Below are 57671 nucleotides of genomic sequence, written 5' to 3'. Positions count from 1 at the left end.
CCCAGCCCTGCGCTACTTCACCCCTGACGGCACGGACCACGCCGACGACCGACGCCTACGCGCCCTCGTCGAGCGAGCGAACGTTGCCTGAACCTCAGCTGAGTCGCTTGCGCATTTTGACTGAGGTCGTCTCGTAGCCAAGCGACTCGTAAAGGCCGCGCGCACCCGTGTTGAACCCAAAGACGCTGAGACCAAGGGTATGAGCGCCCTGCGCCCGGGCATATTCCTCACCGAGGGTCATAGCCATGCGCCCGAAGCCCCGACCCCGCTTGTCGGCGTCGATCACGATGTCCCAGATCCACCAGGCACCGGCGTCGTCGCTCGTGTCTGGCCCGATCCAGAGGTAGCCGACGGCTACCCCGGCGTCATCGACCACGTCGAAGACCACGTGCCCCGAGCCCGGTGCACCGGAGGGAAAAGAGCGGGCCATGCTTTCGTTCGCATGCCGGTGAGCATCCTCGGGCGTCTGCCCGGCAGCAACAAGATCTTTGGCGTACTCGGCTCGACTGCGCTCAAGCCAGGCAGGGAAGAGCCGGGCGTCCAAGTGGCGGAGGGTTACAGACATCGGATCAGCCTTCCACACCGCCGACGTCGCAGCGGTATCGCCCCCGCCCAACGGCTATGACAAACCGTCAACAGGGCAAACGTTGCCTGATCCGGCATTAGAGGGTGTCTCACGTGGCGAGTTTCGCGAGCTTCTTGTAGCAGGTCAGGGCGGCGGCCAGGCCGTACGGTAGGCGTTCGCGGCGACCGGTCCCGGCCGGCCCGCGACGCCCCACGACAGCCACCTCGGCATGCCCGACGACGCCTGGAGCCCGCGCGGCGACGCGGTACGCATCCGGCGCACCCTGGGCTCCGGGCCCTCCTGGGCCTACGCCGTCCGCTCGGGGCTGTGCATCGGCATCGCTGCCTCCCTCGTGGCTGGGCCGACACGGCCGTCCTGGCCGTCCTCGGCGCCTGCCTGTCCCTGGGCGTGATCCGCAACTACGCCTGGCAGACCTGTTTCCCGACCACCGCCATCCTGCTGCTCACCGAACGGCTCACCCACGCGGGTGTGCCAGGGCTGGTACCTGCGCGCCTGTAGGAGACCGTCATCGGCTGCGCCGTCGTGCTCGTCTTCGGACATCTGCTCCGGCCCCGGCACCGGGACCTCGAACTGCGCACAGCCACAGCGGACGCGTACGACGCCATCGCCGGCTACCTCCTGCTGCTACCCCGGATCCAGGAGGCCGGCACCACCGAACGCGCCCGACGACGCCGCACCGTGCACACGGCACGGCGATCAGCCACGCCCACGCCGTACTGGACCAGATGCTCGCCGAGCCCCCCGTCCGCCCCCGCACCAGGGCCCTCGCCGCTGTTGTCGCGCACACCGCCCGCACAGCCGATGCCGTCACCGGTCTGGCCGTCCACCTGGACAGCGGCGTCCCGCCACCGGACCCCACGGCAGTCCGGAAGCCCTCGTGGAAGGGCGATCGCCGGTCACCGCTTGGACGAGCGTCAACCGGGCGGGGCGATCGAGATCCATGAAATCGGATCTGTCCAGGCCGACATGCCCCTATAGCGGGGGCATGGCTGTGCGGGCCGGATCCGGTGGAAGACCTCCCGGGCAGCGTAGCGGTTGAGGCACCGGACGATTTCGCGTCGGGTCCTGCCCCCGGTGAGCTGCACGATTCTCCCGGCCAGCAGACACAGGGCCATGCAGGGGGCCTGCAGCACCACCTCTTCACCGTCCTCGTCGTTCTCATTGCCGTCGGCGAGCCGCGCGCAGGTACCGAAAAGTTCTCAATGATGCAGCTTGGCCAGTCTCCTACGCTGCGGTCATATAGCGTTTCCACAGCTCGATCGGCAGCGAACTGCCCACCGTGCCCTTGGGTGTTCCTCCGACGCCGTCCAGCGGGAGTAGCTCCTGCGTCCTTGGGTCGATACGGGCGAGCGAGACCGCGGTCGACAGAGAGTCGCGGTAACCGACGTACCACGCAGACTTGTTGTCCTGCGCGGTGCCGGTCTTGCCGGCCGTGCCGGGCCCGGCGGCCTGTGCCGGCTGCGCCGTGCCCTTACGGACCGCCTCGCGCAGCGCGTCGTCCACGGCCCCCGCCACGTGCGGCGGCAGGGCCTGTTCGGGCTCCGGCCGCTCCACGGGCACGTCGGCGCCGTTGCGCCGGAGTCCGGCGACCGAGTACGGATCGGTGTGCCGGCCCTTGGCGGCGAAAGTGGCATAGGCGTCGGCCATGCGGATGGCGCTGGGCGTGGAGGTGCCGAGCGAGAACGACGGCAGTTTTTCTCCGAGGCTGCTCTCCAGCAGGCCCGCCTGCACGCCCACCTTGCCGACCTGGTCCAGCCCCACGTCCATGCCTAGCTGCATCATGGGGGTGTTGACCGACTGGGCGACGGCGTCCTGGAGTGAGATCCTCCCCCAGGACCTGTCGTCGTCGTTGACCGCTCTGACGATCTTCCCCGAGCGGTCCCAGTAGGGGCCCTCCGGGGTGTGCAGCGAGACCTTGTTGTCGCCGTTGTAGAGCGTCGCCGGGGTCACGGGTGTGCGGGACGTGCCGCGCTCGCATTGCACCCCGTCGCGCAAGGCAGCCGCGTAGACGAAGGGGGTGAAGGCGCTGCCCGCCGGCACGACGGACGAATTGGCGTCGTTGAAGCCTTGTTTGAGGTAGTCCGGCCCGCCGTACAGGGCGACGACGCGTCCGTCGGTGGTCACCGACGCGGCCCCGATGCGCACATCGCGATCGGCCGCGCGCCGGTCCGGGGCCAGACCGTCCCGCGCCTGCTCGACCGCCCGGGTGAGCGCTGCCATCCGCTTCTTCTCGAAGGTGGTGCGGATCTGGTAGCCACCGAGCGCGAATTCCCGCTCGGAGACGTGGGAGTGAGCCAGCAGATAGGCGCGGGCCGTCTCGACGAGGTAGCCGGTCTGGCCGGTCAGCCCGGTGACTTTGGGCGGGGCGATCGGCTCAGGGAAGTGCGTGTACTGCGCGCGCTCCTGCTGGGAGAGCTTGCCGATGGCCACCATCCGGTCCAGGACCCAGCTCCAGCGCTCCACCGCGCGCTTGTGGTTCTCGGCGCCGGCCGCCGGGTCGTAGAGCGCGGCCCCCTTGAGCAGGGACGCCAGGAAAGCGCCCTCGCTCACGTTCAGCTGCGAGACGTCCTTGCCGTAGTAGGCGTGGGCGGCCCGCTGGATGCCGTAGGTACCGCGCCCGTACCAGCTGGTGTTGAGGTACTGCTCAAGGATCTTGTCCTTGCTCATCTTGTTGTCGAGCTTGATCGCGATGATCATCTCAGTGAGCTTGCGTGTGAAGGTCTGTTCCTGGTTGAGGTAGGCGTTCTTCACGTACTGCTGGGTGATGGTCGAACCGCCCTGGGTGTCGCCCCCGGTGACCATCCTGGAGACCGCGCGGACCATGCCGCTGGGAGAGATCCCGCTGTCGGAGTAGAACGTCTCGTTCTCCGCGGCCAGCGTCGCCCAGCGGACCGTTTCGGGCACCTGATCCAGCGGTGTGTCCTGCCGGTCGACCTCGCCGGTGCGGGCCATCTCACTGCCGTCGGCCCAGTAGTAGACGTTGGCCTGCTGAGTGGCGAAGGCGTTGAGGTCGGCGGGTATCCCGGTGCGCAGGTACATGACGGTCAGCAGTCCGGCCATGATGGTGACGGCGGAGCCGAGCAGCCCCAGCGTCTGGCGCCACGACGGTACCCAGCGTCTGAATCCCGTCCGGCTCGGGCGGGGATAGGCGGGGCGGAATCGTGACCCGACGGGCGGGACTTCCCGCGTCCGGGGCTGGAGTTCGTACAGGCGGGGGCGAATGATCACTGGACCGTCCGGCAACAGGGCAGGGGCCCGGCCGCCGTGGGGGGAGCGGCCGGGCCGGTACGGGAGGTGCGTCAGCTGACGGCCGACCTGCAGGTGGTGGGGGTGGCGTGCGCCGGGTCAAGCGCGTTGGCCACCTCGTGGAAGGCGACGCGGTCGATCGTGCCGATCGCGGCGTGCTCGGAGATGTCGAGCTTGCACAGGTCCTGGAGGACGACGTTACGGACGTCCGGGCCCGAGAGCTGCTGCGACTTGTAGGGCGTGGCGATCTCGTCGTACTTGGTCGAGATCACCGTGTACTCCACCCCCGGCACGGTGTCGGGCTTGGAGTTCAGCTTCTTGAGGAACTCCGAACCCACCAGCTGGTCCTCCACCCCGGGCAGGGTGAGGGAGAAGACCTTGCGTGCGCCGGGGACGGTGTCCACGAGGCGGGACATCCCCGAGACGGTGGTGCCGTGGTTGTCGGGGGCGATGCCCACGAGTTTGCCGACCTTGGCGGCGCCGTCCAGGAAGTTGAGGTAGTAGCGCGGCAGCGGGCCGCCGCCCTGGGAGTGGCCGACCAGGTCCACCTTCTCGGCACCGGTCGACTTCCGGACCTTGTCCACGAACGCGGACAGTTGCTGGGCCGACTTCTCGATCGGCCCGAGGCCGTTGAAGAGCGGCACCCCGGCCTTCTGCCCATAGTCCAGCGAGTAGACGCAGTAGCCTCGCTTGACCAGGTACGGAGCCAGCACGAGCCAGTTGTCCCAGGAGTTGCCGAAGGTGCCGTGCATCAGGACGACGGGCTGGGAGTGGGCGGCGGACGGCCTGCAGGACCAGTTGTTCCAGCCGCTGGTGACGGTCTTCTCGGACTTGCCGGTTTTCTCGGACTTGCCGGTCTTCGCGTCGGCCGGGGCAGCGGATGCGGAGGCTGAGCCGAAGGACAGGGCCAGCGCCAGCGCCGAGACGGCACCGGCGAGGACGCGGAGCGTTCTTGTGCGTACGGACATGGAGCTTCCTTACAAGGGGGAGGGAACCGACTTGTGCCGGCCGACGAGGTCAGCTGACGGCGGAGGCGCAGGTGGTGGGGGTCGCGTGCGTCGGGTCGAGCGCGTTCTTCACCTCGTGGAAGGCGATGCGGTCGACCAGGCCCAGCGCAATGTGCTCGGAGACGTCGAGCTTGCACAGGTCCTGGACCACGACGTTGCGCACGTTCGGGCCCGAGAGCTGCTGCGACTTGTAGGGCGTGGCGATCTCGTCGTACTTGGTCGAGATCACCGTGTACGTCACTCCGGGCACGGTGTCCGGCTTGGAGTTCAGCTTCTTCAGGAACTCGGAGCCGACGATCTGGTCCTCCACGCCGGGGACGGCAAGGGACAGCACCTTGCTCACGCCGGGAACCTTGCGCGCGAGGGTGCCCAGCCCGGAGGCGGTCGCGCCGTGGTTGTCCGGAGCCAGGCCGATGAGCTTGTCGACCTTGGCGGCGCCGTTCATGAACTCCAAGTAGTAGCGGGGCAGGGGGCCGCCGCCTTGGGAGTGACCGACGATGTCCACCTTCTTCGTACCCGTGGACTTGAGGACCTTGTCCACGAAATCGGACACCTCTCCTGCCGACTTGACTATCGGCCCCTGGCCGTTGAACCCCGGCATGTAGGGCAACTTGCCGTAGTCGAGGGAGTAGACGCAGTAGCCCTGGGCAGCCAGTTCCGGAGCCAGGAGGAACCAGGTGTCCAGCTGGTTGGCCCAGGTGCCGTGGAGGAGGACGACGGGGTTGGGATGGGCGGCGGACGGCTTGCAGGACCAGTTGTTCCAGCCGCTGGTGACGATCTTCCCGACCTTCGCATCAGCCGGGGCCGGGGCCGCGGACGCGGAGGCGGTGCCTGCCGTCACGGCCAGGGCCAGCGCCGAGGCGGTGCAGGCGAGGGCGCGGAACGATCTCTTGTGCGGGGGCATGGGGGTACCTCACAGGGTGGTGGGGGGTTGGGCAGGGGGAGGGGAGTTACTTGACCAGGGACTTCCAGTCCGGGGACTGTGCCGGGTCCAACTCGCGCATCTTCGACAGGACCTGGGGGTCCTGGACGTCCAGCCAGTCGGTGAGCTGCTTGAAGGTCACGCAGCGCACGCCGTCGCGTTTGCACACCGACTTCACGACGTCCTCGACGGCCTTCAGATAGATGCCGCCGTTCCAGTCCTCGAAGTGGTTGCCGATGAACAGCGGCGCGCGGCTGCCGTGGTAGACGCGTTCGAAACCGTTGAGATAGCTGTCCCTGGTCAGCTTGCGCCACTGCTCGTACTTGGCCGGATCGCCCTGGGTGCTGTCGCCGGACTGGTTGTAGAGGAAGTTGAAGTCCATGGAGAGGACCTGCCGCTCGGTCCCGGGGTAAGGGACGAGTTGCAGCGGGAAGTTCCAGATGCCGTCGTTCTTGGACGGCCAGATCTGGAAGTCGCCCGGCGAACTGGCGTCATAGCGCCAGCCGAAGGACTTGGCGGCCTTCAGCAGGTTCTTCTGGCCCTCCAGGCAGGGAGCCCGGCCGCCGGCCAGCTCCTTCCGGTAGTCGAAGGGCAGTGGGGGAAGGTCCTTGTATCCGGTATTGGTCTTCCAGTTCTCGACGAAGGAGTAGGACTGCTCGATCTCGCTCTTCCACTCGGCGACGCTCCAGTCGCCGCCTCCCTTGGCGCCGCAGAAGTGCCCGTTGAAGTGCGTGCCGATCTCATTGCCCTCCAGCCAGGCGCCGCGCAGCTGTTCCAGGGTGTCCCTGATGTGCTGGTCGGTGGCGTACGAGATCGCCATTTCGCCGCGTTTGTGCTGCGGTGGTCGGTATTTCGACGCCATTGACTTGGGCAGCAGATAGGTCCCGGTGAGGAAGAACGTCATCTGCGCGTTGTTCTCCTTGGCGACCTCACGGAAGTGCGAGAACTGCTCTTCGTCGCCCTGGAGGGCGCCGTCCCAGGAGAACACCACGAACTGTGGTGGCTTCTCGCCCGGTTTGAGCTTCACCGGCTTGGGCTGGTGCGGCTGCGGGCCGGTGGAGGACGTCGAACCGTCGCCCAGGATCCGTACCTTTCCGCCCCGCTTCTCCTGCGGGTTCACCGTCTTCGCCCCGGACGGGGCGGGGGTCGGTGAAACGGACGGAGGGGCGGACGAGGGACGGGCGGAGGGAGGGAACGCGGTCCTCTTCCCGGCCCCGTCCTCACCGGATCCGCAGCCCGACAGCAGCCCGAGCATGAGGGTGGTCCCGGTCACCAGGACCACCACGCCGCCCGCCGTACGCATCAGGTGCGGTACGCGTACCACTTGGTGAACGGCAGCATCACCGAGAGGCTCAGCATCGACCGCCGGTAGGTGTCGAAGGAGTGGTACGTCAGATAGGGGGTGCCGAGAGCGTCGCGGTAGGTCACCAGCATCGTGTGGTCCTTGGACCCGTCACGGTCGAAGTCCGCCTGGAGGACGTCCCCGACCTCCATCTGGTAGGCGTACTTCAGCGGCTTCACCCGATGCGAGTTCTGCGCGAACCAGGACCACTCGTTGACGCCGGTCCAGGAATCCGACTGGGTGTCGGACCCGTACCACCACTTCGTGTAGTCACCGGCCTTGCCGGGGGCGTGCTTCCAACCGCCCGCCTTCAACGCCTGGCTGACGAAGTTCGTGCAGTCCCCGCCGGTCCCCAGGGGGTACGACCGGTAGGCCGGGTTGTAGTTCTTCCAGTACTTCTCGGCGTAGTCGGCCATCGCCTTGTAGTCGAGGCCGGTCTTCGTGTCCTTCGGCAGCCGCTTGGGGAACGGCCAGACACTCGCCTCGGGTGCGTTCGGCATGTCGCCCGCGCCCGCTGCGGCCTTCACCTCGGGCGCCGTGGGTGCGGGTGCGTTGATCTGCGGCATCTCGTCCAGAGCCTTGATGCCGGTCAGCTCCCACGCCCCGTTGCCGGCGGCGGCGAAGCTCAGCTCGTGGTGGGCCTGGAAGCCGGTGGTGCCCGGCTCGTCACCCCGGATCTTCTGGTAGGTCAGCTGCGTGGTCTCGGTCACCCGCACCGTGGCTTTCTTGCCGTCGACGCCGGTCCGGTCCACCGCGACCCGGGTGTCGCCGGCGGAGTACGCCTCACCCAGGGCCTTGAGCTTCTTCTTACGCTGGTGCAGCGAGGCCACCACGGACTTCTCCGAACGCGCCATCGCGGAGGAAAGGCGCACCTTCTTCGTGGGCGGCGGGGTGGTGTGCCCCTGCGCCTTCCCGTCGACGATCGCCGCCGTACGGCCGGTGAGCACGACACCCGCGATACGGCCGAAGGATTGGGCCGTCGCCCTGTCCATGCCCCCGGGCCGGGCCGCAGCCCCCGCGGTGGACGTCGGCACCAGCGCGGCCGACACCGCCAGGGAGGCGACCATCCCGGCAGCAGATCTGAGCGTCAGTGATTTCACAGGACTCCTTTCTCCATCCGGCCCTTTTCGAGCCGGACAGCAGGAATCCTCGCACAAAGATCCGGAATAACAACCCCGGATTCGGAGGAATTTCCGAACGGAATTCAACTCTGATCTGACAGGAAGTCAACTACCAATGTTTCCAGCAGAGTTGAGCCACTCGTCGCGGCTGGTACGGACTAATTCTGCGGTAATTCCGCACCTGTTGCGGGCCTACCGCAATCTCCTTGCGGGTTTCCCGCAACCAATACTGACCCGATCGCGGATGTGATGTACGCCATTCACGGGACAGCGCTGAACGGACTATTCCATTCGCATTCCGTCGTGCAATGATCCAGCCAGGCCCACCGGGGAAGTTGGGCCGCTTTCTCTTCGTGGCGACTGCTGACCGTCGCACACCTCTCGACTCATCTCACCGGCACCGATCGCGGCGTCCCTCCGGCCCTGGGACGCCCGGCGCTCCCGCGCGTTCCCGGTGCTCCCGAACGACCCTCTTGCCTCCCGGAGTGCCCGTGTCCACAGAAATAATCCTGGGCGTCAGCCCGTTCGGCGAACCCGATCCACGTCTGGTAGCGGCGGTCTGCCGGGCCGGCGGTCTGGGCGTGCTCGATCTCGGAAGGGGCCGCCGCCGCGCGGCCCGCGCGGCCCTCCGACTGGTGCGGCAATGGGTGCCGGGCCCCTTCGGAGTGCGCGTCGGGGCGGGATGCGCACTCGGGCCGGAGGACCTGGCGGCCGACGGGGGCGTGCACACCGTGTTGCTCGACGCGGACGCCGGGTTGACCCCGGGCGACCTCGCTGCCGGCCGGCATCGCGTCCTGGCCGAGGTCACCGGCTACGAGGAGGCCCTCGCGGCCGCGCGCGCTGGGGCGCACGGTCTCGTCGCCCGGGGGAACGAGGCCGCCGGACGGGTCGGCGAGCTGAGCACCTTCGTCCTCCTCCAGCAGCTGGTGGCGGACCCGGAGCTCGGCCTGCCCGTCTGGGCCTGCGGGGGCATCGGGCCGCACACCGCCGCGGCCGCCGTCGTCGGCGGTGCGGCAGGGGTCGTCCTGGACACCCAGCTGGCGCTGCTCGACGAATCCGGCGTCCCGGAGGAGGCGGCGACTGCCGTCCGGGCCATGGACGGCTCGGAGACCGTGGTGGCCGCCGGCCACCGGGTGCTGCGCCGCCGGGGACCGGACGCACCGCCCCTGCCGGACGAGCCCGGCGAAGTCGCCCGGCTGCTGGGCGCGGACGATCCCCGGACCCGGCTGCTCCCTGTGGGCCAGGACGGATTCCTGGCTTCCTCGTTCGCGCGGCGCTGGGGCGATGTGGGCACGGCCGTCCGCGGTGTCACCGCCGCCATCCGGGAGGCCGTGCGCGACGACGCCGCCGCGGACGCGCTGCTCCGCAGATCCCCGATGAGCCGCGCGCTGGGCACTGCGCTGCCCATCGCCCAGGGGCCCATGACCAGGGTCAGCGACCGAGCCGGGTTCGCCGCCACCGTCGCCGGCCACGGCGGGCTGCCGTTCCTCGCGCTGGCCCTCGCCGGGCCGGTGGAGACCCGGACCCTGCTGGAGCAGACCCGCGACGAACTGGGCGGACGCCCCTGGGGCGTGGGCATCCTCGGCTTCGCACCAGCGCAGGTCAAGACGGCGCAGCTGGAGCTCGTCCGGAAGATCAGGCCCTCCTGCGCCGTCATCGCGGGCGGTCGGCCCGCGCAGGCGGCCGAGCTGGAGGCAGCAGGCGTCGACGCCTTCCTGCATGTGCCCTCGCCCGGGCTGCTCCGGCAGTTCCTGGACGCGGGCGCGCGCAAGTTCGTCTTCGAGGGCTCGGAGTGCGGCGGCCACGTCGGACCGCGGAGCAGCTTCGCACTGTGGGAGGCACAGGCCGAGGTACTGGAGGAGTTCCTGGACACGGTCGAGGGCGCGGACCCCGCGGAGCTGCGGGTGTTCTTCGCCGGCGGCGTGCACGACAAACGGTCGGCCGCGATGGTGGCCGCGCTCGCCGCGCCGCTGACCGCCCGCGGAGTGGCCGTCGGACTGCTCATGGGCACCGCGTACCTGTTCACCGAGGAGGCGGTGGACCGGGGTGCCGTGCGGCCGTCCTTCCAGCGGCAGGTCCTGGCGGCACGGCGGACCGAACTGCTGGAGACCGCACCCGGGCATGTCACGCGCTGCGTGAGCAGCCCGTTCACCGACGAATTCCGCGGCGCCAAGGAGGAGTTGCGGGAGCGGGGCGTCCCGGAGCGGCAGGCATGGGAGCGGCTGGAACAGCTCAACGTCGGGCGGCTGAGGATCGCCAGCAAGGGCGTGGAGCGGACCGGTGAGTCGCTCACGGAGGTGGACGAGTCCCGGCAGCTGACCGAGGGCATGTTCATGGCCGGCCAGGTGGCCGTGCTGCGGTCCGCGGCCACCACCGTCCCCGAACTGCACGCCGCCGTCAGCGCGGAGGCCGCCGGCTTCTTCGCCGCGCGTGCCCGGCGGCTGCGCGAGGGGTTCCCTCAGGACGCCCCGGAGCGCGTCCCGGACCCGCTCGACATCGCCGTGGTCGGCATGGCCTGCATGTTCCCCGGCGCGCCGGACCTGGCCGCCTACTGGGCGAACGTGGTCGCGGGCATCGACGCGGTCGGCGAGGTGCCACCGGAGCGCTGGGACCCGGAGCTGCACTACGCGCCCGATGCAGACGGCGCCCGCACGGCGTCGAAGTGGGGCGGCTTCCTGCCGGACATCCCCTTCGACCCGCTGCGCTACGGCATCCCGCCGTCCTCGCTCGGCAGCATCGAGCCGGTGCAGCTGCTCGCGCTGGAGGCCGCGCGGCAGGCGCTGCACGACGCCGGCTACGAGGAGCGCCCCTTCGACCGCTCCAGGGCCTCGGTCGTGTTCGGGGCCGAGGCGGGCAGCGACCTGTCGAACGCCACCACCGTGCGCACGGTGCTCCCCGCCTACGCGGGGGAACTGCCCCCCGGGCTGGACGAGCAACTCCCGCGGCTGACCGAGGACTCGTTCCCGGGCATGCTGGCCAACGTCATCGCCGGGCGGATCGCCAACCGGCTCGACCTCGGCGGCGCGAACTTCACCGTGGACGCGGCCTGCGCCTCCTCGCTGGCCGCGGTGGACGTGGCGTGCAAGGAACTGTCCGCCGGCACCAGCGACCTCGTCCTGTGCGGAGGCGCGGACCTGCACAACGGGATCAACGACTATGTGCTGTTCTCCTCGGTGCACGCGCTGTCGCCGACCGGCCGCTCCCGCACCTTCGACAGCGCGGCGGACGGTATCGCGCTCGGCGAGGGCGTCGCCTGCATCGTCCTCAAGCGGCTGACGGACGCGGAGCGGGACGGCGACCGCGTCTACGCGGTCGTCAAGGGCGTCGGAAGTTCGAGCGACGGCAGGTCCCTGGGACTGACGGCACCCCGCCCGGAGGGCCAGCGGGCGGCGCTGGAACGGGCCTACCGCCACGCCGGAATCTCCCCGGCCGAGGTCGGCCTGCTGGAGGCGCACGGCACCGGGACGGTGGTCGGCGACCGTACCGAACTCACCACGCTCACCGAGGTGTTCACCGAGGCCGGGGCGGCGCCGGGCGGATGCGCGCTCGGCTCGGTGAAGTCCCAGATCGGGCACACCAAGTGCGCGGCCGGACTGGCCGGCCTGATCAAGACGGCCCTGGCCCTGCACACCGGGGTCAGGCCGCCCACGGCGCAGCTGACCCGGCCCAACCCGGCCTGGGAGGCGGAGAGCAGCCCGTTCGCCTTCCACACCGTCGCCCGCCCGTGGGCGGCCGCGCCCGGTGAGCGGGTCGCCGGGGTCAGCGCGTTCGGCTTCGGCGGCACCAATTTCCACGTGGTGCTGCGCGGGCACGAGGCTGGACCGCCGCCCCGGCACGGGCTCGACGCCTGGCCGGCGGAGCTGTTCGTCTTCCACGGCGCCGACCGGGCGGAGGCCACCCGGGAGATCGGCCGACTGCTGGAGCTGATCGCGGAGAACGACCGGCAGGGCCGTTCCTGGCGGCTGCGCGACCTGGCGCTGAGCGCCGCCCGGCGCGCCGACGCGTCCAGGAAGCCGGCCTGGGCGGCGGTCGTGGCCCGTGACCTGGACGAGTTGCCCGGGCTGCTGGGGCGGGCCTGGGAGGGCGAGCACGATCCCCGGACGGGGGTCTACGGTGCAGGGCCGGACGGACCGGATAGGTCGGACGGCTCGGACGGCGAGTTGGCGTTCCTCTTCCCCGGCCAGGGGAGCCAACGGCCGGACATGCTGGCCGAGTTGTTCATCGCCTTCCCGGAGGTCCAGCGGTATCTGCGGGCCGGCGGCGCGTGGGCGGACGTCATCTTCCCGCCGACCGCCTTCGACCCCGCTACCGAGGAGGCACGGCGGGCCCGGGTCACCGACACCAGGACCGCCCAGCCCGCGCTGGGCGTCATGGGGCTGACCGTGTCCGAGCTGCTGGGCCGGGCCGGCGTCAGGCCCGCGACGGTGGCCGGGCACAGCTACGGCGAACTGGTCGCGCTGTGCGCGGCCGGGGCGTTCGACGCGGAGACGCTGCTGGAGCTAAGCGCGGCGCGCGCGGAGGCGATCCTGGCCGCCGCCGGCGCGGAGCCGGGGACCATGGCCGCCGTGGCGGCCGGACACCAGGACGTCGCCGAGGAGCTGCGGGCGGCCGGGCTGGCCGGACGGGTGGTGGTCGCGAACCACAACGCACCGCGGCAGACCGTGATTTCCGGTCCCGTCGAGGAGGTCGGGGCGGCGGTGCGCCGCCTGCGCGAGCGGGGCGTGGGCGCCAAGACCGTGCCGGTGGCATGCGCCTTCCACAGTCCCCTGGTGGCTCCGGCCGGTGAGCGGTTCGCCGAGGTTCTCGCCACCCGGCACGTGACCGTACCGGAGATACCGGTGTGGGCGAACCGGACGGCCGCCGTCCATCCCGGTCATCCGGACGGGATACGGGCCGAGTTGGCGGCCCAGATCGGTTCCCCCGTGCGCTTCGCGCAGCAGATCGAGCAGATGTACGAGGCCGGCGTCCGGATCTTCGTGGAGGCCGGGCCGGGTTCGGTGCTGACGGGCCTGGTGGGCCGGATCCTCGGCGACCGTCCGCACACCGCGGCGGGGTGCGAGGGGCCCGAAGGCCCCGGACTGCGCGGCTTCCTGGGCCTGCTCGCCCGGCTCGCCGTCGCCGGCGTCCCCGTCCGTACCGGCTGGACACACCGCGGGCGCGACAGCGTCGAAGCCGTCCCGGGAACCTGCCCCGCGGCACCCGGCTGGACCGTCAACGGGCAGCTGACACGCACCCGGGACGGCGGCCTGCTGCCCGGCTCGCTCGCACCCGCCCGACGCATACCGATGGAGGAGATGACAGTGATCCGGGCCCAGGACGGTGACACGGCGGACGACCGTGACCGGATGGTCCATGAATTCCTGCGCACCAGCCGGGAGTTGGTTGCGGCGCAGCGCGACGTGCTGCTGACGTATCTCGGCGGGGCGGCGGATGTGCCGCCGGTCGCACCGACGCCGGTGCCGACTGTGCTCCCACCAGGCGCGCTCCGGCCGGGTGTGCTCCCGCCGGCCGCGGCGGAGCCCGCTCCCGTTGCCGGTCCCGTGATGTCCCCGGCGGCGGCACCCACGGCACCGGCGAACGTGCTGGCGACCGTCCTGGACATCATCAGCGAACGCACCGGCTATCCCCTTGACATGATCGAGCCCGGTCTCGACCTGGAGGCCGACCTGAGCATCGACTCGATCAAACGGGTCGAGATCGTCGGCGAGCTGGCCGCACGCCTGGGCTTCGGCGCCGGCGGGACGGAGCTGCCCCGGCTCGACGACGCGGAGCTGGAAGCGGTCTCCAAGGCCCGCACGGCGTCCGGTATCGCCGGGCTGCTGGAGGAGCGGCTGCCCGGCGGAGGAACGACTCCCGCGCAGCGGATCCCCGCCCCTGCGGAGGATCCCGGTCCGGTCGTCACCGGCGAGGCGCCCGGCAGGCTGGTGCTGCGCAGCCTCCGTCTCCCGTCCCCCGACGGGGACTTCGCGGTGCTGGAGGGGACACGGTTCGCCCTGCTGGGCGGGGCTGGACCGGTGCCGGACGCGCTGGCCGCGCTGCTGGGCGCCCGCGGCGCGGAGGCGGTCGCCCTGCCGTCGGACCACGTGCTCACGGACGCGGACGGCCCGCTGGACGGGGTGTTCCACCTGGAGGCGCTGTCGCAGGACGGCGGCGGGCCGCTGCTGCCCGAGTCCTTCCCGGTGTTCCAGGCCGCGCTGCGGTGCGGGCCGCGCTGGCTGCTCGCGGCCGCGCCCGCCGCCGACGCGGAAGTCCACGCCGGGACCGGCGGACGGGCGGACGGGCTGCGGGGCATGTTCCGGACCGTCGCGCGGGAGTACCCGGACACCCTCGCCCGGTTCGTCGAGCTGGCCCCGCAGCTGACGGCCGCCGAGATGGCAGCCGCGCTGGTGGGCGAGTTGACGGCCGAGGAGCCGGCCCCGGTGGTGCTGCGGTCGCCGGACGGCGTCCGGTCCGGTCTCGAAACCGCGGCCGCCGGCCTCGGCGCCCTGGGCGACCGCGGCGCGGGCCCGGCCGGGGACGGTACGGCCGAGGCGGCCGCCATCGGCCTGCACCGGGACTCGGTGGTGCTGCTGATCGGCGGGGCCCGGGGCATCTCCGCCCGGGTCGCCGCGACGCTGGCGGCGGCCTCCCGCTGCCGGATCGAACTGGCCGGCCGGACCGACCTGCCGGACGCCCCCGAGGGCGCGGCCACCCGGCAGGCGCCGGACCGGGCCGCGCTGCGGGCCGCCCTGGCCGACGGCGTCCTCTCGAAACAGGGGGAACGCTCCCCGGCCGGGATCGAACGGGAGGTCTCGGAGATCCTGGCCCGGCGGGAGGTCCGCCGCACCCTCGGCACGCTGCGGGACCTGGGCAGCCCGGTGCGCTACCACACGGTGGACGTCCGGGACCCCGAGGCGGTGCGCCGCCTGGTGGCGGACGTCCACGCCGAACACGGCCGGCTGGACGGCGTGGTGTATGCGGCCGGGATCATCGAGGACCGGGTCCTGGCCGAGAAGGACCCCGACTCCTTCCGCCGGGTCTACACCACCAAGGTCGACGGCGCGCGCACCCTGCTGGCGGCGCTGGACGAGCTGCCGCGAACTCCCCGGTTCGTCGTGTTCTTCGGCAGCGTCGCGGCCGTTCTCGGCAACCGCGGCCAGGCGGACTACGCGGCCGCCAACGACGCCCTGCAGTCCCTCGGTGGCCGGTGGGCGGAGAAGTCCAAATCCCGCACGCTGACGGTGCACTGGGGGCCCTGGGCGCCGGACGGGGAGCACGCGGGCATGGTGACCCCCGAGCTCGCCCGGGAGTACGCGCGGCGCGGCGTCGGACTCATCGACCCCGAGGAGGGGGCGCTGTGCCTGCTGCGCGAGCTCGCCTGGGGCGAGGAATCGGCCGACGCCGTGGTCTACACCGCAACGGGCTGGTGAGAATGAGCACGCATCACACGCCGTCCGGCCGGCCCGCCGTCGCCATCGTCGGCATGGCGGTCCTCTTCCCCGGCGCGCCGGACCTCGCGACGTACTGGCGCAATCTGACGGCCGGAACCGACGCGATCGCCGAGGTCCCGTCCGGGCGCTGGGACCCCTCCTTCTACGACCCGGCGGCCGCCGGCGGCCGCTCGGACCGGGTGTACTGCCGTCGCGGCGGATTCGTCGACGAGCTGGCCGAGGTGGAGGCGACCCGGTTCGGGATCATGCCCAACTCGGTGCCCGGCACCGAGCCGGAACAGCTCATCGCGCTGCACGTGGCCGCCGAGGCCATCTCCGACGCGGGCGGCGAGGCACGGCTGCCGGACCGGGACCGGATCGGGGTGATTCTGGGCCGGGGCGGCTATCTGTCCCCCGGGATGGCGCGGGGCACCCAGTCCGTCCAGACGTCCAACCAACTGGTGTGCACCCTCGCGGAGTTGCTGCCCGAACTGGACGCCGCCCTGCTGGAGCGGGTCCGGCGGGCGTACACGCGGCAGCTGGGACCGGACGAGCCCGAGCAGGCGATCAACCTGGTGCCCAACCTGACCGCCTCCCGGGTGGCCAACCGGCTCGACCTGCGCGGCCCGGCGTACACGGTGGACGCCGCCTGCGCGTCCTCGCTGGTCGCGGTCGACCAGGCGGTCGGCGAACTGGCCTCGGGCCGCTGCGATCTGGTGCTGGCGGGCGGGGTCCACCACTGTCACGACATCACACTGTGGTCCCTGTTCTCCCGGCTGCGCGCGATGTCGCCGAGCCAGCGGATCCGCCCGTTCCACCGGGACGCGGACGGCCTGTTGATCGGCGAGGGCACCGGCGTGGTGGCCCTCAAGCGCCTCTCCGACGCGCTGCGCGACGGCGACCGCGTCTACGCCGTCGTCCGCGGCACCGGCGTGGCCAGCGACGGCCGCAGCGGCAGCCTCGTCAACCCCGACCCCTCGGGCCAGGTGAAGGCGGTACGGGCGGCCTGGCGCGAGGCGGGGCTGGATCCCGCCGCACCGGGGTCGGTCGGGCTGCTGGAGGCGCACGGGACCGCCACCCCCTCGGGGGACGCGGCCGAACTGGCCACCCTGGCCGAGGTGTTCGGCCCGTCCGACGGCAAGGACCGGCCCGTGCTCGGGTCGGTGAAGTCGATGATCGGGCACACCATGCCGGCCGCCGGCGTGGCCGGTCTCGTCAAGGCCGCGCTCGCGGTGCACCACGGCGTACTGCCGCCGACCCTCCACTGCGAGGAGCCGCACCCGGCCCTGGCCCGTACCCGCTTCCGGACGATCGCCGCGGCGCGGGACTGGGAGACCGGCGACGGGCGGACCCGGCGGGCGGGCGTCAACGCCTTCGGCTTCGGCGGCATCAACGCCCATGTGGTGATCGAAGCGGTCCCCAGTCCGGAATGCCGCCCGGACCGTCCGGCGGTGGAGGTCCGCGAACCGGAACAGGTGCTGCGGCTGGCCGCCGACACCTCGGAGGAGCTCGCCGCGCTGCTGGACGCCGAGGACGCCGCCGTCCGCGCACGACGGCCCTCCCACGACGGGCGCGCCCGGCTGGGCGTCGTCGCCCCGGACGCCAAGCGCCTCGCCCTGGCTCGGAAAGCGGTGGCCAAGGGCGCTCCCTGGCGCGGGCGCGGCGATGTGTGGTTCTCCCCGGAGCCGCTGCTCGGCGGCTCTGCGGGCGGGCGGCTGGCCTTCGTCTTCCCCGGTCTGGAGGCCGAGTTCAGACCCCGGATCGGCGACGTCGTCGAACGGTTCGGCCTCGCGGCGCTGCTGCCCACGGGGTTCGGCGGGTCCGGGGCCGATGTGGCGGACGTCGGACGGCACGGGGCCTCGGTCATCGCCGTGGGGCGGGTGCTGGATGCCGCGCTGCGCCGGATGGACATCGTGCCCGACGCCGTCGCGGGCCACAGCATCGGCGAGTGGACGGCCATGGCCACCGCCGGGCTGTACGCCGGGGACGCGGTCGACGAGTTCACCCGCTCCTTCGACCCGGACCAGGTGCGGGTGGCCGGGCTGTCCTTCGCCGCGCTGGGCGCACCGGCCGAGCAGGTCACCGCCGTGCTCGCCGACCGTCCCGATGTGGTGCTGTCGCACGACAACGCTCCGGAGCAGTCGATGGTCTGCGGCCCGCCCGGCCAAGTGAAGGACCTGGTAAGGCACTTCCGGCAACGCGGCGTCATCGGGCAGGTCCTGCCGTTCCGCTCGGGCTTCCACACCCCGATGCTGGCCCCCTACCTCGGCCAGATCCGGCACTACGCGGGCCTGTTCGAGCTGCGCCGGCCGACCGTGCCCGTCTGGTCGGCGACCACCGCCGCGGAGTACCCGGGCACCGAGGACCAGGTACGGGAGCTCTTCGTGCGCCACCTGCTGGAGCCCGTCCGCTTCCGCCCGCTGATCGAGGCCATGTACACGGCCGGCTTCCGGGTCTTCGTCCAGGCCGGTACGGGCCAGGTGGGCTCGCTCGTCGAGAACATCCTGCGCGGACTCCCCCACCTCGTGGTGTCGGCCAACTCCCCGCACCGGGGTGGGATGGCGCAGCTGCTCCGGGTCGCCACGGCGCTGTGGACGGTCGGCGGCGACCCGTCCACCGGGGTCTCGGTGGACGGTGGCGGCCACGCCGGCCGGATGCCGCCCGCGCGGCTGGACCTGGGCGGGAAGCTGGTGTCCCTGGACCGGGAGACGGTGGCCGCGGTGCGCTCGGCGCTCGCCGCCCGGCAGGGAACGGACTCCGGCGCGGTGCCGCCCGTCCCGGACGGATCACCGCTGGACGCCGAGCTTCGGGCCCTGCTGAAGGACACCGCCGAGGTGGCCGTCGCGGTGTCCCGCGCCGCGGCGGCGTCCACGGTCCGCACCCTGCTGCGGGTGTCCACGGACACCATGCCGTACCTGCGCGACCACTGCTTCTTCGCACAGCGCCCCGGCTGGCCCGACGAGGCCGACCGGTGGCCGGTCGTCCCGGCCACGACCGTGGTGCACCACATGATGGAGCACGCCGAACGGGCCCGGCCCGGGGCGACCGCGGTGGCGGTGCACGAGGTGCGGCTGAACCGCTGGGTGGCCGCGGCCCCCGCCGTCGACGTGCCCGTGACCGTCGAGACGTGCGGGACCGGCCGGGCCGGTGTGACGTTCGGCGCGTACGCGCACGGCGAGGTGGAACTCGCGGACCGGTACCCCGGCGGCGCGCCCCGGCCCTGGCGGTGGGCCCCCGAGGAGGAACGGGCCCCCGGGATCACGGCCGGGCAACTGTACCGGGACCGCTGGATGTTCCACGGCCCGGCGTTCCAGGGCGTCACCGAGCTGACGGCGGTCGGCGACGCGCATGTGCGCGGCGTGCTCACCGCGCCGTCCGCGCCGGGCGCCCTGCTCGACAGCGTGGGGCAGCTGCTCGGCTACTGGATCCTCACCACCCTGACCGAGCGGACCCTGGTGTTCCCCGTCCGCGTGCGGCACATCCGGTTCTTCGGCCCGCACCCGTCGCCCGGCACCCGGGTCGAGTGCCTCATCAGGATCGTCTCGGTCACCGACGCCACGGTGGGGGCGGACGTGCAGCTGCTCATGGACGGCCATGTCTGGGCGGAGATCGGCGGCTGGCAGGACCACCGGTTCGACAGCCGCACGGACACCAAGGCGCAGGAACGGTTCCCCGAGCAGCACGCCCTCTCCGCGGTGCAACCGGGCGGCTGGATGCTCCTGTTCGACGGGTGCCACGACCTCGCGTCCCGCGACCTCGTGATGCGGCGGCACCTGGGCACCGCCGAGCGCGAGGACCATGAGCGGCGCCCGCCGTCCGGCCGCCGCCAGTGGCTGCTCGGCCGCATCGCGGCCAAGGACGCGGTCCGCCGGTGGCTGTGGGAGCACGGCGAAGGGCCGGTCTTCCCCGCCGAGATCCGGGTGGACAACGACGCGTCCGGCCGACCGCGGGTGACCGGTGTGCACGGCCGGGTCCTGCCCGCCCTCGACGTCTCGCTGGCGCACCGGGCCGAGGCCGCGGTCGCACTGGTCCGGCCGCGCGGCACGGACGGGCTCCCTGCGCCGGTCGGCATCGACGTCGAGGAAGTCGCCCACCGGCCCCCGGGGACCCTGGCCACCGCCCTCGGCCCCGCCGAACGCGAGCTCCTCGTCGCGCTGTGCTTCCGGACCGGTGAACCGCAGCCGCTGTGGTTCACCCGGTTCTGGGCGGCGAAGGAGGCGGTGTCCAAGGCCGAGGGCACCGGGCTGCGGGGACGGCCGAAGGACTTCGCCGTGACCGAGGCACGGGCGGACGCCCTGGTGGTGGCCGTGAGTGGCCGCCGGTACCCGGTGCGCTGCCGCACCGTCACCAACCCGCAGGGCCTGCCGGAGAGGGAGTACGTGGTCGCGTGGACCACGGGTCCGGCCCCCGGGGACGCCCGGCCGGAAGACGAACGACAGGAGAGTCGGCAGTACTGCGTTTCCCCGGGGGACAACCCCCGGACCCCCGGCCGGAACCACAGGTCCGCGGAGTGCGCTGGACCGGCAACGCGAGGAGCATCCAAGTGAACAGCAGTCAGGCGGCGCCGACCGCCGCGACCCCCAAGGCCGTGTTCGAGGAGGCTGTGTTCGAGGAGGTGGGCGGCATGCTCCACGCCGTCCTCGGCGAGTACGGGGGCGTGGTGGACGCCGGGATCACCATGGACACCCGGTTCCACGACGACCTGGACCTGGAGAGCATCGACCTGGTCACCCTCGGCGGCCACCTCCAGGCGCGCTACGGGGAGCTGGTGAACTTCGCCGAGTACCTGGCCGGGCTCGGGCTGGAGGAGATCATCGACCTGACGGTCGGACAGCTCGTCGAGCACATCACCGGCTGCCTGCGGGCCGCCGAGGAGCGGTGACCCATGGCCATGATCGACGCCAACGGCCTTGCGGTACACGTGGAACGGATGCCCGCGCGGACGACGACCGGCACGGCCCCGCCGCCCACCGTGGTGCTCATCCACGGGATGCTCATCGACAGCCTCATCAGCTACTACTTCACCCTGGCGCCCAGGTTCGCCGCCGCCGGGATCGACGTGATCATGTACGACCTGCGGGGGCAGGGCCTCAGCGAACGGCCGTCGGCCGGCTACCGGTTGGAGGACCACCTCGACGACCTGGAGGCCCTGCTCGACCGGCTGGACCCGGTGGGCCCCGTGCACCTGGTGGGCAACTCCTACGGCGGCACCATCGCGTTCGGCCACGCGGCGCGGCATCGCGGCCGGGTGGCCAGCGTCTCGATGATCGAGTCGGAGCCGGCCACCGGCGCCTGGTCCCGCAAGATGGCGGACAACCTCGCGCGCGGGGCGGAGGAGCTCGCCCGCGACGGCCTCTTCGAGGAACTCGTCGAGAAGCACGGCAAGCACGTGACCAAGCGCATCCGGTCGGCCGCCCGGCTGCTGCACTCCACCACCACGGTGCGGGACGTCCCCGCCAGCCAGGTGCTCGACGAGGACGCCGTCCGCGCGGTGGACTGCCCGGTGCTGGCCCTCTACGGGGCCGAGTCCGAACTCGCCGCACAGGCGGACTGGTTCCGGTCACTGCTGCCGCGATGCCGCACCGTCGTGGTGCCGGACCAGGAGCACTGGGTCCTGGTCGGCGCCACGGAGCTGACCGGTGACCTGATCCTCGGGTGGATCCGCGCGCACACGCCCTGCCGGCAGCCGGGGACGTGATCCGGTGAGCCGCTTCCTCTTCGTGGTGCCGCCCCTGGCCGGGCACGTCAACCCCACGGTCGGCGTCGCCGCCGCGCTGGTCCGGCGCGGGCATCAGGTGGCCTGGGCCGGTCTGCCGGAGGTCGTGGGACCGCTGGTGGGCCACGGCGCGACCGTGTTCCGGTGTTCTTCCCCGGACCTGGCCGACCCCGCCCTGCTGCGGCCGCCCTCGCTCCGCGGCCCGGCGGCGCTGAAGTTCCTGTGGGAGCGGTTCCTCGGGCCGCTCGCCGAGCACATGGCGCCCGGAGTGCGGGCGGCCATTGGCGAGTTCCGGCCGGACGTCCTGGTGGCCGATCAGCAGGCCGTCGCCGGCGGCCTCGTGGCCGAGCGGCTGGGGCTGGTGTGGGCCACCTCGGCGACCACCACGGCGGGCTTCACCTCGCTGTCCGGCCTGCCGAAGGTCGACTCCTGGATCGCCGGGCTGATCGGTGAGCTGCGGCGGCGGATCGGCGACCCTTCGAACACCGCGGACCCCCGACTGTCCGACCGGCTGGTGCTGGCCTTCAGCACCGAGGCCCTGGCCGGGCCGGTCCCGTCCGCCGGCGAACAGGTCCGGTTCGTCGGCCCGTCGCTCGCCGCCCGGCCGACCGCGGACGACTTCCCCTGGCACCGGCTCGTCCCCCGGACGCCCACCGTGCTGATCACCCTCGGCACGGCCAACGCCGAGGCGGCGCCCCGCTTCCTCACCGCGTGTGCCGAGGCGGTGCGTGGACGGCCGGACCGGGCGCAGGCGGTGATCGTCGACCCGACGGGCACGGTGCCGGAGTTCGCCGACCGGGTGCTGGTCCGGCCACGCGTTCCTCAACTGGCCCTGCTGGAACGGTGCGACGCGGTGATCTGCCACGGCGGGCACAACACCGTGTGCGAGGCGCTGTGGTACGGCCTCCCTCTGGTCGTCGCACCCATCCGGGACGACCAGCCCGCCGTCGCCGCCCAGGTGACGGACGCCGGGGCGGGCGTACGGGTCCGGTTCAACCGGGTGACTGCCGAAACCCTGGGCGCGGCGCTGGACACCGTCCTCAGCGAGCCCGACTGCCGGGAGGCGGCCGGGAGGGTGCGCGCGTCGTTCCGCGCCGCGGGGGGCGCCACGGCCGCGGCCGTGCACCTCGAAGCCCTGGCGGCGGGGGCGAAGTGACCCGCCGGCCCTGCCGAACGAGAGGTTCCGCCCATGCCCTGACGTGACATGTTCCCGCCCTCTTGCAGGGAAAACAGACCCCTCACACCAATCCACGAGGATCCACTATGCGCAACCTCCGCAGAAGAGCGGCACTGGCACCAGTGCTGCTCACCTCCCTCTCACTCGCCCTGGCCGGCTGCTCGTCATGGGGAAGCGGCTCCACCAACGCCTCGGACGAGGCGGCGAACACCAGAGAGAACAGCCCTCGCCCCAAGATCGACTTCAGCCGCGACGAACCCTCCCCCAAGGGAGCCGAGCCCAGCGCGGTGGCCATTCCGGCAGGCGGCGGCATCAAGGCGCAGAAGTCGGCGGTGAAGGTCGACTCCATCGACCGGAACAGCGGGCGCGCCGTCATCTCCCAGCCCGTCGCGCGGGCCACCCCGAGCGCGTCCGGTACGCCGGGGGCGTCGGCGACGCCTGCGGCGAAGAAGCCCGTCGCCGTGGGCGACATCGTCGCCAGCAAACCCGTGCCCGGCGCGCCCAAGGGCGTCCTGGCCAAGGTCACGAAGGTGGAGAAGAAGACCTCGAAGGGCACCGAGGTCCGTACCGCCCCGGTCGATCTCTCCACGGTGCTGGGCGACGTCAAGGTCAAGAACAAGCTGCCCGTCGACCCATCCGGCTTCAAGGCCGATTCGCTCGTCCCGGGAGTGAAGTTCTCCTGGGCCAAGCGCGGCAACGTCCACGCCGGACCCGAGGGCCTCAAACTGCCCTTCGGCAGCCTGCGCGTCGACGTCGACACCACGGTCGACACGGAGAAGGACGCGAAGGGGGCAGGGGTGGAAAGCCCCACCAAGGCGTCGCTCAAGGGCTTCGTCCAGCTCGCGCCCGAGGTCGACTTCAACTACTACGGCCGCGGTTCCGGTGACGGCCCGTCGGGGGCCGGCCTGCGGCTGAGCGGTGACTGGTCCTCGGGATTCCACTTCAAGGGGCGGACGGCCCCCACGACCAACGGCAAGCCGGTGCGGGTGCCGTTCGTCGTCCTGCACGCCAACCCGACCTTCTACATCGGTGAACTTCCGGTCACCGTCAACATCGACCTCACCTGCTACGTCCTGATCGACGCCGACGGCAAGGCGAGCCTGGACGTCCAACAGGACCCGGTGAAGGGCGACTTCGCCCTCGGCTCCGCGTTCGGTCTGCGCGAAGGATGGCAGCCCGAGGCCAAGGTCGGCTTCACGCCCGCGACGCTGAAGGCGAGCGCCTCGGCCGCGGTCAACGCAAAGGTCCGGTTCGGCACCGAGGCGAACCTCGGCCTCTACGGCAGCGTGGGCGTGAAGGGCGACGTCGCCGCGCCGTACGTGCGCACCGAGGTCGGGGGCGGTGCCAGCGGGTCGACCGAGGGCAAGGCCGCGGCCGACGTGGACTGGAAGCTGTTCGCGGGAGTCGACCTGGAGGGCTGGGTCATGCCGTATCTGAAGATCGGCGGCGTACCGGCGCTCGCGATGCGCCTGCCGATGCCCAAGGTGCAGCGCGAGGTGCAACTCGCACACGGCAAGGGAGCCATACGTATCCCCCAGCCGGGCACTTCGCAGGACGACACGAAACCGGGTGACAAGGACCAGTCCGGCGGCAGCGGGCCCCGGCACCACTGACACACCGACGCTCAGCCCACACGGCAACGCCGGGGAGGTGAGCCCCCGTTGCCGTGTGGGTGGCTGTGCGAGCGTGGGGCCCGCCGAGGAACCGTCACGTCACTGAACGGCTTTTCCATCCTGGCGGGCCGACCGTCGCGCCGACGCGTTCCGGTCGCGCTCCCCAAGTCCTTCATTTATTGCGGGTTTACCGCAAAATCGCAGGTGACATAGCGTCTATTCGCCTTTCACATCGTGCAGTTGTTATGCCAAATGTGACATGCGCAATCCGCATGACGTAAAGTCTCGGCGAGTTTTCACTCAAGGCACTGCCGTTTACCAGTGATTGACATTCGCGGCAGCGCCCACCCACACCCCCCACGATTCGAATCGGCGTGCACCGGACCCGTCGTGCACGCCGCAGAAAGGCATACCCATGTTCCGAATACGAATACCGAGACCCGCGGCGCTGGTCGCAGCGGGCGGCATTGGTGCCTGCATCGCCACCATCGCCTTACCGTCCGCCTATGCGGTCACCCCCGCCCCGGCAGACAGCTGCACGGTCCGCCCCGCGGACGTGAAATCCGAAGCGCCGTCGAGCTGTCTCGGCGTCACCGCCTCCCTCGAGCGCCTTCCCGCCATCGGCGAGCGGACCACCCTCACCGTGGCCGTCACGGCGCAGACCGACGTCAAGCGCGCCGGCCTCTCCCTCCAACTGCCGCCCGCCCTGCGGATCGTCGACCGGAACCCCGCCCTCACCACTCCCACGACGGACCTCTTCGGCCAGCGCACCAGCCAGACCCTGACCCTCACCCCGGGCACCCGCACCCTCCAGCTCGAGGTCAAGGCCGTCGCCGCAGGCCCCGCCCAGATCCAGGCGGACATCAGCGACATCGACCGCCCCGATCCGCGCCGCGCCGGTCACGCCTCGGTGGAACTGACCATCGGCAAGGCCAAGGGCTCCACCACCACGGGCATGTCCGTGACCAAGGCCGACGCGACTCCGGCCGGCGGGCCCACGGCGCACGAACGCCCGGCACGCCCGGGCGCCGCCGCCCCGGCCGCGCCGAGCACTCCCCCACAGGCCGCCGCCCCCGGCAAGCCCTACGCCCCGGTCTGCGTCAGCGGCACTCTGCGCAACCGCTTCCAGTCCTCCGAGGGCGGTAGCTGGAACCGCAAGGCCGACCGGGATCTGCCGGTCAGCAACGCCAATGTCACCCTCTGGGGCAGGGCGACCGCAGGCGGCAGTACGCAGAAGCTCGCCACGGGTCTGACCGGCAACGGAGATGGCACGTTCAAGCTCTGCTACATGCCGAGCACTTCCGTCACCTCCCAGGTCTGGGCAGAGTTCCAGACCCAGGCCGGCAGCATGTGGTCGGTCGTCGACGGATACAACCGCCGCTACTCGACCACCTCGAACGCCCTCAGCAACGTCTCGGGCAACAAGAGCCTGGGCACCGTCTACGCCAACAGCGGCCAGAGCCGTGCCTGGCATGCCTTCGACACCCTCAACAAGCTCTGGTGGGACCGGGGTTCGACCAGCACCTGCTGGACGAGCAACGAGAGGGACGGCCGCTGCTCCCCGATCACCGTCCAGTGGTATCCGGGCTCCCAGGACGGTACGTACTGGACGAACCGCGACGACAAGGTCCACCTCGCGGACAACGACCCCGACTCCGGCCACACCACCGTCCACGAGGCCGGCCACTCCCTCATGGGCAAGCTCTACAACGGATGGTGGCCGTACGTCACCAACTGCTCGCCCCACTACGTCAACCGCACCTCCTCCACCACCTGTGGCTGGACCGAGGGCTTCGCCGACGCCGTGGCGTTCCACACCTTCAAGGACACCGTCATGACGTGGGGCAACGGCAGCTCCATGAGCCTCGCCAACGACCGCACCACGCGCGGCATCGACTGGGGCGACGCCTGCGAGGCCCGGGTCGCCACCGCGCTGGTCGACCTGTGGTCCCAGGTCGACGGCGGCTGGACGAAGAGCAACACCATGATGTCCCGCGAGCGCCAGTCCACCTTCCGTGAGTACTTCCTCACCGACCGGCCCGCGTACGGCCTGGACAGCGGAGCGAAGGCCCGCAACGTCCTCTACAACCACACCATCCAGTACTGATCCGCCCGATCGGTCCCCGAAGAGCGTTCTTCACCGGCAACGGCCTCGCCGCCTTCTGGCTGCGGCGAGGCCGTATCCGCCCGCACTGATCAGCAAGAGAAGAAGCCCCATGCACAGATTCCGTAGATCAACCCGCATATCGACGCGCACACACGCCGCCCCTACGTCACGGCGCAAAAAGGCACTTCTGGCCACGACCGGCGCCGCCGTCCTGTCCGGCGGACTTCTGCTGGGCATCTCCCCCCAGGCCCAGGCCAGCGCCACCGGCACGGTCACCGGCGGGCGAGGCAACTTCAGCACCGTCAACCAGCGCTCCCAGCCATCACTTTCGGCCGGCATCACCGGAAAGTCCTGGGTCGGCGACCAGATCCCGATGACCTGCCGTATCACCGGCGACGTCGTCGAGAACAACTCCCGCTGGATCTGGTCCGGCAAGTACTACATCGCCGACGCGTTCATCCGGGAGAACACCGGGAGGCTGCCGGTCTGCACCTCCACCCAGCCCACCGACCAGCCCACCGGCAATCCCACCGGCCGGAACGCCCTCGACATCAGCATGCAGAAGCAGGTCAAGGACCAGTGGTGCTGGGACGCCACCGGCCTGACCATAGCCAACTTCTGGGGCTACACCCGCTACAACCAGTACGACTTCTGCCGCCTGGCCGCCCAGAACAACCGGCTGGACTGCAACAACCGCCCCGCCACCCTCGGCGACATGGCCAACGGCCTCCGCAACATGGGCTTCCGCAACAGTGGCAACGACCTCTACCGCAACGCTTCCTTCGGCGAGACCCGGACCGAGATCGCGAACGGGCGCCCGTTCGCCGTCCGTATCGGCTGGAACTCCGGCGGCGGCCACATGAACGTCATCTACGGCTACGACAGCACCAGCAACATGATCGCGGTCGGCGACCCCTGGCCCACCACGAAGACCTACACCTGGTGGAACTACTCCACCTACTCCGGAAACAACTCCTTCCGGTGGACCCACACGCGCATCGGCATACACGGCTAGAACGACCAGAGGAAACGACCCATCGTGCACCATGCAACCAGACGCGCCGCCACCCTGTGTGCCGCCACTGCCGTCGCCGCCCTCTGCGGAATCGTTCCCGCGCAGGCTGCCGACGGACCCACCACCCCCGAGGCGACCGACTTCACCGCCGCTCAGAAGGTGCTGCGCTCCGGCCAGCTCCGCGACACCGTCGCCCGCTTCCTGACGGCTGCGGCCGAGCGCAGCGCCCCGGGCGGCAGCACGGCCGACACCCCGGACGGCGGCACGGCCGGCGCCCCGCGCAGCCTCGCACAGCCTCCTGCCGCCGCACCCGGCTTCGACCTCAAGAAGCCGGTCCCCTTCTACGAGCTGTCGCCCGAGTTCGTCGCCGGCAAGACCAAGGCCACCGCCGGCGCGGCCCTGAGGCTGTCCTACCTCGCCTCCCGCGTCTCGGCCGCCAACGGCCGTCAGGCCGCCGTCCTGCTCGCCCCGGGGCAAGGTGGCCATGCCTGGCAACTGGCCGGCATCCGCGACGGCGACGCGGACATCAGCGCCGCCGAGCGTGGCACGGACCAGGCGCAGACCTTCATGGAGCCGCAGATCCACGGTTGGTACCGGCTGACCGGCAGCGGCTCCGTCGAGCCGCTCAACAAGGAAGCCCGGACAGCCCTGCAAGGCAAGCCCCGCGTCTCACTCACGGCGTACCAGCAACTCGTCGCCAGGCGCTACGGCGACAAGCTCCCCGGCTCGGCCTACGACCGCAAGGGTCTCGCGGGCGGCTACGCCCTCGCCGAGGACCAGGCCGCCACCGCACCTTCCCGCTCCTGGCTCCCGGCCGCCTCCGGCGCGGCAGCCCTGGCGGTTTCGGGCGCGGCGGTCCTTCACCTGCGCCGCCGACGCCGCTCGGCCTGATCCCGCCCGCGGTCTGGGACCCCGGCCCATGACGCCAGGCGCCTGGCTGTGAGCCAGCGGACCCTGCCCCCGCCGGTTTCGGCGATGATGGTCTCGGCAGTGAGCCGCCCGATCCCCGGGATGGTGTCGAAGTGGTCCAGGGACTTGTTCCCGACGCCCAGGAGCCCGGCGGTCCAGGCGTCGCCGGGCGTGCGAGCGCACACGGGCAAGAAGCGTTTGCCGGATCGATCCTGCCCCTGGCCGGCCTGTGCGGGCCAGGGGCAGGCCGGCGCCGGCGCGGCAGGCCGGCTAGGACGCCCGGGTTTTCCGGCAGTTGCGCAGGGGGAACACGGCCCGGACGACCGCGCCGGCGGCGCCGGCGGTTCTGGCGCTGAATGTGCCGCCGTACGCTTCGCAGCGCCAGCGCATGCCCTGCATGCCGTACCCCTCGGTGGCTCTCGGCGGGTTCGGTCCGAGGCCGCGTCCGTCGTCGGTGACGGTGAGGCTGATGCCGTCGTCGCGGCATGTGAGGGCAAGGGTGATGTGCCGGGCGTCGGCATGCTTGACCACGTTGGTGAGCGCTTCCTGGGCGACCCGGTAGACGGCAAGATTCACGCCGTTGTCCCCTGTACACGCATGGGGCCGGTCGCCCTGGACGTCCACGTCCACCACGAGCCCGTTCTCGTCGGCGACCTGTCGGGCGAGGGAGGTGACCGACTCGGCGAGCCCCATCCCTTGGACGGCTGCCGGGCTCACTGTGGCGATGATGCGGCGCAGCGTGCCGGCCTGTTCGTCGAGGGTGCGGGACGCGTCCTCCATCGCCGCACGCAGCGCACCGGGGTCGTCCAGTGCGCGGGCCGCGTCGAGGCGCCGCTGGGTCAGTGCCAGCAACTGGAGGACTTCGTCGTGCAACTCGCCCGCGAGCAGGCCCGCATGGTGCTCCTGCCGCTCCACCATGGCACTGGCGCGTCCCCGGCTGAGGACCACCTTCATCTCGGGCCAGGCCGGGACGGCGTACGCGCATGCCGCCAGCAGGAACCCCATGGCCGCGTGGTCCATCGGTGCGGAGTGCACCAGCCGGTCCACGCTCAGGACCGTGAATCCGCAGCAGATCATGATCAGCAGCCGGCGGGCCCGCCGCAGCCCGCAGGTCAGCAGCGCGAGGACGCCGGTGGCCAGGGCGACGCTCGGGGCCGAGACCGACCTGGGCGGCAAGTGGCCGTCGGTGAGGAGGTTGGCCGTGTAGCCCACGACGCTGACCAGGCTCACCGCGATGCACAAGCCACCGAGTGTGCCCAGGGCGAGCGACTGTTGTGCGGTGGCCGGCCGGGCTGTTCCGCTACACATCGGCGGAGCGGTTCTGCCGGGCGTACGCGACGAGGTCGGCCCTGGAGACCAGGCCCAGCCGGGCGCGCAGAGCGGCCCTGACGCTCTCCACCGTGCGGACGCTGACCGTCAGCCGCGCGGCCACCTCACGGTTGGTGTGCCCCTCGGCGAGCAGGCCCAGGACCTGCCGCTCCCGCAGTTGCAGTTCCGGCTCCCGGCCCTGGGCACGGGCCAGCCCGGCACCGAGCGAGGGCTGTACGTACCGTTCTCCCGACGCCACCGTCCGTACCGCCAGGACCAGTTCGGACACGGGACTGCTCTTCAGCAGATAGCCTGCGGCACCCGCGGCCAGCGCCCCGCAGATGATGGCACGGTCCTCGTAGCAGCTCTGCACGAGAATTCCCATCTCCGGTGCGGCGGCGAGGAATTGGGGAATGGCCTTGAGCGCCAGCCCCGACTGCAGCTTCATGTCCAGCATCAGCACATCGGGCTGCTGCTCGGAGACGATCTCCAACGCCTCCCGTTCGCAGGCGGCCTCCCCGACCACGATGAAGCCCTCAGGCTCCAGGAACGCCCGGGTTCCAGCTCGTACGGTCGGATGATCCTCGGCCAGGACCACTCGCACAGGACCCCCATCTTCTGCATAGCCTTTCGCGCACGGGGAAAACATGGCTTCTTTGCCGCCCCAGTGGATGTATTCACCTTCCGATGTAGTGACCAATCTTGTCAACCGACGGAATTCCCACAACGGACGGTTAAAAGTTCAATTTCCTGCGGCTAACCCGCAGAAATCTTGCGGACTTCTACGGATTTCCCACAGCGGGCGGGTCGGGGGCGATCGTTTCGCCCGAAGCACCCACCGGGCACCCGGCAATCACGAGAAAGAAAGAGCTCCGAGATGTTCTCCACGCTCTTCGACATCGCAAGCAGCCTGACCCCCCACGCCCTCCAGCGGTTCCAGCGCCAGGACGCCATGGCCTTTCAGAATGATTGCACCGCTTGCCCCAAAGAGCCCGAAAATCCCGTCTTGACGGGAAAAATGCGCTACCGACGAGGAAAGAAGGCGGACACGGATGACTCCGTTCGCCTTCGCGGCGAACGCCTTCACCTAAGCGATCAAGTGGATCTTCAGTTGAGATCCGGCTGTTCTGGACGCGAATACCCTTCGCCGGAAGAGAGCACACCAACCCTCGCTCCCATCCGGTCCCTCAGGCTCACGTAACGCGCAGCACATGACTCCCCATCAAAAGTCCATCCCGGTAACGCGACCCGGAGGAATTCCGGGCTATCCCTCACCGGCGTCCGGGCGTCACAGGGCCTGGCAACCGGCCACGAGGCACCGGACAATCTCGCGCCGGGTTTGAGGCGACGGTACTGCCGACTGCCCGAGGAAGGCTCCACAGGGCTGACCCCGCACAGCGCGGCGAAGGACGCCTCACCGCGCAGGCGCTCCGGGTTGCCCCCACAGCGATCGTCCACAGGCGATGGAATCCTGAAATGAAGCAGCACAGCCTGCGCCGCCAACCGGTGAGAGGTAGGAAAGACACAGACGGACGAGAGGACAGCCACACCCGGCATCCCTGGGTGTCCCGATCTTACGAATGACCCGGATCAACCCACGAAGAAAGGTAGGGAACGACCTGACATGCAGGTCGCAGTGGATTTCAACCGATGCCAGGGATCTGCCCAGTGCGCCTTCCTCGCTCCATCCGTGTCCGAGCCGCGCGACGACGAGGCCCTGGTATACGCCCCGCCCGTCCCGGACGGCCGACGCGAACCTCTGCTGCGCACCGCGACGGCTTGCCCGGTGCCGGTGAAGGGTGACCCGAAGGGCGGCCGGATCGTCGTCGCCAGCGCCTCGCCGGCAGGGCCGCGGACCGCCGGGACACCGCGCGAGGAGGACTTCGACGGCAGGCCGGCTGTCGTCGGGGACGTGCTCCACTGTCCGTACGACCGGCCGCCGTTGTCCAGACAGGTGCTGCTCGGCAAGGCGTGCGCGGAAGACTGCGTCCTGCCCGCCCGCCGCGGGACCCGCCCCCGTACGCACCAGCCCGGCTCTGCGCGGCTTCCTCTGCCTGTCCCTCGCCCAGGCGGCCGACCCGCTGGAAGCTGTGAGTTCGGGCCGTCAAGGACCCGTCTGCTCCTCCTCACCATGCGAGATCAGCGAGACGGAGGGGTGGTGGCCGCAGACGAGCTCCGGTGGCACGACTCCAGGCCCGGAACCAAGGAGCCACCCTCATGAATCCACACCCCGCACAGGACCCCAGGCCCGGAACATCCGCAGGGGCTACGCCCGGGCCGGTGCCGTTCTCGCCGTCGTGTGGCTCGGCGAGGCCGACGAGCCGGCCTGGGTCCATGGCCTGCGCACCGCCTTCATCCTGCTGGTGTTCCCGCCCTTGTTGCTGTGGACCGAGCGCCGCCTCACCACCGCGCCCGAGACGGACCGCACAACAGATCAGCAGCGACCCAGCACGGGACGGGTTTCCCGGGGTGGTGACAGGCGACTACAGGTCAGCACACAGTCAGCACGGGTAGAGCAAGAGCCCTGGTTCGCTCCGGGGCTCTTGCATTGTGACCTGTGCGTTTGCCATCAGGGACGATCACTGCTAAATGGACGCATGAGATACCTTCAGGGTATGGATCTCGATCTGCGCAAACTCCGTTACTTCGCCTCGGTGGCCGAGCACCGGCACTTCGGCCGGGCGGCGGAACAGCTCTACATCGCCCAGCCGGCGCTCAGCCGTCAAATCAAGTCCCTGGAGCAGGAGTTGGGGTGTCCGCTGTTCGTGCGGACCACCCGCAGCGTGGAACTGACCGCCGCCGGCGAACAACTCTACGAGGAGGCGCAGCAGATCCTCCCGTCCATCGCCGCGGCGGTCCGGCGCGTCCATGACGTCGATGAGGGCGTCCAACGGCTCGCGGTCGCCTTCTCCCCCGGGCTGCATGTGTCGGATGCGATCCGGGCGTTCACGTCGCGCCACCCGGACGTCGAGATCGACGTCGTCCCGGCACGCTGGTGGGAGCAGGACCGTCCACTGCGGGACGGTCGCGCCCAAGTCGGTTATCTGCGGCGGCCGTTCGACGAGACGGGCTTGCGCATCGTTCCCATCGGTCACGAGCCCAGGGTCGCCTGCATACCCGCGGCACATCCGCTGGCGTGCCGTCAGGAGCTCACCTCCGCGGACCTCGACGGCGAGCGGATGCTCGACACCCCGCAGCGGCGGACGTTGACGCTGGAGGAGAAGTTCGAGCTCATCGCCTCCGGACGCAACATCGCACTCATCCCGCTGGGCGTCGCACGGTCCTACTAGTGCTTGGTCAGGTTGGTGCGGGTGTGGGTATGTCGCGGTGGCAGGTGGGGCAGGCGCCGGCCCAGGTTGCGAGGAGTGTCTGCATGTCGCGGATGACTGTGTAGAGGCTCAGGCCGGCGCCGTGTCTTTTGGGGATGTGGCCAGTCGTTGCAGGGTGCAGAAGGCGTGGGCTGCGGAGACGAGGGTGACGTGGTGGTGCCAGCCGTTCCAAGTGCGGCCCTCGAAGTGGGCCAGGCCCAGGGCCTGCTTCATCTCGCGGTAGTCGTGCTCGATCCTCCAGCGGAGCTTGGCCAGCCTCACCAGGGTGGTCAGCGGGAAGTCGGCGGGTAGGTCGGACAACCAGAACTGCACCGGCTCCGGCTCGGTGGTGGGCCATTCGGCCAGCAGCCAGCACTCCGGCCCTTCGGTGGCCTGGCGAATCTCGCGTCCGGCGGGCCGGATCCGCAGGGCCACGAACCGTGAGTACATCCGTTTGAGGCCCAAGCGGCCCCGTCCGGGCCGGGAGCCCTCCCGCCACGACACCGGCCGCGCCGCCTTCCGGCCCACTGCGATCACCAGTTCTTTGACCGACCTGGGCTTGTCCGGGTACTTCGCCACCGGGGGACGTCCGTTCCCCTGGTAGGCCGGTGTCACCGGCACGGCATCGCCCAGGTGAGCCGACAGCGTGGTGGAGATCCCCACGACATAGTTCAGTCCGCGATCGTTAAGGCCGAGCCGGAACGCCGCGCAGTCGCCGTATCCGGCATCCGCGATGGCCAGCGGCACCTCGATTCCCCACGAGCGGGTCTCATCGAGCATGTCCAAGGCCAACTGCCACTTCTCCACATGCCCGACGTCGGCGGGGATGCCGCAGGCGCTACGCCGCGCAGTCTTGTCCGAGTCGGCCTTCGGCGAGGCGGGATCCCAGGTCTCGGGCAGGAACAGCCGCCAGTCCACGGCAGCGGAGGCGTGGTCGGACGCCAGGTGCAGCGAGACCCCGACCTGGCAGTTGGTGACCTTGCCTGCCGTGCCGGTGTACTGCGAAGACACGCATGCCGAGGCAGTCCCGTCTTTGAGGAATCCGGTGTCGTCGAAGATCGCAGCGGTCGGCCGGATGGCGGTTTCCATCTTCCAGGCGAGCTTGGCTCGGACATGGGACGGATCCCACGGGCTTGTGGTGATGAAGTGGGCCAGCGCCTGCCGATTGCCGTCGGCCCCAAGCCGGGCGGCCATGGGCTCCACCGACTTGCGTTTGCCGTCGGTCAGCAATCCCCGCAGGTAGACCTGCCCCCACCAACGCTGCCCATCCCTCGCGAAAGGCTCGAACACCTCAGCCGCGAATTCTTCCAACTCGCCACGAACAGCAGCGATTTCATCTGGCGTCACACTCCATCAACGCACGCAGCGCCAGAAGGACACGCACCACCAAGATCAACCTGACCAAGCACTACTACTCCCGCCCCGACCTCGTGCACCTCCCCGTCACCGACGCACCCGGGATCGAGACGTGTCTGGCCGTTGTCGCGGACCGGCCCGAGAAGCTGCTGCGGGACTTCCTGGAGATCGCCACCGCGACGCTCCGGCGCGCCTGAGCGGTCGGCGTGCGGGGCCACGGCCAGCGGCGGCTGCGTTCAGTCGCTCCCGGGCCGCCGCGGGCTTCGTGCACGGACGGACAGCCGCACCGGGTACCCGGAGAAAATCCTCGGCGAGTGGTCCATGTCATGATCGCGGACGGGCCAACCCCTCTCCGACAGGACCCCTCCATGCGAACCATCAGCGTCATCACCGCCGTACACGAAGGCGGCCACCACTTCATCGGTGACACCTACGAATCCCTGCGCGAACAAAAGCTCCCGGATGACTGGCAATGGGAGTGGTGCGTACAGGAGGACGGCACCTCGGGAATCCCCGCGCAGAGCCTGCCCGACGACCCTCGGATCACCTGCGGGACGGGACTGCGGGCGCGCATAGCGGTGACACGCACGCACGCCCTCGCGCGCGCGAGGGGGGACCTGTTCCGGACGTTGGACGCGGATGACGTGCTGCTGCCGGGCGCGCTGGAGCGGGACATCGAGACCCTGGAACGCGTCCCCTGGTGCGTGTCCGCCTGCATCGACCTCCACGAGGACGGGAGCACGGCACTGGGTCCCTGCGACCCTGCGGGTGGCGCCTTGGAGCCCGCCCGCCTCTACCACGAGGTGCTGGAGCGGCGCCTGTCCGTTCAGGCGACCACCTTCGCCGCGCACCGCCGCCTGGTGTTGGCGCTCGGCGGCTGGCAGGCGCTGTCCGGAGCCGAGACGGTCGCCCTGCTCCTTGCCGCGGAGGCCGTGGCACCCGGCGAGTTCATAGCGGAGCCGAGCGTCCTCTATCGCAAGCATCCCGACCAGACGACGGCGTCCCAGCACTACTGGGAAGCGCCCGAGGCGGCATCGCGGATCGACGCGCTCGTGCAACGCGCCAGTGCGCTGCGGGAGTCAGGTTGGCGGTGGCGGCAGGCGCCCGGGTACCGGCCGGCGCCCCCGGTGGAGAGGAGCGAGTGAGGGATCACATCCGGCGGTGGGCGTTCGGTTGCCGGTGACGCACCCGTGCACGCGCATGCGGGAGACGCCAGGCAGCAGGCACGGCGGCATCGGACGCCCACACTCCACCGCGCTTCCGGCGGAGATGGCAGCCCCCTTTCGTCCGCCTCACGTCGTGCCGGGCGGGCCCGGGGCCGCGTGTGGGGAGGGTAGGGGTGGAGGCGAGATCGACATTAAGTTAGGCTCACCTAAGTATTCGGGGAGGTCGGGGCACGTCCCGCACCGTCCGGATGAGTTCTCAACCACAGGCAAATTGGGCCGCAAGCAGTACCGCCCAGGAAAAGGACCTCGCATGACCATCGCCTCGCGCCGGATAACGCGCCGTCTCTTCACTGCCGCGGCGGCGACCTCGTTGCTGTTGGTCACCAGCGCGTGCGGCGACGGAGGCAAGGGTGACGCCGAGGCCGCGGGCGGCAGCCACGGTGCCTTCCCGGTGTCGATCAAGAGTGCGCTGGGCACGGCCACCATCAAGAAGGAGCCCAAGCGGATCGTCACGCTCGGCCAGGGCTCGGCCGAGACGGCCATCGCTCTTGGCCACACGCCGGTCGGCGTGGAGGAGTACGCCTGGGGCAGCGACAAGTCCGGCTACCTGCCCTGGGTCAAGGACGCGGTGAAGAAGGCCGGAGACCCCCTGCCCAAGCAGTTCAAGGGCGGCGACCAGCTCGACATCGAGGCGATCACCGAACTGGCCCCGGACCTGATCCTGGCGCCGTGGTCGGGCATCACGGCCAAGCAGTACGACGTCCTCAAGGACATCGCGCCGACGGTGGCGTACCCGGACAAGGCATGGAGCACTCGCTGGGACGAGCAGATCAACACCGTCGCCAAGGCCGTCGGGCAGCCCGAGAAGGGCACCGAGCTGATCAAGGGCATCAAGAAGCAGCTCGCCGACGCCGCCGCGTCCCGCCCGAACTACAAGAACGTGACCTTCTCCTACATCTACACCTCGGGGCCGGGCACCCTGGGCGTGTTCAAGCCCGCTGAGCAGCGGGTGGAAATGGTCAAGTCCCTCGGGCTCCGGGTCGACCCGGTGGTCAACACCTTCAAGGAGACCGACGGCACCGCCTCCTCCCTCATCGGCCTGGAGAACGCCGACAAGCTGAACAAGAGCGACGTCCTCTTCACCTTCTACTCCGACGACAAGACCCGTCGGGAGACCGAGGGCCAGTCGCTGTACGCCGCCATGCCGGCCATCAAGAAGGGTGCCGTGGTGGCCAGTTCGGACAACTCCTTCGTCACCGCCTCCTCCATGATCAACCCGCTGACCGTGCCCTACAGCATCAAGCGCTACCTGCCGCTGATCGACAGCGCGGTGAAGAAGGCCGGCAAGTAACGCCGCGGGACGGTTGACACATGGTCGCCACCATCGACACCGCGGAGCAACGGACCGCCGTGCGCCGGCCGGCCCGGCGCACGACCGTCGTACTGCTCCTGGCCCTGGCCGTCCTGGCCCTCGTCTGCATCGCCAGCATCATGTTCGGCAGCAAGATCCTGCCCCCGGGGCAGGTCTGGGAGGCCGTCACCGGCCACGCCGATGCCTACACCACCACCGTCGTCGAGAGCCGCTATCCGCGCACCGCGCTGGGCATCGTGGTGGGCCTCGGCCTGGCCGTGGCGGGTGTCCTGATGCAGACGGTGACCCGCAACCCACTGGCCGAGCCGGGCTTGCTGGGCGTCAACACCGGAGCCGCCGCGAGCGTGGTGGCCGCCACCGCGTTCGCCGGCGTCTCCGGGCAGACGCAGACGCTGCTGTGGTCACTGCCCGGCGCACTGCTGACCGGAGTCTTCATCTACGTCATCGGGACCCTCGGCAGGGGGCTGAACCCGGTCCGGCTGGTGCTGGGCGGCGCGGTGCTCACCGCCGTGCTGAGCGCCTTCATCCAGGCCGTCACCCTCAGCCGCCCGCAGGTCTTCGACAGCTACCGCTACTGGGTGGTCGGTGCGCTCGGCGGCCATGACTGGGACGCCGTGCTGAGCGTGCTGCCGTTGGCCGTCGCCGGATTCGCCGTCGCCCTGTTCCTCGGCCGCGGACTGAACATCGTCGCGCTGGGCGAGGATTCCGCGACGTCCCTCGGCGCCCGCCCGGAGCGGGTCAAGGCCGTCGCGCTGCTGACGGCCACCGTGCTGAGCGCCGCCGCGACCGCGGCCGCGGGACCGATCGCCTTCGTCGGACTCGCGGTGCCGCACCTGGCCCGGGCCCTCCTGGGAGCCGACGTGCGGCGGCAGCTCGCCCTGAGTGCCGTGCTCGGCCCGACCCTCCTTCTGGCGGCCGACGTCATCGGAAGGCTCCTGGTACGCCCGCAGGAATTGATGGTCGGTGTTGTCACCGCGTTCGCCGGCGCCCCCGCCCTTCTGATCGCCGTTCGCAGAATGCGAGCCAGCTCATGACCCCCACCACCGCCACGTCGTCCACGACCGTCTCCCGTACGGTTCAGCGGCCCCGCCCCGGCAGTCGCAAACTCCTCATCAGGCTCGGGCCGGAGATCGCCCTGCGGGTCCCGGTCCGCATGGTCTGGGTCGGCCTCGCCCTGAGCGTGGCGCTGCTCGCCGCGTGCCTCGCCACCCTCACCGTCGGCCGCCTGGGCATCGCCCTGCCGGACCTGCCGTCGGCACTGTCCGGCAACGCCACCGGCGTGGACTCCTTCGTCCTGGACCGACTGCGCGGACCGCGGTTGACCGTGGCGGTGGCCGCCGGTGCCGCCTTCGGCCTGTCCGGTGCCCTCTTCCAGTCGGTGACCCGCAATCCGCTGGGCAGCCCGGACGTCATCGGCCTCGGCCCGGGGGCCGGCGCGGGCGCCGCGCTGGTCGCCCTGCTCTTCCCTGACGTGCCGGTCGCGTTGGGCGCACTGGGCGGAGCGCTGGCGGCGATGGCGGTGGTGTACGTGTCGACCGGCAGCGGATTCCGCAACCCCAGTCGTCTGGTCATCGCGGGCATCGGGGTCTCGGCCATGGCGACGGCGTTCATCCAGTACATCGTCTACGCCATCGAGCGCGACCAGGCCACCGTGCTCAGCTCGTACCTCAACGGCAGCCTCACCGCACGCTCCTGGGACGACGCGGCGACCATCGGCGTGGTGCTGCTGCTCTGTGTGCCGTGCGCCGCGCTGCTCTCCCGCCCCCTGGGCCTCAGCGAGATGGGCGACACCACGGCGGCGGCCCTGGGAGCGCGCCCGGAACGCGCCTTCACCGGGGCCGTGCTGCTCACCATCGTGCTGTCGGCCGGGGCCGTCACGGTCGCCGGCCCGATCTCGTTCATCGCGCTGACCGCACCGCAGATCGTCAAGCGGATCACCCGCGGCAGCGGCCCGCACCTGGCGCTCTCCGCACTCTCCGGCGCGCTGCTGCTCGTGCTCGCCGACCTGGCGGCCCAGAACGCCCCACTCTTCGGCAAGTTGCCGGTCGGCATCTGGACGATGGCGCTGGGCGGCGCCTACCTCGGATACCTGCTCCTGCGGGAGTGGCGTCGCGGCGCCCTGTGATACGGCCGGGCCGGCCGTCTCGCCCGGTCCGGCGAAAGTGCGTGCCGCACGCCCGACGACAGGCGGGACTTCGCTGACCCGACCCAGCCCCCGTGCCGCACGCCACCCAGCCCCCCGAGTCCGAGTCTCGGGGGGTTTCGCCTGCCTGCAGACCGTGCAGACAGGTGGTCAGGGTGGAGCTGCCAGCGATCATGCGGGCGAATTGCTGGCCGGAGAACCCGGCGACCGGGTCCTGGGCGGCCACGGCGTCGGCGAAGGCGCCACGCGGTGCGCCCAGCGCTGATTCACCGGGGCGCCGGGCGGCAACGGCGTCGCCCGACGCGGTCGATGTCGTACTGCTCGCCCGCGGCATCCAGGTGCTGCCGCCCGAACAGCGCGACCGGCACGCCGACGGCCTGATCCTGGCCTTCGCCCTCGACAGCGGCCTGGCAGAGCAGGAGAAGCGACTGCGCGACGCGGGGAATCGAGATCACCATGCCGCTGCGCCAGGAACCCTGGGGCGAAACCCTGTTCCAGGTCACCGACCCCAACGGCGTGATCATCCAGTTCGTCGAATGGTCCACTCCCGAGCACGGCTGACCCAAACCCCCACGGCACGGGCCCCTGTGGGTTCCGATCGCGTCCGGAGGCGTCGTCCTCAATACGCCTCTTCATCAAGCCCGTCGACAACGTGGCCGACGACCGGGACGTTGGTGAGGACGCTCTTGAGCCGGGGCTTTTCGCCCGAACCCTCGGCCTGGGCCAGGGCGGCACATCCGAAGGTGAGCACGGTGAGCATGGCGGAGACGGTCAGGATGCGGAAATGGTGCCGCATGGCAGGTCCTTCCTCTCTTTCCGTTCGCGGGCGGCGTCGGTGTGCGCACGGGACACGCGTGAGGTGGTGGCGAGGACGCCCCGAGGTGGAGTGGATTCGATGAGAGGAATTCCTCCGCTTCGGGCCTCTTAACGCCATATCACCCGGCCGGGTCAGCAGAACTTGCGAAGCTCTCCGACGGCGAACGCCCTCGCCTGATCATCGACTTCACCAGCTGCACCAGCTGCACCAACTGCGACGACAGCCGCGCGGGCTCAAGCCGCTTGGCTTTAATTGGGTTGGGCCGGCCGACGCCCGCTGGTACCGTCTGGGCAGCCGTGAGAGAACGCAAGGAGGTGAGACCCATGAAGGCTGTATCCATGTGGGTGCTCCCCCTTTTCGTCACGGTGGGCGATTGACGTAGGTGTCGCCGGGAGCGCCTCGGACAAGGCACTCCCGAGAGGCAACATCTATGAATCTTGTGCATTCCACTTCGAGCGCGGGCGACCGCGCGGTCATGGTCACGCGGGTTTCGGACATGCAGTGGCATGCCGTGGAGGACGATCTGACGGTCGGCCGCGGCGACGCTGCGCGCCGACCCGACGGCCGGCTCTTCATCAGCATCGACGCGTGGCACGGCGCGGTCTTCGACCGCATCGCCGCCGCGATGCTGGCGGACCTGCCCACTGCCCTGTACGCCGTCGTCGACGAGGCCGACCACGACTCCAGGTCCGCCTGGGAGCGGGCCGGTTTCGCCGTCGCACGCCGCGAGTGGGGCTATCTCGTGCCCACCGACCCGCACGTCAGCGGGCTCGGCTCGGTGCGGCCCCCGTCGGGCGTGACGATCGTGCCCGCCGGTCAAGCGGAGGAAGGCCCGCTGCGTGCCCTGGACCGCGTCATCCGCGACGAGGTCGAGGCCACCGTCGGATGGCGGAGGATGCCGGCCGAGGTGCTGCCCCGCCCGGCCGGGACCACCCTGGTCGATCCGTCGAAGTACGCGGTGGCACGGCACTCCGACGAGTACGTGGGACTGGTCCGGGTGGCGCCGCTGATCCGACAGCCACGGATCGGGCTGATCGCCGTCCGGGCCGACCGGCATCGCCGCGGTATCGCCCGGGCGCTGCTGGCCCACGCGCTGGGTTCGCTGCACCATTCCGGGGTCTCCGCGGCATGGGCCGAGGTGGACGAGGCCAACGCGGCGGCCACCGCCCTGTTCGAGGGCATCGGCGCCCGGCGCACGGCCGGCACCCTGGAGCTCGTGCGCAGATGACACTCCGCCACACCGCGGCCGGCGACCGCGTCGCGCCCGGCCGCACACCACGTGCGTTTCCTACCGAACACCCCGTCGCAGAACGGGAGAAGTGAGCGATCATGACAAAAGCAGCAGGGTGCATAGAAGTCGAAGGCACCGTCATCGAGTGCCTGCGCAACGCCACCTTCAAGGTGGAGCTCCAGAACGGGCACATGGTGCTCGCCCATATCAGCGGGAAGATCCGGAAGAACTACATCAAGATCCTCCCCTACGACCGGGTGCTCGTGGAACTCAGCCCCTACGACCTCACCCGCGGCCGGATCCGCTACCGGTACAGGTAGTGCTCGCAGCCGGCCGGGCCGGCGTGTAGGGAAGCGGACCGCGTTGGAGACCCGGCCCCGCAATGCCGGGTCTCCAACCTGCTGTCGCGACCGACCGTGTACCGGTCGGGAGCTGCGGTGAATTGCTGTCCCTGCGCGTCGCCTTTCTTCACCACAACCAGAGCGTACCGACAGGTACATGGCGGATGTACCGTGTGGTACATGAAGTCTGTCACCGTGTCGATCGACGTACCGCAGACGCCCGCGCAGGTCTACGACTTCCTCGATGTCATGGCTCACCACGAGCGATTCACCGACCACTATCTGACCGACTGGCGCTACGACGGCCCCGGCCGCGGTATCGGTTCACGCGCCACCGTCACCGCGGCGCTGGGCGGCGTGAAGTCCGACGTCATCATCGAAGTCGTCGAGGCGGAGGCGCCGCGACGCATCGTCGAACGCAACATCAGCGCCGCCGGCCGGCGCCTGGCCCACGGCACCTACACCATCGAACCGCTGTCGACGGGCGGGAGCCGCATCTCGTTCACCTACGCCTGGACGCGCGCCCCTCTCGCCGAACGGCTGTTGGCCCCTGCCGTCCGCGCCACGATGCGGCGCGCCAACCACACGGTCATGCGGCGCCTGGCCGCGGAGTTGGCACGCCATGTGTCCGCCGCGAGTTGCTGACGACGTTGCCTCTGTCTCCTACGGTTCCGGACTCGAACCACGGCCGACGGCCGGGTGGATCTCGACGAAGAGGCGGGCGCCACGACGAGCCGTTGTGACATCTGGTGCAGCGTCATTTCCTGTACCACTGCGGCCGATTGGTGCGACCATCACGGCATGAGCGGTGAGGTGCACAACGAGTTCTCCGGCAACGCCGAGAGCGTCGTGCAGGCGGGGGAGATCCACGTCCACCACAGCGATGCCCCACCGGACGAAGTGGAACGGCTGGCTCAGCGGCTGGCCCGGGCAGTGGCCGGACAGTGGAAGGCGGAGGCGGCGGTGCGCGGGCTGTTCGGGGCTGCGCCGTTGCCGATCGCATGGGAAATGGCCGGAGGGCAGGGCGCCTGGTCCGCCACCCGGTTCGCGGACCGGTACCGCCAACTGCCGACACCACGACGGTTGGTGATCCTCGGTTCCGCGGGGGCGGGTAAGACGACCATGGCCGTGCTGCTGGTCCATGAACTGCTCGCGCATCGAGCGGTCGGCGATCCGATCCCGGTGCTGCTGTCCATCGGATCGTGGGATCCGGCGGCCGAGCACCTGACCAACTGGTTGCCCCGCCGACTGGGCGAGGAGTACCCGGTTCTGGGCAGCGGAGCGACGGCCGCCGCGAACGCCGGCCGACTGATCGACGCCGGGCTGATCCTGCCCGTGCTCGACGGCCTGGACGAGCTACCGCAACGCCGCCGGGCCGAAGCCCTCGCCAAGATCAACCAGGCACTTTCGGACCACGACCCGCTCGTGCTGACCTGTCGAACCGACGAGTACCAGACGCTGCTCAACGGCAGTGACGGCCTGTACGCAGCAACTGTGCTGCGGGCCAGGCCGGTGGCCCCGGAGGACGTCAGGCGCTATCTGCTCGCGCCGCACAGCGCCCGGCGCGAGGCCCGGTGGCGGCCCGTACTCGATCGCCTGGCGGCCGAGTCGCGCGGGCCGCTGGCCGATGCGCTCGCCAGCCCGCTGCTGCTCAGCCTCGCGCGTACCGCCTACGCCCCGGAGAGCGGCCGTGACCCGGCGGAACTCGTCGACACCGCACGGCTGTCGAGCGCGGCGGCGATCGAGGCGCATCTGCTCGATGCGCTGCTGTCGACGGCGTTCCGGAGCGAACCCGCCGCGCGCAACGCCTTCGCCTGGCGGGCCCGGCGCTGGGACGAGGCCAAGTCCCGTCGCTGGCTGGTGTTCTTGGCCCAGCACATGAAGCGGCTCAAGACCCGCGACCTGGCCTGGTGGCAGTTGGAGCAGGACGGGCCCGCCAGTGAGAACGCATGGACGTTCGGGGCAGCCGCCTGGGGCTGCTTCAGCCTGGCGATCATCGTGGCCGCCGTCGTCGGCGGGCGGGCCGTGCCGTGGGGCTTCGTCTGGTCCGGAGGGGGCCCGATCGGCGCGATGTGCTGTGTCGCGCTCTGGCGTGGCGGAGCGGTCAGGAAACGCCCGCACTACCGGTCCAAGTACTCCAGTGTGGCGGTCGGGGGGTCGCTCGCCACGGCGACCATGTTCGTCGTGGCCTGGGTCGCCACGGGAGGGCATGTGCCCGTCGTGCCGACGGCCCTGGCCTGCGCCGTCGCGCTGGGTCTCCTCGTGCCGAACGCGATGATGAGCATCTACTGGGACCGCAGACAGGTCGACGTGGAATCCGTCAGCCCGGCCGTCCTGATGGCCCGGGAGCGTCGTGCCCCGCTCACCGTGGCCGCCGTGTCGGCGATCCTGGTCCTGGTCGGCACCGACGTCGTGCACGAGGTGACCGGGCTGTCGCGGGTGAACGACGACGTCCCGTTGAGCTTCAGAATCGCCCAGTGCGTCATGGCATTCGCCCTGTGGGCGATCATCGCGTCACGGTGGGGCGCCTACCAGGTGACCCATGCCAGGCTCGCCCTGCGCGGCAAACTCCCCTGGCGTCTGATGCGGTTCCTCGACGACGCCCACCAACGCGGTGTCATGCGCCAGGAAGGCTCCGTCTATCAGTTCCGCCACGCACGTCTGCAGGAGCGGCTGGTCGCCGGCGGGCGGAATCCCGAGGGGCCAGGACAGTGAAGGCCGGCCGGCTGGCTGTCAGCCGGTGTGGAGGACTCGAAAGCGATCCGGTTGCGCCGGGTCTCGATCGACGACTTGGATGGGCGGCCAAGCCCACTGCCAAACGTCGATGCCTGACGTGCGGAAGAACTGGATCTTCCCTCGGGTGCCTTCGACGGCGACGCGCGGCCAGGATTCGGCGGTGCGTGCCCGGTCCGTGCCGTGCGAACGCAGTACGTCCGCGAGGACGGCGACCGTGTCGTAGCCCTCGAAGGCGACGAAGGAGGGCGCTACGCCCAGCCGCTCGCGCAGGGCCTTCTCGACCCGTGCACCGAGTGGGCCGAGGCGCTCGGGCAGGTAGCGCAAGAACGGGATCGCGGCGCCGTCGTCGCCCAGCGATGTCGCCCATTCGGCGAACTCCGGTTGCCCGGCCGGAGCCCCGATCAGGATGTCGGCCAGGCGCTGGTCGCGGCGGACAGCCTTGACGATCGGCACGGCCGGCTCCGGGTGACCGACCAGAAGGAGAAGGGCCGTCGCACCGCTGTCGACAAGTTCGTCGCACAGGGCCGTGGGAGAGAGCGTGCCCGCGTCGAGTGCGATGACGGTGCCGCCGCGTGCCGCGAAGCAGTCCCGCAGAATGCGTGTCCCAGATGCCCAGTAGACGCTCGGCTGGGCTGCGACGACGAGGCGACTGTGGCCCGCGCCGAGGAGGAAGTCCGCGTAGGTCTGCCAGCCGCGGGACTGGGCCGGGGCGAGGCGGGCGACCCAGTCCGTCGGCTCTTCGGTGAGCGCGTCGAGAACCGCTGACGAGCAGAGGAACGGCAGGCCGAGGGCGTCCGCCCTGGCGGCAGCGGCGCGCGCGACGACGCTGTGGTACTCCCCCGCCAAGGCAGCCACACCCAGGCGAGCCAATTCGTCTACGGCCGCCGCGGCCCGCTGTGGATCGGCCGCGGTGTCCCGGACCACCAGCTCCAGTGGTCTTCCAACGATGCCGCCGGCGTCATTGACTTCGTCAACGGCCAATTCGAGTCCGGCGAGCAGGTGTTGACCTGCCTCCACCCAGCCGGGCCGGGTGAGCGGAACGAGAGCGCCGATCTGGACGGATGATCCGTCGGTCCGCACTGTTCCAGGTGGCGATGGTGGCATGTTCAGTGGTGGCATGTTCATGCGTTGACGTCCCCCGTGTGGCGGTTCGGCCGGACAGCGACAGCGCCCCTCGCACACTTCTCAGCAGGGCCCGGTCCGCTGCGACGGCATTGCTCAACGGACTCTCCCCGCATTCGACTTCGGCACCGCGAGTTTGCCACGCGGAGGCTCGGCACCGTCAACGCCTCGATTCTGTCGCGAAGACCACAGTTTCGGCGTCACACCGGATGCCGGAGTCACCTCCCAGCCACTTCCAGTCACTTCCCAACAGCCCGGATCCGTCTCGGGCGAGAGGGGAACCCAACGACAAACCAGTCAGTCAACTTCACTGTGCAACTAGATTGCCGGAGCCGCCGGGCCGCGCTAAAGTCGCCCGGCGATCATCGTGTGCAGAACGGGGGTTGAGGCACCGGTGCGGGGGCAGCGGGAGGGGACCTGAGGGTTCCAGGCCGGCTCGAATGGCCACGGGGAGGCAAAATTCTTGAAGACCTTCGCTTATATGAGACAGACCCTTATGCCGGCCAACCGGGGCAGCCGGATCCTGGTCGCCGGCGCGCTGATCGACTCCACCGGCAATGGCCTCTTTATGGCCTCCGCCACGCTCTACTTCGTGAGCGTGGCGGGACTCCCCGCGTCCCGTGTCGCGACCACCCTGTCCATTGCCGCGGTGTTCGGTCTGCTCAGCCCGGTCCCCTTGGGCCGGGTCGCGGATCGTCATGGCGCGGTACGCACTTACGTACTGCTCATGTGCCTCCGCGGCGCGGGTTATGCGTTATACCCCCTGATCACCGATCTCTCTGGTTATGCCGTCCTGACCTGTGTGCTCTACGCGGCGGACCGGGCCTGCTCCCCCCTGCTCCAGGTGATCGCGGCCGCCGTGGCCGGCCAGCAGGAGCGGACCCGTACGCTGGCGTCGATTCGGGCGGTCCGCAACATCGGGCTCAGCGTCGGCCTGCTCGGCGCCAGCGCCGTGCTCGGCTTTCCCTCACGGGCCGCCTTCACCACGATCTTCCTGGTCAACGCCCTCTCCTTCCTCGCCATCGCGGCACTGGTGCTGTGGTCGGTCAAGGTGGCCTGTGACTCCGCTCTGACACCACGCAAGGGCGCGGGGAACGGGGGCGGACCGCAGGGACACGCGGGGAGCGGGAGCCCGCCCTCCAGGGCACCGACACCCTTTCGCGATGTGCGCTTTTTGGTGTTCACCGCCTCGAACGGCATTCTGTCCCTCTACGACACGGCGCTGATCGTCCTGCTGCCGGTCTGGGTGATACAGCGTACGGATCTGGCCCATGCCTGGTCGCCCGTGCTTCTCACCGTCAACACCACACTCACCGTCCTGCTCCAGGCCGCAGTTCCCCGCTTTGCGAAAGACGCTCAGGGCGCCCGTCGACTGGTGAAATGCACGGCATTGACGCTGGCCGCCGGTTGCGCTCTTTTCGCGCTGGCCGAGGAGCTTCCCATGTGGGCCTCGCTGGTTGCCGCGCTCGGCGCCGTGGCGGCCATGACCCTGGGGGAAAACCTTCATTCGGTGGCGAGTTGGGAGTTGTCCTACCTCCTCTCCCCCGCCGAGGCGCGTGGGCAATACCTCGCCATGTTCAGCATGGGAATGACGTCCCAGAAAGTCTTCGGTCCCGTCCTCCTGGTGAGCCTCCTGCTGCCGCTGGGGCCTTGGGCGTGGGCCGTACTCATGGCTCTGTTCGCCGTGGCGACGCTCGGCGCACTGTGGTCGGGAAAACCCACACCATCGCCGGGGGCGGACGCGGCGGCAACGCCGGTCCCGTTTCCCTCCGAAGCGCGCTGAAAAGGCGCGAGGACACCTGCCGGGAAGCACGTCCGAAGCACGCCCGCGACACCGCGCTCAGTTCGCCTCGCCCCAACTTCCCTTTCTTTACGGGGAGTTTGACATTCCGCACCGATCGAATTCATTGACAGGCGCCTCACCCGACCCATACGATCTTGGCACTGAGTGCCAACAGCCTTCATTCGCGCCACGCCCGGCTTTTCTGCCGTGGCCATAGGTCTGGTTGCGAAACCGGACAGGAAAAAGGTGGTCCCATGGCCCAGGTAACGTTCTCCGATGCCAACGGACATCAGTCGGTGCTGGATGTCCCCAGCGGCACAAGCGTCATGGAAGCCGCAGTCGACAACGGAATCGACGGAATCGACGGCCAGTGCGGCGGTCGCCTGATCTGCGCGACCTGCCATGTATTCGTGGAGGCCGTCGAGGGACCGGCTCCGCCCGGCCTCGATGCCGACGAAGACGACATGTTGGACTACACCGCCGTTCAGCGCCGCCCGAACAGTCGGCTGAGCTGTCGCCTCGTGATGGGCGAAGGGCCGGGCGTGCTGGTCGTCGGCCTGCCGGACACCCAGACCTGAAAGGCAGTCAAAAAGACGAGGAAGCCATGCCCCCCTACGCGCCCGACGCCCTCACCCGGACCCAACCACGGGAATCCCAGGGTGAATTAACCCCCCAAGCCTTCGTGCACCACCGTCCGGACCTGATCCGGGCCGCACTCGACGGCATTCCATCGGACACCGTCAGCCATTTTGTCAGCTCTTGGAACGCACTGCCCGCCGATGCGTATGTGAAAGCCGAACGACCTTACCGGTTTCGCCGCTACGGGAAATTCCACCTCTCCCAGGACGGGCTGCAACAGGTCTCGCACGGCCCTTTCTTGCAGGCCAAGACCGTGAACAAGCTCAGCGGTGGAGTGCCCCGGCACTTCGCGCCCCTGGACGACGCGGTGGCCACCAGCCTGGCACTGCGTGCCATCGTGGGTGCGCTCCACGACCAGCTGCCCGGCCCCCATCAGGACATCAACGCCTGCGGCATCCACCAGATCCGGGTGACGGCCGTCCCCGGTGCGGAGGGCGATCCGGCTCCGGAGGGCATGCACCAGGACGGGCACCGCTACGTCGGCCAGGTGCTCATCCGCCGCGCCGGCGTCCACGGCGCCCAGTCCCGCATCTACGACCTCGACCGGCGCCTCGTCTACCAGTCCCAACTCACCGCGCCCTGGGAGTCGATCATCCTCGACGACCGGCGGGTCCTCCACGACGCCTCCCCGGTCGGCGTCGCCCCCGGCACCGACCTCGCTGTCCGGGACATGCTCCTGGTCGACTTCTTCGCCGATCCCGCCCTGCCGGCCCCGAGCCCCCGCCCCCTGCCGAAAGGACCGTCCCATGACTGACGTTCCGGACACCAAGTCCCCCTCCCCCGCCCGCCCCCGCATCGGCTTCTCCACCAACATCTGGGACAACCCCGCGGACATCGTGGGACACCTGGACTTCCTGGCCGACCATTTCACCGACATCGAGTTCGAGATCGCCGAGGAAGCGCAGGAGGTGCTCTTCGGGGCCACGGCCCAGGAGTACGAGAAGATCGTGGACGGCATGCGTTCCGTCATCACCGAGCGCGGGCTGGACGTGTCCGTCCACGCTGCCTGGTACGGGCCGCACACCGACTTATGCGCGGCCGACGAGGCGGAGCGGACCGAGTCCGTGCACTTCCTGCGCCGCGCGGTACACCTCGCCGCCGACCTCGGCGTGGACCGCGTGACCTACCACCCGGGATACACCGGCCGCCGCCCCAACACCGTCCTGCTCGACGTCCTGCGCTCCTCGCTCGACCGGGTGCGGCCCCTGCTGGATCGCACCGGAGTGCTGCTGTGCATGGAGAACATGGGCGCCGACCGGCCCCGCTATGTGGTGTTCTCCCCGGAGGAACACGTCACGCTGTGCGAGAGCACCGGCACGTGGATGACCCTGGACATCCCCCATCTCGCCACCGTGCACCGGCCCCGGGGCGACTTCGACGAGGCGCTGGCCACGGTCGCCCCCTACGTCCGTACCGCGCACATCGCCGACATCAAGGGCTCCGACCACACCCACATCCCCATCGGCGCGGGTGATCTCCCCCTCTGGGAGTCGCTGGAGAAGCTCGGGTCGTACGGGTTCGACGGTGCGGCGATCGTGGAGGAGTTCGCCCGGGGGTACACACCGGAGGACTACCTCAAGGCTGCCCTGTCCTTCCGTGAGCGGTGGGACGCGGCGGGTGCCATGCGGGGCGAGGGCTGATGACGGAGCTTGCCGCCGCCGGTCCGGTGCGTTCCCCGCACCGGGCCGGCGGCCGTACGGACCCGGCGGGCGGCCTCCTCACGGCCGTGCACGACGACGTCGGACGCCTCACCACCACGGTCAATCTGGCCGCGTTCGAGAACGTGCTCTCGTGTACGGCCCGCGCCATGCTGCACGGCCCGCTCGCGGACCGCTATCTGATCGGACACGAGCAGGAACGCCGGGGACTCGACCCGCTGCTGCGCTCGGGCCTGCTCTCGGCGGCCTATCCGGGCGTCGACGCATTGGAGCGCGCCGCCTCCGATACCGCCCGGCAGCTGCTCGGCGCGGCCTGGGTGGACTTCCGGCCGCTGTCCGGCCTGCACGCGACGATCTCGGTGTTCGCGCTGCTGACGGCTCCCGGCTCGACGGTCTACTCCATCGCGCCGGCCAACGGCGGGCACTTCGCGACCCAGCCGCTGCTGGAGTCGATGGGCCGCGACGGCCGGTACCTGCCCTGGTGCGCCTCCGCCGGAACGGTCGACCTCGCCGCGTTCGCCCAGGTCTGGCGGGCACATCCGGGCGCCATGGTCTTCCTCGACCACGGGGTGCCGCTGGCGCCGCTGCCGGTCCGTGAACTGCGTGCCGTCATCGGAGACGGCGCGCTGCTGGCGTACGACGCCTCGCACACCCTCGGCCTGATCGCCGGCGGCCGGTTCCAGGATCCCCTGGCCGAGGGCTGTGACCTGCTGCAGGGCAACACGCACAAGAGCTTCCCCGGAGCCCACAAGGGACTGGTCGCCTTCGCCGACGCCGCGCTGGGCCAGGGCTTCTCCGAGCGCCTGGGACTGGCGTTGGTCTCCTCCCAACAGACCGGCCCCACACTGGCGAACTATGTGACGACGTTGGAGATGGGCGTCCACGCCTCCGCGTACACCCGGCAGATGCTCGCCAACCAGGCCGCCCTCGCCTGCGCACTGGGCGAGTCGGGCTTCGCGGTCCACCACCCGCCGGGCGCGACGGGCCCCAGCGCCAGTCATGTGCTCCTGGTCGAGGGCGGTCGGCAGCACGACGACGCGGATCCGTACGCCCTGGCCGCCCGGCTGATGCACTGTGGCGTGATGCTCAACGCCCGCCCGGTGGACGGGCGGGTGGTGCTCCGACTGGGCGTGCAGGAGGTCACCCGGCGGGGCATGCGCCAGCCGGAGATGTGGCGGCTGGCCGAGCTCATGGCCCGGGCCGCGCACACCGAAGGAGCCACCGCAACCGCCCATGTCGCCGGTCAAGTGGCGGCCCTGGCAGGGGCGTTCACCTCGGTGCGATACGGATTCGACGACTCGGAGGCCGCGTGTTGACCCCACCGCCGCTGGTGCTGTTCCTGGGCAATGCCCGCTACGGCGAGTTCGAGCCGCTCCGTGAGGCGGGATACCGGGTCGGGTTGATCCGCGACACCACATCGCACGGCTGGTGTGCGGCCGACGACGCCTTCGACGTGGTGTGGCGCTGGGACCCGGGAGAGGGGATCGACACCCTCGCCGCCGAGCTCAAGCAGGACCCGTCGGTGTCTGTCCTCAATCTCCGTGAGGCATATGTCGAGCACTACGCCCGGCTCTGTACGGCCCTCGGGTTGCCGGCGGTTCCGGCGGAGGAAGTGGCCGAGCTGCGTTCCAAGCACCTGATGCGTCGGCTGTTCGTCGAACGCATCGGTCAGGAGAGCACCGGGTCCTTCGCAAGCGTCCGATCTCCCGCGGACGTCGTGGAGTTCGGGCGACACCACGGCTGGCCCGTGGTGGTCAAACCGGCGGCGCTCTACTCCAGTCTCTTCGTCGTACCCGTGCCCGGCCCCGAGGCCGCCGCCGAAGCCTTCCGGCACATCCGGGACGGCGTCGACGGGCACGTCCGCGACAAGGGGCTGCCGGACTCCTTCCGCGCCCTCCAGGTCGAGGAGTTCCTCACCGGCAGCAACCACTCGGTGGACCTCGTCGTCGACCGCGAGGGCAACGCCTGGCCCGGTCCGGTGGTCGACGTGCTGACCGGGGCCGATCTGGGCGGCGCGGACTTCCATCACTTCGCCCGGTTCGCCCCGAGCCTGGCCCCGGCCCAGGACCGGATCCGGATGGCCGAACTCGCCGTCCATGCCGTACGAGCCATGGGCCTTCGCCTGTGCGCCGCGCATGTCGAGTTCATCCTCACACCTGCCGGGCCCCGGCTGCTGGAGGTGGGCATCCGCCCGGGCGGCCACCGCGCCCGGGTGCTCCACCAGGCGCACGGCGTCTCCTTCATGGCCGCCTACGTTGCCGTGCTGCGCGGCGAACAGCCCGACCTGGGCGAGAAGTTCGACCGGCCGTTCGGCATCGTGACACCTTTCCCCCGGACGACCGGGGTCTTCACGGGCCTGCACGCCCTCGACCGTGTGACGGCGCTGCCCGCCTACTCCACGCACGCCGTGTACCACTCCCCCGGCAAGCAGGTGGGCACGGCGGCGCAGGGCCACTGGCAGACGCTCTCGATCGAGCTGACAGCAGCCCGGATGTCCGAGCTGGACCAGGACATCAGGAGAATCTGGGACATGGACGACCTGATTCACACCCGGCCACAGACACCCGAGCGGACCGAACCCGAACAGTCCGGACGCCCTCACCGCCCCCACCGCCCCCATCTCCTGCTCATCGGCGGCAAGGACTCGGGCTTCCGCTCGATCGCCGACCTCGACGTGCGGATCACCCTCGTCCAGGAGCGGGCGAACCTCAGCGAACTCCAGACACGGCGCGCCGACACCCTGTTGGTCCAGGAACATCTGGAGGAGGGCCCCGTCCGGGCGGCGGCCGAGTTCCTGCACAGCACCGGCGCCCCCTTCGACGCCGTCCTGTCCTTCGCGGAGTCGCAGCTGCTCACCGCCGCCCGAATCGGCGAGTTCCTGGGCCTCGCCCACAACCCCGCGCCCGCGGTCGTACGCAGCCGGGACAAGGCCCGTATGCGTGCGCTGCTCGACGAGCACGGCCTGCCGTCCGTGCCGTACCGCCTCTGCGGCAGCCTCGCCGAAGCCGACGCCTTTCAGCGGGAGTTGGGGGCTCCCGTCGTCCTCAAGCCCTCGGACGGCTCGGGCAGCCGAGGGGTGACGCTGGTCCGCGAACCGAGGGAACTTCCCGCCGGCTGGCGGCGCGCCGCGGCGGCGGGCGTTCCGCTGGTCGCCGAAGCGTATGTCACCGGGCGGGAGATGAGCGTCGAGACGCTCACGCTGGACGGTGCGCACGAAGTGGTGGCGGTCACCGAGAAGCTCACCTCGGGCCCGCCGTCCTTCGTCGAGGTGGGGCACCAGATGCCGGCTGATCTCGGTTCCGGACCTGCGGAGCGTGTGGTGGCCACGGTCACCGCGCTGCTGGACGCGCTCGGTCACCGATGGGGCCCTGCGCATACCGAGGTGATGCTGCAGGCGGACGGCTCGCCCGTCATCATCGAGACCCAGACGCGCTTCGGCGGCGACCAGATCTGGGAGATGGTGGAGTTGGTCACCGGTGTCCGACTGGCCGCCGCCACGGCCGCCGGAATCCTGGGGGCGGCAGCGCCACCCCGCCGGCCGGCCGTCGGCGGCGGTGCTGCCATCAGGTTCTTCGCCGAGCAGAACACGGCCGTACGGTCCGTCGGCGATCTGGACGCGGTACGCGCCATGCCTGGCGTCATGACCGCGCGGACCACCGTACGGCCTGGTCAGCGTCTTGGCCCGCTGGACGGGTCCGGGAGCCGCCAGGGGTACGTGCTGGCCGTCGGGGCCGACCGGCGCGAAGCCGTGGCACGTGCCGAAGCCGCCCACCGGGCCGCCGGATTCGAGGTGAGCGGCTGAAGCACCGCGTTCCACGCCCGCTTCGTCATCGCGGCCGCGGCGTGGAACGCTCTTGCTGCAGCGGACAGCGTCCGGCTCCCGGCAGCAGGGCGACCGGCCGCCGGGACCGGCCGCCCTGGCCCCTGCCTGAGTTCCGGAGGCCCTGCCTGGTACGCCCCATCCGAGCGCGAAGCCGTCAACTCGCGCCCATCAGGCGGTACATGTCGACCGAGTCGTGCCTGGCGGTGTCCGCGAAGCCGAACTTCTCGTAGAGGAAGCGCGCCGGCCCGTCCGCGATCAGCGAGACATAGGCGGTGGCGGGCGCCCGGCACTCCAGTTCCTCGGTCAGTGCAACCATGATGCGTCTGCCGAGGCCACGCCCCTGATGCGCGGGATGCACACAGATGTCGACGATCTGGAAAGCGGTACCACCGTCACCGACGATCCGCCCCATGCCGATGGGCTCGCCCTCATGGTGGAGGACCACCCCGTACCACGTGTTGGGCAGGGCGAGTGCCACCGCCTCGGGGGCTTTGTCGGAGAGCCCGGCATCGTTCCGCAGCCGCCGGAAGACCTCGACGGAGGGCACACCCACCCGCAACTCGTAAGGGTCATTTTCGCTGTCCATACATTACACGCTACAGGGTGCACGGCGACCTGCCCACGGCCCGATCGCCACCCGCTTCAGCGCGCGCCAGGCACCGCGACGCCGCGGAGATCCGTCAGAAGCGCCCTAGGTCAACAGCCGTTGCCTGATCAGCTCCATCACTTCCGCGCGGCTGCGCCGGCCGTTGTCGGCGGCATAGAAGTGGTTGCCGATGCGCACCGAGACGGAGATCAGGCAGCGGATCTCGACCTCGTCCTCGTCGGGGCAGAAGGAAGAGAACAGCGAACGCAGGTAGTCCATACGGCGATTGTCGACGCGGCGCAGGCGCTCGGCGACGGCCGCGTCGCGGCGGGCCCAGTCACGGATCGCTATGTCGGCGGTGGTGCCCCGCACCGGCCCGTCAGCGGCGGCGGCGACGATGCCGAACAGTCGCGCCAGCCTGGCCCTGGCGTCTCCCCCGCCGCTCTCGACCTGCTCGATCACGCTCTCGGTGACCTCGTACTCCCAGGTGTCGAGCATTTCGGTGAGCAGCGCGTCCCGATTGCGGAAGTATCCGTAGAAGCCCCCCTTGCTGACGCCGAGCGCCTGCGCCAGCGCCTCGATCCGGACCGCTTCGGGGCCGCCTGCGACGAGTGCGCGCAGTCCTTCCTCGATCCACTTACCCCGTGGCGTGCGGGTCGCGCCCATGATGTGTGCCTCCTCACGTCCCCACTGAGTATACGGGGGCGTATAGATGGTTCTACGCTCGATCTATACGCCACCGTATAGATCACGGACAGGGGTCTACTCATGCGACTTCCCCGCACTGCCCACACCGACCGCCCCTGGCGGGTCCACGAGATCGCCGAGGACTTCACGGTGGAGGACGTATGGGCGCTGCCCACCCCCGGCGGCCCCGACGACCTCGCCTGGCTGGTCCGCCAGACCGCCGAAGGACTCGTCGGCGGGGTGAAGGGAGAAGGTCTCGTCTCCCACGCGCTCTTCGCCGTCCGCTGGAAGCTCGGAGCACTGCTCGGCTGGGACACGGCCGGCAGCGGCATCGGCACCCGACTGCCCTCCCTGCGCGACCGGATGCCGGCAGACCTTCGCCAGGGCCCCCAGGGCCCCGACCTCGGCGCCTCCCCGTTCACCTCCCTCTACCAGCGGGACGACGAGTGGGCCGCCGAGATGGCCAACAAGACCGTGCACGCGGTGATGCACATCGGCTGGGTCCCGGACGGATCCGGCGGCTACCGCGGCCAGATGGCCGTCCTGGTGAAGCCGAACGGGCCGTTCGGAACCCTCTACATGGCCGCCATCAAGCCCTTCCGTTACCTCGGGGTGTACCCGGCGCTGATGCGTTCCATCGGCCGCGAGTGGCAGGCGAACGCCTCCCGCCGGCGCACGCACGGACACTGACGGGGTCCCGCCAGGCGCAGAACGAGTGCCGCATGAGAGAACCTTCGCCCTGTAACGACGTAACACTCCGTTCGACTGCCGGTCCGGACGGCGTGCGGCCGCCAGGGAGTCCGGGGTGGGAGTTCTGCACCGGACGCCTTGACCCACCGGACAACCTCTAGCGTCGAGAAAGCCGCCGGCGTACCACTTGGACCGCTGCCATGACCGACAGCAGCAGGAAGGCCAGGGCCCCGACACCCGCCGTCATCGCCAACAGCACCACCCCACTGCCGTCGACATCGTCTTCGCGGGCGACCACCCGCGGATCGTCCGCCTGGTACCGGACGGTCATACGGTCGCCGACGCTTCTCTTGCCGCCGCTGCTGCCCACCGGCAGGTTCGCGACCACGGTCCGCCCGTTGGCCTCGAACTCGACCCGGCAATCGCCCAATATGCACGAACCGGCCTCGTGCAGCGTCGCTGGGGCCTGCACGCCGCCCTGAAGAGAACGCAGATGCTGGGCCGCCGAGAGCAGCAGAAGCGACAGTGCGGCCAACAGCAGCGCGACACACAGCCCTGTCCCCGCAGCCACCAGAGGTCGCGGTTTCACCCGAACCCCATGCTGGGCGCCAGGGGGGTCAGTTATGCCGTCCGGGTCTCTCGCCATACGTTCCGAATTCTCTGGGAATGATGAGCTAAGTCTCTCACGTGGCATTTCGTTTGCGTGTGGACGCCTGACCAGCTCTGACGCTCGCGCCAAGAGGCATGACGTGCCGGTGTCGGGTTCCCTCGGGCGCCCCGGGACAGCACGGGGTACATCAGGCTTCCGACGGGCATCGCAATCCGCCCTGAATCCGGCCGGCGCTTCGGGTGCTGAACTCGGTTCCACGATCCGGGACTTGGGCCCCGTTTTGGTCGCCCGACGGCACACCGCGGCCGGGCGTGGTCGCGGCACGCCTCGGAACGGCAGCAGGGCACCGGTGAGACCACCGGTGCCCTGCGTCAGGTGCGGCTGCCATGTCTGCCGCCGTGGCGTCGTCTGCGGAAGGCGTTCGCGCGGATCCCCTCCCGTGGACGGGCCAGGCCGGCCCGCCTAGCTCAGCGTCTTCAGCGCCGCCGCGTCATACGGGTGCAGTTCGCCGAAGCGGCCGGTCAGGACCTTCGCCGCCCACTCCGGGTCCTGGAGCAGGGCGCGGCCGACGGCGACCAGGTCGAACTCGTCGCGCTCCATGCGGTCGAGGAGGTTGTCGATGCTGCCGACCGCGGCGCCCTCACCTGCGAACGCACGGAGGAAGTCGCCGTCGAGGCCGACCGAGCCGACGGTGATGGTGGGCCTGCCGGTGAGCTTCTTGGTCCAGCCCGCCAGGTTCAGGTCCGCGTCGTCGAACTCCGGCAGCCAGTAGCGCCGGGTGGAGGCGTGGAAGGCGTCGACGCCGGCCGCGGCGAGCGGGGCCAGGATCGCCTCCAGCTCCTCCGGGGTCTCGGCGAGCCTCGCGTCGTATGCCTCCTGCTTCCACTGCGAGTAACGGAAGATCACCGGGAAGTCGGCCGAGACGCTCTCACGGACCGCGGCCACGATCTCGGCCGCGAACTTCGTACGGGCCACCAGGTCGCCGCCGTAGGCGTCGGTACGGCGGTTCGTGCCGGCCCACAGGAACTGGTCGAGGAGGTAGCCGTGGGCGCCGTGCAGTTCGACGCCGTCGAAGCCGATCCGCTCGGCGGCCACGGCGGCTTCGACGAAGGCGCCGATGACATCGTCCAGGTCGCCCCGGGTCATCGCCTTGCCGGTGCCCTCGGTGCCGTCGACGCGGATGCCGGAGGGACCGACGGCAGGGGCGTCGGCGTAGGGCGGCTCGCCCTGCTTGCGCACCATGCCGATGTGCCACAGCTGCGGCACGATCGTGCCGCCCGCCTCGTGCACGGCCTCGGCGACCTTCGCCCACCCCGCCAGCTGCTCCTCACCGTGGAAGCGGGGCACCCGGTCGCTCTGTCCCGCGGACTCGTGGCCGACGTAGGTCCCCTCGGTGACGATCAGGCCCACGCCGGCAGCGGCACGACGGGCGTAGTACGAGCACACGTCTTCGCCGGGCACACCGCCCGGGGAGAACATCCGCGTCATCGGCGCCATCACGATGCGGTTCGGGACGGTCAGGCCGTTCAGCGTGACGGGCCGGGAGAGTATCTCGGCCGCGCGGGAGGCGGAGGATGTGGAGATGGCCATCGGGATGCTCCTTGTGCGTATCAGTGGACGTCAGTGGATATTCGGTAGGTATCGGCCTAGGGGTGCACCAGGTGCACGTCGAAGCCGTCCGTGCCGTGGCCCTCGACGGCCAGCGGCGACGCCACGGGCGGGTAGCCACTGGCGATGAGCGAGTAGTCGCCCGCGGTCACGTCGGTGAAGGCGTACGCGCCCTCGGCGTCGGTGAGGGTGGTGCGCACGACGTTCCCGGCGGCGTCGACCAGCGTCAGCCGGGCATCGGGCAGCGGACGGCCGCCCTCTCCGGCACTCACGGTGCCCCGCACCTGCGCGCCGGCCGCTCCTGCGGCGCGGGGAAGCCTGATGCCGTACGCGACCGGGGCGGCCCCCGCCGTGACCGGGGCGGCCTGCGGCTGGTGGCCGTCGGCGGCGGCGATCAGGACATACGGGCCACCGGCCGGTGCGTGCAGGGCGTACCGGCCGTCGGGCTGGGAGAGCGTGCGGCCCACCTGCCGACCGTCCGGCGCGATGAGGGTGAGGGCGGCACCGCCCAGCACCT

The 57671-nt window shown here is 70.5% G+C and carries 46 protein-coding genes and 2 pseudogenes (2 of these 48 cut by a window edge); 28 read left to right on the top strand and 20 right to left on the bottom strand.

The genetic code is table 11. The annotated features are described in order from the left end of the window. A pseudogene (locus MOV08_RS43900) lies at positions 1-91 on the top strand (transposase); its annotated part reaches 11 nt to the left of the window's first position; the annotation flags it as partial. Between the two features lie 3 nt (positions 92-94). On the opposite strand, the gene MOV08_RS41705 reads toward MOV08_RS43900, so the two are convergent. Next, positions 95-565: a GNAT family N-acetyltransferase gene (locus MOV08_RS41705; protein ID WP_039639449.1), complete on the bottom strand. Its 471-nt coding sequence runs from the start codon at positions 563-565 to the stop codon at positions 95-97. A 327-nt stretch (positions 566-892) separates the two neighbouring features. On the opposite strand from MOV08_RS41705, the gene MOV08_RS41700 reads away from it, so the two are divergent. Continuing rightward, a complete protein-coding gene (locus tag MOV08_RS41700) occupies positions 893-1084 on the top strand; it encodes a hypothetical protein (RefSeq protein WP_275311395.1) in 192 nt (63 codons plus the stop codon). A gap of 726 nt (positions 1085-1810) precedes the next feature. Here the strand turns inward: MOV08_RS41700 and MOV08_RS41695 are convergent. The 5 genes from MOV08_RS41695 to MOV08_RS41675 all read right to left on the bottom strand — a co-directional run bounded on the left by MOV08_RS41695 (position 1811) and on the right by MOV08_RS41675 (position 8203). After that, on the bottom strand, positions 1811-3625 hold the full coding sequence (locus tag MOV08_RS41695; protein WP_476718412.1) for a transglycosylase domain-containing protein: 1815 nt from the start codon (positions 3623-3625) through the stop codon (positions 1811-1813). Positions 3626-3885: 260 nt separating this feature from the next. Beyond that, a complete protein-coding gene (locus tag MOV08_RS41690; protein WP_275311393.1) occupies positions 3886-4800 on the bottom strand; it encodes an esterase/lipase family protein in 915 nt (304 codons plus the stop codon). Between the two features lie 49 nt (positions 4801-4849). Beyond that, on the bottom strand, positions 4850-5743 hold the full coding sequence (locus MOV08_RS41685) for an esterase/lipase family protein (RefSeq protein ID WP_275311392.1): 894 nt from the start codon (positions 5741-5743) through the stop codon (positions 4850-4852). Positions 5744-5789: 46 nt separating this feature from the next. Further along, a complete protein-coding gene (locus MOV08_RS41680) occupies positions 5790-7064 on the bottom strand; it encodes a polysaccharide deacetylase family protein (RefSeq protein WP_420834324.1) in 1275 nt (424 codons plus the stop codon). Then, positions 7064-8203, bottom strand: a complete 1140-nt coding sequence (locus MOV08_RS41675) for an amidase domain-containing protein (protein WP_275311390.1) — start codon at positions 8201-8203, stop codon at positions 7064-7066. Before MOV08_RS41675 ends, MOV08_RS41680 begins: the two co-directional genes overlap by 1 nt. A gap of 512 nt (positions 8204-8715) precedes the next feature. On the opposite strand from MOV08_RS41675, the gene MOV08_RS41670 reads away from it, so the two are divergent. The 9 genes from MOV08_RS41670 to MOV08_RS41630 all read left to right on the top strand — a co-directional run bounded on the left by MOV08_RS41670 (position 8716) and on the right by MOV08_RS41630 (position 28152). Then, on the top strand, positions 8716-15633 hold the full coding sequence (locus MOV08_RS41670; RefSeq protein WP_275311389.1) for a type I polyketide synthase: 6918 nt from the start codon (positions 8716-8718) through the stop codon (positions 15631-15633). Between the two features lie 2 nt (positions 15634-15635). After that, positions 15636-20180 carry a type I polyketide synthase gene (locus MOV08_RS41665; RefSeq protein WP_275311388.1) on the top strand — a complete coding sequence of 1515 codons (4545 nt, stop codon included), beginning with the start codon at positions 15636-15638 and terminating at the stop codon, positions 20178-20180. A 77-nt stretch (positions 20181-20257) separates the two neighbouring features. After that, positions 20258-20515, top strand: coding sequence for an acyl carrier protein (locus MOV08_RS41660; protein ID WP_239010425.1), 258 nt, complete (start codon positions 20258-20260; stop codon positions 20513-20515). A gap of 3 nt (positions 20516-20518) precedes the next feature. Further along, the gene (locus MOV08_RS41655) at positions 20519-21331 is read left to right on the top strand and encodes an alpha/beta fold hydrolase (protein ID WP_275311387.1); all 813 of its coding nucleotides are present in this window, start codon (positions 20519-20521) and stop codon (positions 21329-21331) included. Between the two features lie 4 nt (positions 21332-21335). Beyond that, positions 21336-22505, top strand: a complete 1170-nt coding sequence (locus tag MOV08_RS41650) for a glycosyltransferase (RefSeq protein ID WP_275311386.1) — start codon at positions 21336-21338, stop codon at positions 22503-22505. Between the two features lie 107 nt (positions 22506-22612). Continuing rightward, the gene (locus tag MOV08_RS41645; protein ID WP_275311385.1) at positions 22613-24139 is read left to right on the top strand and encodes a hypothetical protein; all 1527 of its coding nucleotides are present in this window, start codon (positions 22613-22615) and stop codon (positions 24137-24139) included. Positions 24140-24554: 415 nt separating this feature from the next. Beyond that, complete coding sequence (locus MOV08_RS41640) at positions 24555-26246, top strand: mycolysin (RefSeq protein WP_275311384.1); 1692 nt, start codon at positions 24555-24557, stop codon at positions 26244-26246. 109 nt (positions 26247-26355) lie between these two features. After that, entirely contained in the window at positions 26356-27261 is a 906-nt protein-coding gene (locus MOV08_RS41635) for a papain-like cysteine protease family protein (RefSeq protein ID WP_275311383.1), read from the top strand. Between the two features lie 24 nt (positions 27262-27285). Next, complete coding sequence (locus MOV08_RS41630; RefSeq protein WP_275311382.1) at positions 27286-28152, top strand: hypothetical protein; 867 nt, start codon at positions 27286-27288, stop codon at positions 28150-28152. Here MOV08_RS41630 and MOV08_RS44305 read toward each other — a convergent pair. The 4 genes from MOV08_RS44305 to MOV08_RS41615 form a co-directional block, all read right to left on the bottom strand. Further along, the gene (locus tag MOV08_RS44305) at positions 28122-28355 is read right to left on the bottom strand and encodes a transposase (RefSeq protein ID WP_420834262.1); all 234 of its coding nucleotides are present in this window, start codon (positions 28353-28355) and stop codon (positions 28122-28124) included. The genes MOV08_RS41630 and MOV08_RS44305 overlap by 31 nt on opposite strands. Before the next feature lie 85 nt (positions 28356-28440). Further along, entirely contained in the window at positions 28441-29412 is a 972-nt protein-coding gene (locus MOV08_RS41625) for a sensor histidine kinase (protein ID WP_275311381.1), read from the bottom strand. Between the two features lie 58 nt (positions 29413-29470). Beyond that, positions 29471-30082 carry a response regulator gene (locus MOV08_RS41620; protein ID WP_039639440.1) on the bottom strand — a complete coding sequence of 204 codons (612 nt, stop codon included), beginning with the start codon at positions 30080-30082 and terminating at the stop codon, positions 29471-29473. Positions 30083-30331: 249 nt separating this feature from the next. Continuing rightward, a complete protein-coding gene (locus MOV08_RS41615; RefSeq protein ID WP_275311380.1) occupies positions 30332-30565 on the bottom strand; it encodes a hypothetical protein in 234 nt (77 codons plus the stop codon). A 1528-nt stretch (positions 30566-32093) separates the two neighbouring features. Here MOV08_RS41615 and MOV08_RS41605 point away from each other — a divergent pair. Then, positions 32094-32765, top strand: a pseudogene (locus MOV08_RS41605) (LysR family transcriptional regulator); the annotation flags it as partial. 111 nt (positions 32766-32876) lie between these two features. Here MOV08_RS41605 and MOV08_RS41600 read toward each other — a convergent pair. Further along, entirely contained in the window at positions 32877-34133 is a 1257-nt protein-coding gene (locus MOV08_RS41600; protein ID WP_275311379.1) for an IS701 family transposase, read from the bottom strand. A gap of 83 nt (positions 34134-34216) precedes the next feature. Here MOV08_RS41600 and MOV08_RS41595 point away from each other — a divergent pair, with 83 nt between their 5' ends. From MOV08_RS41595 to MOV08_RS41575, 5 genes are all read left to right on the top strand, one after another. Continuing rightward, positions 34217-34339: a hypothetical protein gene (locus tag MOV08_RS41595; RefSeq protein ID WP_275311378.1), complete on the top strand. Its 123-nt coding sequence runs from the start codon at positions 34217-34219 to the stop codon at positions 34337-34339. Between the two features lie 171 nt (positions 34340-34510). Further along, positions 34511-35287, top strand: coding sequence for a glycosyltransferase family 2 protein (locus MOV08_RS41590; RefSeq protein WP_275311377.1), 777 nt, complete (start codon positions 34511-34513; stop codon positions 35285-35287). 331 nt (positions 35288-35618) lie between these two features. Beyond that, entirely contained in the window at positions 35619-36659 is a 1041-nt protein-coding gene (locus tag MOV08_RS41585) for an iron-siderophore ABC transporter substrate-binding protein (RefSeq protein ID WP_275311376.1), read from the top strand. Between the two features lie 20 nt (positions 36660-36679). After that, the gene (locus tag MOV08_RS41580; RefSeq protein ID WP_052287248.1) at positions 36680-37714 is read left to right on the top strand and encodes a FecCD family ABC transporter permease; all 1035 of its coding nucleotides are present in this window, start codon (positions 36680-36682) and stop codon (positions 37712-37714) included. Between the two features lie 119 nt (positions 37715-37833). Then, the gene (locus MOV08_RS41575) at positions 37834-38805 is read left to right on the top strand and encodes a FecCD family ABC transporter permease (protein ID WP_239010424.1); all 972 of its coding nucleotides are present in this window, start codon (positions 37834-37836) and stop codon (positions 38803-38805) included. A 284-nt stretch (positions 38806-39089) separates the two neighbouring features. On the opposite strand, the gene MOV08_RS44300 is transcribed toward MOV08_RS41575, so the two are convergent. The 3 genes from MOV08_RS44300 to MOV08_RS41555 form a co-directional block, all read right to left on the bottom strand. Next, positions 39090-39281: a hypothetical protein gene (locus MOV08_RS44300; protein ID WP_420834261.1), complete on the bottom strand. Its 192-nt coding sequence runs from the start codon at positions 39279-39281 to the stop codon at positions 39090-39092. A 161-nt stretch (positions 39282-39442) separates the two neighbouring features. Then, positions 39443-39619 (bottom strand): hypothetical protein, encoded by a 177-nt coding sequence (locus MOV08_RS41560; RefSeq protein ID WP_159030988.1) that lies wholly within the window; start codon positions 39617-39619, stop codon positions 39443-39445. A 139-nt stretch (positions 39620-39758) separates the two neighbouring features. Next, positions 39759-39980 carry a hypothetical protein gene (locus MOV08_RS41555; protein WP_275311375.1) on the bottom strand — a complete coding sequence of 74 codons (222 nt, stop codon included), beginning with the start codon at positions 39978-39980 and terminating at the stop codon, positions 39759-39761. Positions 39981-40070: 90 nt separating this feature from the next. Here MOV08_RS41555 and MOV08_RS41550 point away from each other — a divergent pair, with 90 nt between their 5' ends. The 4 genes from MOV08_RS41550 (at position 40071) to MOV08_RS41535 (ending at position 43927) form a co-directional block, all read left to right on the top strand. Further along, the gene (locus MOV08_RS41550) at positions 40071-40868 is read left to right on the top strand and encodes a GNAT family N-acetyltransferase (RefSeq protein ID WP_275311374.1); all 798 of its coding nucleotides are present in this window, start codon (positions 40071-40073) and stop codon (positions 40866-40868) included. Positions 40869-40969: 101 nt separating this feature from the next. Beyond that, entirely contained in the window at positions 40970-41191 is a 222-nt protein-coding gene (infA, locus tag MOV08_RS41545) for a translation initiation factor IF-1 (RefSeq protein ID WP_275311373.1), read from the top strand. A 201-nt stretch (positions 41192-41392) separates the two neighbouring features. After that, positions 41393-41857: an SRPBCC family protein gene (locus tag MOV08_RS41540; RefSeq protein WP_039639434.1), complete on the top strand. Its 465-nt coding sequence runs from the start codon at positions 41393-41395 to the stop codon at positions 41855-41857. A 156-nt stretch (positions 41858-42013) separates the two neighbouring features. After that, complete coding sequence (locus tag MOV08_RS41535; protein WP_275311372.1) at positions 42014-43927, top strand: NACHT domain-containing protein; 1914 nt, start codon at positions 42014-42016, stop codon at positions 43925-43927. An 18-nt stretch (positions 43928-43945) separates the two neighbouring features. On the opposite strand, the gene MOV08_RS41530 is transcribed toward MOV08_RS41535, so the two are convergent. Next, positions 43946-45058 (bottom strand): ABC transporter substrate-binding protein, encoded by a 1113-nt coding sequence (locus MOV08_RS41530; RefSeq protein WP_420834323.1) that lies wholly within the window; start codon positions 45056-45058, stop codon positions 43946-43948. Positions 45059-45533: 475 nt separating this feature from the next. Here MOV08_RS41530 and MOV08_RS41525 point away from each other — a divergent pair, with 475 nt between their 5' ends. The 6 genes from MOV08_RS41525 to MOV08_RS41500 all read left to right on the top strand — a co-directional run bounded on the left by MOV08_RS41525 (position 45534) and on the right by MOV08_RS41500 (position 52952). Beyond that, positions 45534-46853: an MFS transporter gene (locus MOV08_RS41525; protein ID WP_275311371.1), complete on the top strand. Its 1320-nt coding sequence runs from the start codon at positions 45534-45536 to the stop codon at positions 46851-46853. Positions 46854-47107: 254 nt separating this feature from the next. Then, positions 47108-47431, top strand: a complete 324-nt coding sequence (locus MOV08_RS41520) for a 2Fe-2S iron-sulfur cluster-binding protein (protein ID WP_039639432.1) — start codon at positions 47108-47110, stop codon at positions 47429-47431. Positions 47432-47457: 26 nt separating this feature from the next. Then, a complete protein-coding gene (locus tag MOV08_RS41515) occupies positions 47458-48246 on the top strand; it encodes a 2OG-Fe dioxygenase family protein (RefSeq protein WP_275311370.1) in 789 nt (262 codons plus the stop codon). Next, complete coding sequence (locus tag MOV08_RS41510) at positions 48239-49132, top strand: sugar phosphate isomerase/epimerase family protein (RefSeq protein ID WP_275311369.1); 894 nt, start codon at positions 48239-48241, stop codon at positions 49130-49132. The genes MOV08_RS41515 and MOV08_RS41510 overlap by 8 nt, the downstream gene beginning before the upstream one ends. Continuing rightward, on the top strand, positions 49132-50466 hold the full coding sequence (locus MOV08_RS41505; RefSeq protein WP_275311368.1) for a PLP-dependent aminotransferase family protein: 1335 nt from the start codon (positions 49132-49134) through the stop codon (positions 50464-50466). The genes MOV08_RS41510 and MOV08_RS41505 overlap by 1 nt, the downstream gene beginning before the upstream one ends. Then, entirely contained in the window at positions 50460-52952 is a 2493-nt protein-coding gene (locus MOV08_RS41500; RefSeq protein WP_275311367.1) for an ATP-grasp domain-containing protein, read from the top strand. The genes MOV08_RS41505 and MOV08_RS41500 overlap by 7 nt, the downstream gene beginning before the upstream one ends. Before the next feature lie 175 nt (positions 52953-53127). Here MOV08_RS41500 and MOV08_RS41495 read toward each other — a convergent pair whose 3' ends face one another. Both MOV08_RS41495 and MOV08_RS41490 read right to left on the bottom strand, forming a co-directional pair. Then, positions 53128-53559, bottom strand: a complete 432-nt coding sequence (locus MOV08_RS41495; protein WP_275311366.1) for a GNAT family N-acetyltransferase — start codon at positions 53557-53559, stop codon at positions 53128-53130. Positions 53560-53664: 105 nt separating this feature from the next. Continuing rightward, complete coding sequence (locus MOV08_RS41490; RefSeq protein ID WP_275311365.1) at positions 53665-54225, bottom strand: TetR/AcrR family transcriptional regulator; 561 nt, start codon at positions 54223-54225, stop codon at positions 53665-53667. Positions 54226-54327: 102 nt separating this feature from the next. On the opposite strand from MOV08_RS41490, the gene MOV08_RS41485 reads away from it, so the two are divergent. Further along, entirely contained in the window at positions 54328-54936 is a 609-nt protein-coding gene (locus tag MOV08_RS41485; RefSeq protein WP_275311364.1) for a DUF2867 domain-containing protein, read from the top strand. Between the two features lie 157 nt (positions 54937-55093). Here the strand turns inward: MOV08_RS41485 and MOV08_RS41480 are convergent, their stop codons facing one another. The 3 genes from MOV08_RS41480 to MOV08_RS41470 all read right to left on the bottom strand — a co-directional run. Then, positions 55094-55471 carry a hypothetical protein gene (locus MOV08_RS41480; RefSeq protein ID WP_275311363.1) on the bottom strand — a complete coding sequence of 126 codons (378 nt, stop codon included), beginning with the start codon at positions 55469-55471 and terminating at the stop codon, positions 55094-55096. A gap of 537 nt (positions 55472-56008) precedes the next feature. Continuing rightward, entirely contained in the window at positions 56009-57136 is a 1128-nt protein-coding gene (locus MOV08_RS41475; protein ID WP_275311362.1) for an NADH:flavin oxidoreductase, read from the bottom strand. Positions 57137-57192: 56 nt separating this feature from the next. Then, a protein-coding gene (locus tag MOV08_RS41470) for an MSCRAMM family protein (RefSeq protein ID WP_420834322.1) crosses the window boundary here: on the bottom strand, positions 57193-57671 show its 3' portion. It continues 208 nt past the right edge of the window; the window shows 479 of its 687 coding nt (coding positions 209-687); its start codon lies off the right edge, out of view; it ends in the stop codon at positions 57193-57195.

Source organism: Streptomyces yunnanensis, assembly GCF_029011865.1.
Taxonomy (GTDB): Bacteria; Actinomycetota; Actinomycetes; order Streptomycetales; family Streptomycetaceae; genus Streptomyces; species Streptomyces yunnanensis.
Note: the sequence above shows the minus strand (reverse complement) of the source record. Positions and strands in the feature narration are given on the sequence as shown.

Coding starts and splice junctions, on each gene's coding strand:
- MOV08_RS41555 (WP_275311375.1), bottom strand. CDS start 39,980: ATGGATACAGCCTTCATGGGTCTCACCTCCTTGCGTTCTCTCACGGCT.
- MOV08_RS41660 (WP_239010425.1), top strand. CDS start 20,258: ATGCTCCACGCCGTCCTCGGCGAGTACGGGGGCGTGGTGGACGCCGGG.
- MOV08_RS41645 (WP_275311385.1), top strand. CDS start 22,613: ATGCGCAACCTCCGCAGAAGAGCGGCACTGGCACCAGTGCTGCTCACC.
- MOV08_RS41665 (WP_275311388.1), top strand. CDS start 15,636: ATGAGCACGCATCACACGCCGTCCGGCCGGCCCGCCGTCGCCATCGTC.
- MOV08_RS41690 (WP_275311393.1), bottom strand. CDS start 4,800: ATGTCCGTACGCACAAGAACGCTCCGCGTCCTCGCCGGTGCCGTCTCG.
- MOV08_RS41475 (WP_275311362.1), bottom strand. CDS start 57,136: ATGGCCATCTCCACATCCTCCGCCTCCCGCGCGGCCGAGATACTCTCC.
- MOV08_RS41580 (WP_052287248.1), top strand. CDS start 36,680: ATGGTCGCCACCATCGACACCGCGGAGCAACGGACCGCCGTGCGCCGG.
- MOV08_RS41585 (WP_275311376.1), top strand. CDS start 35,619: ATGACCATCGCCTCGCGCCGGATAACGCGCCGTCTCTTCACTGCCGCG.
- MOV08_RS41550 (WP_275311374.1), top strand. CDS start 40,071: ATGAATCTTGTGCATTCCACTTCGAGCGCGGGCGACCGCGCGGTCATG.
- MOV08_RS44300 (WP_420834261.1), bottom strand. CDS start 39,281: ATGGTGATCTCGATTCCCCGCGTCGCGCAGTCGCTTCTCCTGCTCTGC.
- MOV08_RS41685 (WP_275311392.1), bottom strand. CDS start 5,743: ATGCCCCCGCACAAGAGATCGTTCCGCGCCCTCGCCTGCACCGCCTCG.
- MOV08_RS41510 (WP_275311369.1), top strand. CDS start 48,239: ATGACTGACGTTCCGGACACCAAGTCCCCCTCCCCCGCCCGCCCCCGC.
- infA (WP_275311373.1), top strand. CDS start 40,970: ATGACAAAAGCAGCAGGGTGCATAGAAGTCGAAGGCACCGTCATCGAG.
- MOV08_RS41515 (WP_275311370.1), top strand. CDS start 47,458: ATGCCCCCCTACGCGCCCGACGCCCTCACCCGGACCCAACCACGGGAA.
- MOV08_RS41485 (WP_275311364.1), top strand. CDS start 54,328: ATGCGACTTCCCCGCACTGCCCACACCGACCGCCCCTGGCGGGTCCAC.
- MOV08_RS41705 (WP_039639449.1), bottom strand. CDS start 565: ATGTCTGTAACCCTCCGCCACTTGGACGCCCGGCTCTTCCCTGCCTGG.
- MOV08_RS41640 (WP_275311384.1), top strand. CDS start 24,555: ATGTTCCGAATACGAATACCGAGACCCGCGGCGCTGGTCGCAGCGGGC.
- MOV08_RS41680 (WP_420834324.1), bottom strand. CDS start 7,064: ATGCGTACGGCGGGCGGCGTGGTGGTCCTGGTGACCGGGACCACCCTC.
- MOV08_RS41575 (WP_239010424.1), top strand. CDS start 37,834: ATGGTCTGGGTCGGCCTCGCCCTGAGCGTGGCGCTGCTCGCCGCGTGC.
- MOV08_RS41520 (WP_039639432.1), top strand. CDS start 47,108: ATGGCCCAGGTAACGTTCTCCGATGCCAACGGACATCAGTCGGTGCTG.
- MOV08_RS41635 (WP_275311383.1), top strand. CDS start 26,356: ATGCACAGATTCCGTAGATCAACCCGCATATCGACGCGCACACACGCC.
- MOV08_RS41495 (WP_275311366.1), bottom strand. CDS start 53,559: ATGGACAGCGAAAATGACCCTTACGAGTTGCGGGTGGGTGTGCCCTCC.
- MOV08_RS41505 (WP_275311368.1), top strand. CDS start 49,132: ATGACGGAGCTTGCCGCCGCCGGTCCGGTGCGTTCCCCGCACCGGGCC.
- MOV08_RS41535 (WP_275311372.1), top strand. CDS start 42,014: ATGAGCGGTGAGGTGCACAACGAGTTCTCCGGCAACGCCGAGAGCGTC.
- MOV08_RS41655 (WP_275311387.1), top strand. CDS start 20,519: ATGGCCATGATCGACGCCAACGGCCTTGCGGTACACGTGGAACGGATG.
- MOV08_RS41590 (WP_275311377.1), top strand. CDS start 34,511: ATGCGAACCATCAGCGTCATCACCGCCGTACACGAAGGCGGCCACCAC.
- MOV08_RS41695 (WP_476718412.1), bottom strand. CDS start 3,625: ATGTACCTGCGCACCGGGATACCCGCCGACCTCAACGCCTTCGCCACT.
- MOV08_RS41540 (WP_039639434.1), top strand. CDS start 41,393: ATGAAGTCTGTCACCGTGTCGATCGACGTACCGCAGACGCCCGCGCAG.
- MOV08_RS41560 (WP_159030988.1), bottom strand. CDS start 39,619: ATGCGGCACCATTTCCGCATCCTGACCGTCTCCGCCATGCTCACCGTG.
- MOV08_RS41490 (WP_275311365.1), bottom strand. CDS start 54,225: ATGGGCGCGACCCGCACGCCACGGGGTAAGTGGATCGAGGAAGGACTG.